Raw genomic sequence first — 55,621 nt, 5'->3', positions numbered from 1 at the left:
AGTACACCTACGAGCTCGAACAGATCGGCTCCGGACGCACGGGGCGCGAGCTCTCCGGGATGCCGATGAGCGAGATGCCCGATCTCGAGGGCGAGCTGACGATCTACTCCGGGCGCAACGAGTTCCTCGTCGGCCCGCTCATCGAGGCGATCAACGACTTCTACGACGACTTCGAGGCGACGCCGCGCTATCAGGGCTCGACCGATCTCGTCAACCAGATCCGAAACGAGGGGAGCGGCTCCCCCGCGGACGTGTTCTACTCCGTCAACTCGGGTGCGCTCGGCGCGCTCGCGGACGCCGGGCGGACCCGCTCGCTCGCGAGCGACGTCGCCGAGATGGTGCCCCCGGAGTTCCGGACCGACCAGTGGATCGGCACCTCCGGGCGCGCGCGATCGATCCCGTACAACACCAACGCGTACTCCGCGAGCGACCTGCCGACGAGCATCGACGCCTACACCGACTTCGAGGGCCAGCTCGGCTGGGCGCCCGGATACGGCTCCTGCCAGGCGTTCGTGACTGCGATGCGGCTGCTCGAAGGCGAGGAGGCGACCCGCGAGTGGCTCGAAGGGATCCAGGAGAACGGCATCCAGCGGTACCCCAACGAGCTCGCGGTCTGCGAGGCGATCGCCGACGGCGAGCTCGACGCCGGGTTCACCAATCACTACTACATCCAGCGCGTGCTCGACGGCTCCTCGAACGCCCCGATCGCCACGACGTTCACGCAGGGCGACGCAGGCTCGGTGTTCAACGTCGCCGGCGCGGCGGTCGTCGACACTACCGACTCGCCCGACCTGGCGCAGAACTTCGTCCGCCACCTGCTGTCGGCGCAGGCCCAGGACTACTTCGCGCGCCAGACGTTCGAGTATCCGATGGTCCCCGAGGTCGACCCGATCGGGAACCTCCCGCCGATCGACGAGCTCAACCCGCCGTCGGATCTCGACCTCTCGCAGCTGTCGAACCTGCAGCCGACCGTCGACCTGATGCGCGACGTCGGGATCGACCTCTGAGGACGGTATGACGGCGACGGACGAACTGGTCGATCGCGTTCGCCGACTGCGACGCTCGCCGGAACTCGCCGTCGCCGCCCTTATCGCGATCTGCGCCGCGGTCGCGACGTTCTGGATCGCGACGGACGCGTTCGCCTACCATTCCACGAACCACGACGAGGGCGTCTACCTGAGTCAGGCGGCGCTGCTGCTCGACGGCCAGCTACAGTACTTTGCTGGCGACCTGACCGACGCCGTCCATCCCTGGTTCTACATCGAAGACGGCGGCCGACTGTACCCGAAGTACACGCCGGTGCCCGCCGCGATGTTCGCCGTCTCGATGGCGCTGTTCGGCGAGCCGCGGGTGACGCTGGCGCTCGTCGCGGGCGCCAACGCCGCGCTCGCGTACGCGCTGGGTGCGATGGCGTTCGATCGCCGCGTCGGCGTCGTCGCGGCCGCCGTCTTCGCCGCCGCGCCGATGGCGCTGGTCACTGGATCGACGTTCCTGCCGTACGCTCCGACGACGACGTGGAACCTGCTGTTCGCGGTCTGCTACCTGAAGGGAGTCCGGTCGGGAAGCCGCCGGTGGGCCGCCGCGGCGGGGCTGGCGACCGGAATCGCCTTTTTCGCGCGACCGTACACCGCGGTGCTGTTCGCGGCGCCCTTTATCCTGCACGCGCTGTGGCAGATCGCGGGCGGCGTCCGCGAGCGGCTCTCGCTGTCCGAACTCCGCGAACGGAGCGCAGGAGCGGTAGCCGCCCTGTGGCCGCTGCCCGATCCGATCGCCCGCAACGCGCTGACGGCGGCCGGCGGGCTGGCGTTCGTCGGGATCACCCTGGCGTACAACGCCGTCCTCACCGGCGATCCGCTCGTCTTCCCCTACCAGGAGTTCGCTCCGCAGGACGGGCCCGGGTTCGGTCGCCGGCGCATCCTCGCGCACTCGGTCGTCTACACGCCCGAACTGGCGCTGGAAGCCAACGCCCGCGTGCTCAGGCAGCTCGCGACGCGCTGGTTCACCGGCGGGCTCGTCGGAACGGCGTGCGCGCTCGGCGGCCTCGCGCTCGCGGCGCGGCGGGTCTTCGGCGACGACGGCCGACTGGTGGGGCTACTCCCAGACGTCGATCCGCTCGCGGTCACGCTGCTGGCCGGCCTGTTCGTCTCGGTTCCGGTCGGTAACGTGCCGTTCTGGGGTAACTTCAACGTGCTCGGCTCGCTGGCGGACCCGACGGACGGATTTATCTCCACGTTCGGGCCGTTCTACCACTTCGACCTGCTGGCGCCGCTCGCGGTGTTCGCGGCCGCCGCGCTCGTCGCCGGGTGGCGCTTGCTCGCGAGCGGCGTCCGCCGGCGAGCCTCACCGACCGCCGCGCGCGTCGCGCTCGCGATCGTCCTCCTCGTCGCGCTCCCGGTCGGCGCTGTGGGCAACGCCGGGCTGGTGGATCGGCCGCTCCAACACCACACTGCCACCGCCGACAAGTACGAGCAAGCGTACGCGCCGATCGAGGAGACGGAGTTCGACGACGCCCTCGTGGTCCTGCCGACGCCGTACGGCGAGTGGGCGAACCACCCGTTCCAGTACCTGCGCAACGGTCCGGGTCTCGACGGACCGGTCGTCTACGGGCTCGACCGGGATCCGGGCGAGGACTTCGCCCTCTACGAGGCGTACCCGAACCGAACGTACTACCGGTACGCGTACAAGGGCGAGTGGACGCCCAACCCCGACCGACACGTCGTTCCCAAGTTAGAGCGGATCGACGTGCGCGAGGCCCGGGCGTTCGACGGCGAGACGACCGTCGGCGTCCCGCCGGGCGTCGAGACCGCCAGCGTGGAACTCGAGACGGGGTACGGCGCGGCCGAGTACACCATCCGAGATCCGAACGAGTCGGTGACCGCCGAGTGGACGCTGGACCGCAACGCGGCGCGGCTGGTCGGCCCCGACGGCAACGGCTCGTCGGTCCGGATCGATCCCGCCGACGAGCTGGAGGTTCTGGTGACGCTGGCCGCGACCGACGGGTCGACGCTGACCTACCGGCAGGAGATGACCGTTCGCACTGTCGACGACGGCGTGCAGGTCGTGTGGCCGCCCGAGCGACGGGTCTGCCCGCTCGTTCCGCGGTGCGGGTCCGAGGGGACGTACCTGCCCGAGCACCCCGACGAGCACGTCGGCGGCGTCGAGTTCGATACGACGATCGCGGCCGCGAACGCCCCCGAGAGAGCGTAGCTGCGGCGGTCGGAACGGCGCCGGCCCTCCGATAATTTCAACTTCTGGCCGAGAATACTAGACGGCAAACGATGGTCTCGCTCGCCGAGCTCCGCGACGACCTGACCGACGAACAGTCGCGAACCGCGGTGCTCGCTGGCCTCGCGACGATCCCGTTTACCGTCCTGCTGTCGTGGGATTCCGATCCACATACGGTCTCGGGGACGCCGATCCTCGTCGCCGGATTGCTCGTCGGGTATCTCTACTACGATCGGCAGACCGAGAGCCGCCAGGCCGGAAAACTGACCGGGATCGTCGGGGCCGCCCCGGTAGTGATCTGGTCGGTCGTCGATTGGCTCCCGTTCCTGAGAACCGAGCCACCGGGCTTCGTCGTCGGCAGTCTGCTCACGCTGATCGTGATCGCCGTCGGCGTCGGGCTGGCCGCCCTGATCGGTCTCGTCGGCGCGATCGTCGGAAACGGCGTCGCCGAGCGGCTGGACGCCGACGGACGAGCTACCGCGGAGCGGGACGCCAGATGGTGGCGATACGTCGCCGCCTACGCGCTGGTGGCGCCCCCCCTGGCGGTCGCCCTCGTGGCCACCTGGACCGGTATCGGCGTCGCGGCCGACGGCGCCGCCGCGGTGTTCGGCGGCGCGCTGGCGGCGCTATCGCTGTTTGTGCTCGCGATCGTCGCCTTCTACGCGCTGTTCGAGGACGTTACCGCGCTCCGGCGCGCCGGAGCGGTCCGACGGCCGGACCTCTGGCTGGTCCTCGGCATCCCACCGGGCGCGTACGCGGTCGTCTACCTGGCGTCGACGTTCCGGTCGTCGGCGAACCCGTCCGGCGACGCCGTGTACGGGTTCGTCGCCGCGCTCTGGCTGACGGTCGTCGCGTACCTCGCGCTGCGGCGGCGCCGCGTCGGCGCGTCCTGACGCCGGCGGGTTGCCGGTCGCCTGCCCGCTGCCCCGAACAACCGGCCACGTCGATGACGGAAGGCTAGCCTACTCGCGGCGCATCAACGGAACGAACGGATTAGGTACGACGGGTGATCTAAACGGACGGTCGCCTTTTGCGCAGCAACCGGCGTAGCCTCAAGTGGAGATACCAATGACTGACAACGACCCATCCCTGCTCGACAGGATCGCCGACGAGTCGCGCCGCTCGTTCCTCAAAAAGAGCGCCGTCGCGACCGCGGGCGTCGGCGCCGCCGCGACGGGGACCGCGAGCGCGCAGGACGGCGACGACGGCGATTACTTCGGCCAGGAGTGGAAGGGCCTCATCTTCCCGCAATCGTTCTACCCGGAGGCGCGGTTCACGTTCGTCTCCGGCGTCGTCGAGTGGACGCCGAACTACGGCGACGTCCAGGACAGCTGGTTCACCGACTACAACACCCGGATGATCCGGTGGCTCAACACCGGCGAGCAGGACCAGCTGTTCGTCGCCGAGGACGCGAACATCGGGGAGTTCGACGAGGACCTCGGGTTCGTTCCGGACCAGGGCGAGGGCGACGAGAACCAGCCGCAGGTGTTCGAGATCCGCCCGGAGTGGGCGCCGTTCGGCGACAACCAGGACCTGATCACGGTCAACTTCAGCCCGGCGGACCAGGAGACGTCGGACCAGATCCTCGACGCCGACGACTGGTGGCAGGACCAGCAGGACGCCTTCGAGACGAACGGAAACGGCGGCGGCAACGGCTCCGGCGGAAACAACGCCACCGGCGACAACACGACCGGAAACTAACGCCGACTGACGGCAAATAGACGCGTCGAACTTCCTGTTTTTCGTGACGCCGTCGCTCAGTCGAACCGCTCTTCGAGACAGACCTTGACGATCGACTTCGCGATGGCGGCGCCGCCCTCGATCGGATCGAGCTTCGTCTCGCCCGCCCGCTCGCGGTAGGCGATCGGGTGCTCGCGGACGTCGTAGCCGCGCATCAGCGGCCGGATCAGCAGTTCCGCCGAGAGGCCGGTGTTCTCGGTCCACTCGATCGACTCGACGACGTCGCGGCGGTACGCTCGCATCCCGGTCGTCGTGTCGTGGACGCGCTCGCCCATCAGGACGCTGGCGATGGCCGCGAACGCCGCGTTGCCGAACCGGTTGAAGTCGGGCATCGCCTCGGCGCCGTGGTAGAGCCGGTCGCCGCTGACGACGTCGTACCCCTCGTTGATCAGCTCGAGGAACTCGGGGAGCTGCTCCATCGGATAGGTGTCGTCGCAGTCCGTGGTGACGACGATCGGCCGGTCGGGCGCGAGGATCGCCTCGCGCACGGCGACGCCGTACCCCTGGGGTTCCTGTTCGATCACGCGAGCGCCGTTTTCGCGGGCGATCTCGGGCGTCCGGTCCGAGGAGCCGTCGACGCAGACGACCTCGGCCTTGCCGTCGGTGACCTCCTCGACGTCCGAGATGACTTTCTCGATCGCTTCCTCCTCGTTGTACGTGCCCATCACGACGCTGAGATCGTCGAACGTGAACTCGTCGTCCGATTCGTCGGCGTCGGCGTCCGCCGCTCCGGCGTCGTCGCCGTGCTGAAGATTGCTCATCGACGTGCCTTTTCGATCGGACGTACTTGAGTTTTTAGGTTTGCCTAAAGTGTGAGAGATCGTCGCGCTCGCCCGTCAGAGCGCGGCGTCGACGTTCTCGGCAGCCCGCAGCGCCAGCGCCGCGATCGTCAGCGTCGGGTTGAGCGCCCCGCCGGTCGGGAACGTCGAACTGGAGGCGATCCAGCAGTTTTCGAGGTCGTGAGTCTGCAGGTCAGTATTCACGACGCTCTCCGACGGATCGGTCCCCATCCGGGTCGTCCCCATGTGGTGGTACGCGGGGCCGGTGTTGTCGGGGCCCACCGTCCACTGGACCTCGGCGCCGAGCTCCTCCAGGATCCGCGTCTGGAGCTCGTTCGCGCGTTCGAGCGTCCGGAGCGCCCGATCGCCCACGTTCCAGTGGACGTCCGGGACCGGGTTGCCGAGATGGTCGGTTTCGTGGGGGTCGAGACCGACGTAGCTGTCCTCGCGGGGGAGCTGTTCGACCAGCCCGCCGACGGCGACGTGGTTGCCGTACGACTCCTGCAGCGAGTCGAGCAGGTCGTCGCCCCACTCGTCGCCGCCCAGCGCCTGCTCGACGGGCGAAGGGCCGGCGTAGTTGAAAAACTCCAGCTTGAACGGGCCGACCTCCTCGTCGGCGTCGTCGTAGAACTGGTGGCTCTCGCTGGTGAGGAAGCCGACGTGGTTCTGGCGAGTCGGCTCGTCGAGCACGCCGCCGGCGCCGGCGAACAGGTGGTCCATGAAGTACTTGCCGACCGCGCCGCTGGAGTTGGCCAGCCCGTCGGGGTAGTGTTCGGAGTCCGACAGCAAGAGGAGCCGCGGCGTCTCGACGCCGCCGGCCGCCAGTACGAACGCGTCCGCCGTCTGGCGGTACTCGCCCTCGGGCGTCGCGTAGTGGGCGGCCTCGATCCGGTCGGGGCCGTGCTCCAGCTTCTCGACGGTCGCCCGGTCGATCACCGTCGCGCCCTTCTCTTCCGCGGAGTCGACGTGGACGCCGGCGTCGTACTTGGCGCCGGAGGGACAGACCGGCTGGCAGGTGCCGTACCCCACGCAAGCGCTCCGCCCGTCGTAGGGCTCGGAGTTGCGCGCGTTGGGCACCGAGTGCATCGATATCTCCAGTTCCTCGCAGGCTTCTGCGAACAGGCCGTCGCTGTACGACGGCGGGAACGCCGGGTTCGGGAACGGCTCCTCGCGGGGCGGGCCGAAGGGGTTGTCGTCGGCGCCGGAGACGCCGAGCTCCGTCTCGGCGTCGGCGTAGTGCGGCCTGAGCTCCTCGTAGTCGATCGGCCAGTCGACGCCGACGCCGCGCTCGCTCGCGGACGCGAAGTCGTCCTCGTGGAGCCGCATCACCATCCCCTGCCAGTGGAGCGTCGACCCGCCGATCCCCTTCACCCGGGCGTGGTTCAGCGGGTAGAACCACTCGCCGGTCGCCGAGTAGGCGTCCCGCTCGCCGCCGACGTCCCAGACGTCGGGGCGGCCGTACGACGGGCGGATCGCACGCTCCATGCGATCGATTCGGTTCGGCGCTTCGTCCTCGAATCGCGGACCGGCGTCGAGGATCACGACGTCGTGCCCGGCGGCCGCGAGCCGGTCGGCGACGAGCGCGCCCGCGGGCCCGGCGCCGATCACGCAGACGTCGGCGTCCGGGACCGGACTGCGGTCGACGCTCACGCCTGGGGCCCCCGCTGGTAGCTCGCCTGCCCGCCGGGATGTCCCTGCGGGTTCTCGATGCCGACCAGCTCGCCGCCGGTCGGCGAGGAGTACAGTGCAAGCAGCACCTCGTTGACGACGTAGTAGCGGACGCGCTCTGCGGTAGTCCCATCGGGATTCTCTTCGGCCGAATCGGCCCCCAGCTCGCGGAGAAAATCGTCCCGATCGCCCGGGTCGAGCGCGGCGAACCGGCCGCCGTACCAGCTGTTCGCCAGTTGGTCGAGTTCGGCGACCGCGCGCGCCATCCCGGCGCCGTGGTCCTCGCGGTCCAGCCGGCCCGAGAGAAAGGTGCCGACGAACTCCTCGACGCCTGTGACCTCGGAGGGGTAGACGACCTCGGCGGCCGCGACGAGCGTCTCCTCGATCTCGGCGTCGCCGGGACCGGCCGAACCGTCCACCCCCGAGCCGCCGTCGTCCGCCGCGGACGGCGGCTCGACGAATCCGGAGAGACCGATCGCCGCGCCCCCGCCGACGGCGGCCAGCGCGGCAACGGCGTCGCGCCGCGTCAGTTCCATGCCGACGGATTAGGCAAACCTAAAACTTAAACGCGTCGCATTCCCGCCGTACGGCGCCGGATCGTCACACAGAAGGCGGGGCGCCGAGAATCGCCGGACAGAGAATGGCATCGCCGGATCGACGCGGTCGGACGTTCGGGGAGGTCGGACGCCGATGAGGGCGACGATCGATCGGCTCCGGGGCGGCGAGGACGAGGACCAGCCGCTCGGGCTGACGCTGCTGGTCGCCGCGATCGCCGCGGCCGTCGTGTTCCCGCTGAGCTGGGTCATCGTCACGGCGACGGAAGTCGAGCGCGCCCGGGCGATCGATCTGCTGACCCAGGAGACGACGCGGGACGTGATCCTCAACAGCCTCCTGCTGATGGGCGCCGTCACCGCGCTGTCGATCCTGATCGGGGTGCCGTTGGCGTATCTCACCGTCCGAACCGACCTGCCCTTCAGCCGGTTCTGGTCGGTCGCCGTTTCCTTGCCGCTGGTCGTACCGAGCTACATCGGCGCGTTCGCGTTCGTCTCGGCGTTCGGGCCGCAGGGAGAGTTCCACGACCTCCTTGCGCCGCTGGGCGTCGAGCGCCTGCCGAACATCTACGGGTTCCCCGGCGCGATCATGGTGATCACGCTGTACACCTACCCCTACGTCTACCTGACGACCCGCGCCGCCTTGCTTTCGTTCGACACGACGCTCGTCGAGGCCGCGCGCACGCTCAACCAGGACCGGCTGTCGGCGTTCCGCCGGGTGACGCTTCCCCACATCCGGCCGGCGGTCGCCGCGGGGAGCCTGCTGGTGGCGCTGTACGCCGTCTCGGACTTCGGGACGCCCGCGATCATGCGGCTGTCGGTGTTCACCCGCCAGATCTACGTCGAGTACCACGCGTTCGGCCAGGACTACGCGGCGCTGCTGTCGCTGCAGCTGCTCGCGGTCGTGCTGCTGGTGCTCGCCCTGGAGTGGTGGGTCCGACCGGACGACGACATCGCCAGCGACCAGCAGGGAGCCGGCGGCGGCGAGCCGGTGTCGCTGGGACGCTGGCGCTGGCCCGCGACGCTGCTGCCGGCCGCGGTGTCGACGCTCGCGCTCGTCGTCCCGGTCTGGATTCTCGGCCTCTGGCTGGTCAACGCCGAGAGCGGACGCCGCCCCTCCTTCGCCTTCGAGTGGTCCTACGCTCTCAACTCCGTGACCGTCGCCGCGCTCGCCGCGCTGGCCGCCGCGATCGCCGCGGTGCCCGTCGGCTACCTCGCCGGGCGCCACGACACGCCGCTGTCGAACCTGTTCGAGCGCACGACGTACGTCGGCTTCGCCGTACCCGGAATCGTGCTCGGGCTCGCGCTGGTGTACTTCGGCGCCCGGGCGAACACCGTGATCGGCCCGGAGATCTACCCGACGCTCGCGCTGCTGGTGTTCGCGTACGTCGTCCGGTTTATGCCCCAGGCGGTCGGCTCGATCCGGACCTCGACGCTGCAGGTCGACCCGCGCCTCGTCGAAGCCGCGCGCACGCTCGGCGACGCCCCGAACCGCGCCTTCCGACGCGTGACGCTGCCGCTGATCGCGCCCGGCGTCGTCGCGGGCGCCGCGCTCGTCTTCCTCACGACGATGAAGGAGCTGCCGGCGACGCTGATGCTACGGCCGACCGGGTTCGACACGCTCGTCACCCACATCTGGCGCGCTCAGGCGTCGGCGTACTTCCAGTACGCCGCGATACCGGCGCTGTTGCTGATCGTCATCTCGGGGCTCTCGATGGTCGTGATGCTCTCTCAGGAGCGGATGGGGCCGTAGGAATCGAACAGCGGCACAAAAACAGAGAGAAGTACCGTTCTACAGTCCGTCGGACTCGTTATCGGACTCGTTGCCGACGCCGGTCGACTCGTTGCCGGTTTCGTTGAGTCCGCCCTCGGTCTCGTTAGTCTCGTTACCCATACCTTCGGTCTCGTTACCGGTTTCGTTGAGTCCGCCCTCGGTCTCGTTAGTCTCGTTACCGAGTCCGTCGTCGGTCTCGTTGTCTTCGGTACCGATGCCGTCGTCCGTCTCGTTGTCCTCGGTACCGGCGCCGTCGTCTGTCTCGTTGTCCTCGGTGCCGTCACCGTCGTCTGTCTCGTTGTCACCGCCACCGGTGTCCGTACACCCGGCGAGAGCGAGCGCGCCGATTCCTCCAGCGATTTCCAGAAATCGTCGTCGATCAGGTCGTTTCATTGTGGACTCCACTGGGGGTTCGACACCACCGCTGTTTAGTATATACCAGTTATACGATAGATTGCTGGGAAATGAGGGATTAGTCCGATACTTTCGTCTCACGAATCAGACGCCGCTCGACGGCGGGTTCCAGCGCTAGCGCGTTACCACTCAGCCGCCCATTGAGTACCCACAGTGGCGATTTCCAGGAGAAGTATGTTTCGTGTGATAGCTCGCGGAGCGGAACGCCAGCGAGCGCTTACCACGCTCGTCAGGACCGATCGGCGCGTGCATTTATGTGCCAGTTCGATCCCACGTGTACACGGGCACACGCTGTCACACGCTCCATGGTTCGTTCCGCGTGTGCCCACTCCTCACGGGCGAACCGTGCCATTGAGGCGGCTCCAGCGCGTAGTCGGTGGCATGGAACGAGGGCCGCGTCGAGCGGAGGGATCGACCGATGAGTGACGCCGCGACCGACGACTCGAAGTCCCAGATGGTGCGCGCGTTGCTGGTCGTGATCGCCGGTATCGTCGTCCCGGGGCTGGTAAGCCGCGCGTTCCACCAGGCCGGGCTCTCGACGCTGGGCGCGTTCGCGTTCGCAACGGGCTTTTTCGGCATGCTGGTCGTCGTCTGGTACGTGTGGCTTCGACCGCTCGATATCACCGGCCCGATCGAATGACGGTCGCGCGACGGCGCGCGAACGGAAGTTTAAAGGCTGGCTCGCGGGCACTGTAGCATACGAATGACCGCGCTACCGCTGCAGGTGATAGATAACTTCCTGCTGGACTACCACATCGGGCACGCGCTCCTCGTGGTGTTCGCGCTGGTGATGCTGGCGTCGCTCCCGCTCCGGTCCCGGAAGGTGCTCGCGCTCAATCTGATCCTGTTCGGGATCGTCTTCATGGTGACGCCGTTCCAGATGGTCGAGACGCCGCTGTTCCGCCTCGCGGGGCTCGGGCTCGTCGTCCTGTCCCCGATACTGTACGTCACCGCCGACTAACGTTCGGACACCAGCTCTTCGTAGCGAGCGCCCGTCTGTTTCAGCGTCTCCGTCGAGTACAGCCGCTCGTGATCGCACGGCAGATACTCGGCCGCCAACTCGTCGATCTTCTCGTCGACCGCCTCCGGATCCCGTCCGTGGATCATCGTGAACAGGTTGTACTCCCAGTCGAGCTCCGGCCGCCGCGGCCGGTGGTAACACAGCGTCACGTACGGCAGGGAGCCGGTGGCGACGCCCCGCTCGTCGAGTTCGTCGTCCGGCACGTCCCAGACGACCATGCAGTTGCTGTCGAACCCGGTGAGAACGTGGTTGACGACGCAGCCGATCCGCTTGATACACCCCTCGACGAGCAGCCGGTCGACGGCGTCGAGGACGTCCGCCACCTCCGCGTCGAGCCGTTCGGCGACGTCGGCGTACGGCGTCGCCGTCAGCGGGAACCCCGACTGGATCTCCAACAGTAGATCGGCCTCGAACGCCGAGAGGTCGCCGGTCGCCTCCTCGCTGATCCGGGTCGCCGAGGCGTCCGCGCTTCCGAACTCGCCGTCCGACTCGCTCTCGCCCGGCACCGCGTCGGCGTCGGTCTCCCGCGCGAACCGGTCGGCGTTGACGACGGGGAACTCCAGATTGATGTAGAAGTCAGTCAGCATCGGCAGGTTCAGCACCGACAGTCCCGTCCGCGCCTCGATCTCGGCGAGGATCTCGTCGCGGCGCTCGCGCGAGCCGGCGGTCACGACGAACCACATGTTCCACTCGTGGTCCCGCCGGTAGTTGTGGTTGACCTGGCGGTAGTCGTTGATCACGGCCGCGACCTCCTCGAACCGTTCGTCGGGCACGCTGACCGCCGCCAGCGTCGAGCTGCCGATCACCGGCGGGTTCAACACCGGCCCGAACCGCCGGAAGATGCCGTCGTCGTACAGCCGCTCGACGCGAGCCAGCGCCTCGTCCTCGCCGACGCCGACCGCGTCACCCAGGGCCCGGAACGGGCGCTCCTCGATCGGGAAGCCGCTCTGGAACCCGTCGACGATCGCGGCGTCCACGTCGTCGAGGCGCTCGCGCCAGTCGGCCGACCGGAGACTCATTGCCACTACGTTGGACGGAACGAACGTACCTTTTTCGGGTGCGGCCAGTCGGACGCGCGGGCCGCATTCTGCCACACGTTCAAGTACGATGCCGCGGCGACACCGCGACGTGACCTGACGACGGCTCCGGATCGCTCCGAGCGCCCTCGCGGGCGCGTCGCGGACACCCCGCAGACGAGCGCGGCGCGTCGATCCGGACCCCTGTAGCACCCGCGGAACGCGTCGCCTGCTCGCCACTCGACGTTCGGTCAGTTCCACCGACGAGCGGCGCACACGAGGCCGGAAACGGGACGCTTTTGCGTCTTCTATCCTAACTTCTCGCCATGGCCCAGACGTCCCAGGAGTACGGCGAGTGGCCGCTCGATCGGCTGATGACCGAGGTCGTCGGCTCCGGCTCGAAGTCGGCCGACGATATGTCTCGCGCGCAAGCCCGTGAAGCGTTTCAGCGCATCCTCGACGACGAGCCCGACCCGACGACGCTCGGCGCGTTCTGGCTCGCGAACCGCTGGAAGCGCAACACGCCCGAGGAGCTGGGCTCCTACGTCGACGTGATGGCCGAGGAGTCGACGGTCGTCGCCGAGCCCGACGCCGACCCGGTCGACTGCGGCGCCAACTACGACGGCAAGGGGCGCTCCGCCCTCCTCGGCGTCGGCGCCGGCGTCGTCGCCGCCGCGGCGGGGACGCCGATCGTCGTCCACAGCGGCGACCGCGTGCCGACCCAGAAGCAAGACGCCTACAAGCACGTGCTGGACGAGCTCGGCGTCCGAACGGAGCTCGACCCCGAGGAGAGCGCCGACATGGTCGACGAGACCGGCTTCGGCTTCTACTACCAGCCCGCCTTCAACCCGCGGATCGATGAGCTCTCAGAGCGCCGCGAGAAGATGGGCGTGCGCACGTTCGTCAACACGATCGAGACGCTTGCCAATCCCGCGAACGCCGACGTCCACCTCGGCAGCTTCTACCACCTGGCGTTCGCCAAGAAGGTCGTCGAGACGTTCCAGAAGAGCGAGCACGTCTCGCCCGCGAAAGTGATCATGTTCCAGGGGATGGAGGGGTACGACGACATTCGCCCGGGCTACACCAAGGTCGCCGAGTGGTCCGAGAACGGCGGCGGGGAAGCCTTCGAGGACTACGAGATCGAGACGCCCGAGTACGGGATGGACTTCGAGGAGGAGGACCTCTACGTCGACGACGTGCAGGCCGACTCCGCGGAGATCACGGAGGCGGTCCTCGCGGGCGAGCGCGACGACCAGTTCGCCGACGCGATCGCGCTCAACGCCGCGTTCCGGATCTACGCGCGGGACGACGTCGACTCGCTCGACGACGGCCTCGACGCCGCGCGCGAGGCGATCGACGACGGCAGCGCGGCCGCGGTGCTCGACGACCTGCGGGCGTTCTGAGGGCGGTAGCGGGCCGCGATCCGCCCGAACCCTTATTTATTTCGCCGCCGATCGTTCGATCAGATGAGCACCACTACGCGATCGTCCGACCGCCTACAGATCGCCGTGACCGCACTCGTAGTCATCGTAGGACTCGCCGGGCTGAGCTACACGCTGATCACCGGTGCGAGTCTCCTGTTAGGGATCGGTCTCGCGAGCGCGTGTGGTCTCTACGTCGTACTGGACTGGCGGCAGCGAAACGGAACGGACACCCGGCGCGTCGAAGACACGGCGATCGTCGGCCTGGGCGGCTTCGTGTTGCTGTACGCGCTGTTCACGGCTGCGAGCCTGCTGACGGCCGTCGGCGTCGTCGCGCTGCTGTGGATCGGCGTCAACGTCGCCCGGATCGAGCGCAGCTTGCGGGCGGGCGAGGCCGATCGATAATCGGCGAAGGCCTACCGCACCACGGTCACCGGCACCGTCGACCGTCGCATCACCGTCTCCGCGACGCTTCCGAGCAGAATCCGGGACATCCCCGTCCGGCCGTGGCTACCCAGCACGATGTGGTCGACCCCCTGATCCTCGGCGTACTCGACGATGGCGTTGGCCGGCCGGCCGACGGCGCTGGCGGTCGTAATCGACTGGTCGGCCTCGACGGCCCGCTCTTCGGCGTCCTCTAGCAGGTGCTCGGCCTCCTGCTCGGCGGTTTCGTACCACTCCTGGGGGAAATCAGGCGCCGCGCCCTCGACGGAGTAGCCGGCCTCCGCGGGGTCGACGACCGTCAGCGCGACGATCTCGGCTTCGGGGTGTTCGTCGAGCGCGTGTTCCAGCGCTTCCTTCGACTGGGGCGATCCGTCGATCGCGACGAGAACGGTCTTTGCCATGCTGTGACGTGAGAGCCGAACTGACAAAAATCCACCTCCGGCGCCGGGTCTCTCGCCCGCGGTCCGCCGGCAGGGCGTCAGTTGTGCCGCGTCACGCAGTTCGACAGCCCGGTCAGCTCGACCGGCTCGGAGTTGTCCGGCGAGTACACGACCATCTGGCCCTTCTCCATGTAGGGGACCTTGCTCTCTAAGTTCGCGGGGATGTTGACGCTCTTGATGGCGTCCTCGTCGCCGAGGTTGAGAACGAGCGTCGTGTTGATCTGCTTGAACACGGAATCGGCGATGTCCTGCGGGTCCTGCGTGATCAGAAAGAGACCCAAGCGCTCCTTGCGGCCCTGCTTGGCGGCGTCGGTGAACTTGCCGATCACACGGCGCGCTTGCGCGCTCTCGGCGTCGGTGAGGAAGTTGTGGGCCTCGTCCATCCCGAGGACGACCGGCGTCTCCTTGATCCGGTCGTAGAGGGGGTCGTTCGATAGCTTCTGGTCGACCAGCAGGCTGGAGACGGCGAGCACGATCGTCTCGGTCGCCCGCGTGTCGTTGATGTGGTACGTCGGGACGACCGTCATCCCGCCGGGGCGGACGAACCGCTCGATCTGCTCGGTGATCGGGCGGGCGTCCTGGTCGAACACGTTGCCGAAGCCTCGCACCCGGCGATGGACGGCGTCGAACGTCGCCTCGTGGACTTGCCCGCCCTCGTCGAGTTCCTCCCGGAGCGCGGGGTCGTCGAGGAACGTCATGAACTGCTCGTAGGTACCGCCGGAGCCGTACTGGTCGAAAAAGCGGTCGATCAGCAGCCGCAACCCGTTGTACTGGTTGTCGTTGAGGCCGCCGCCGGCGACGAGCCACTCGTTGGCCCGCACCATCGAGAAGGGAATCGTGAACTCGACCTGCTCGGCGCGGTGGTCGTCGGTCGCGTACGTCGCGTCGCCGACCTTCGGGACGAAGGCGATCGTGTCGTCGTGGCCGCCGTGGGCGATTCCTTCACGCTCGTAGCGGCGGGCGTCTGCGTCCGAGAGGTCGTCGTTGTCGTCGTGCATCTGGGCGTACTCGTCCTGCGGGTCGAACTGGACGACTGCGGGGCGAGCCTGTCGGCCGTCGTCCATTCGGTAGGTCCGCTCCTCGTCGAGGAACTGCCGGAGGAGATTCTTCGCGGTGTGGGTCTTGCCCGACCCTGTGCCGCCGGCGACGAGCGTGTGCCGGAACGCGAGCGGGTCGCCGTCCTCGTAGTCGTCCTTGAGCCGGTAGTCGATCGTCGGCGGCTCGGCGCTCGTCCGGACTTTCTCGCCGCCGACCGAGAGGTGTCCGAGGAAGACGCCGTCGTCGGGGATCTTCAGACCGGTCTTGATCTCGCCGGTGTCGGTCGCCTCCCGCACGACGGTCTGGGGCTTCGGGACCCGATCGGTCATCCGGCGCTTGAGCTCGCCGTCGTCCTCGTACAGCACGGCGAGCGCTTCGAGATCCGCGAGGAACTTGTAGTCGGCTTCGTCGATGCCGTCCTGGCGCATCGCGCGCCGGGCGTGGATCTCGGTCGCGTCGTCGGCGTGGAACTCCTGAGCGTACTCCAGGCCGGCGATGCGCGCGAACAGCCGCTCCCCGTCGGGGTAGGGCACGAGCAGGTACTTGCCGATCCGGATCGACGACCGGTTTCCGGCGGTGATGTAGGCGCGAACGCAGGAGTCCTCCGCGTCCTCGGCGATACGAAGCCCCTGGGAGACCGCGACCGTCCCGATGCCCCGATCCGATCCCGCTGGATCGGCGTCGACCGTTTCGAACTCGTCGACGCCGTCCTCCGCGCCCGTCCCATCGGACGCCGACGACGCTTCGTCGAGATCGCCGGGGTCCCCGTCGGCCTCAGTGGCCGGGCTCCCGGCGTCGTCCGCGTCCGCGCCGTCGTCGAACTCCTCGAAGTCGCCCAGATCTGCCATGTCCCGGTCATTAGGGCCGTCCCTAAAACGCGTTTCCCTCGCCGGATCGCGGGACCGACGAGCGAACCGGGCTCGGGCGGGCGAGGTGGCCCCTCGGGAACGGGCCGTCAACACCGGTCTCGGCGCTCAGTACCGCTCGTCGTCGCGGTCGTCGTGTCGGTCGTCGCCCTGCTGGCTCCAGACCTGGCCCTGGGTCTGTCGGTACGTGTTGTTCGGCTCCTCGGACTGCCGTCCCCGTCGGTCCCGCTGATTTCGGCTCTGCTGACCGCGGTGTTGTCGGTCGTCCGTCTGCTGCAGGGATCGCTCCTGCCCCTGAGCGCGCTGACCGCGATCCCGTCCTCGCGGCTCCTCGTCCTGCGTCCACTGCCCGGGGTTTTGCTGCCCTGGCGTCTGGTGAGTGCGTCCCTGATCTCGTCCGCCGCGGTTGCGTCGGCGTCCCTCGCCGCCGTACTGGGCGTCCTCGCCCCGGTGGCGGGACTCGTCGACCGAGAACTGGTCGCCGCCCCGCTCTCCGCCGGATCGCTGGCCGCCGCTCCGACCGGAGTCCGATCGCCGATCGCCGGACTGTCCGCCGCGCGACTGGCCGGCCGAACCGTACCGGCGATCGCTTCCGGACCGCTCGCGCTGTCCGCCGCCCTCGCTTCCGCGGTCCGAATCGCCGCTCGGGAAGTTCTCGCTGTTCCGCGCCCGCCGCTGTCGTTCCTGCCGGTTGTCCTGCGTTCCGCCGTACTGCTCGCCGCCCTGCCTCCCGCGGCGCTCGCCCCCGCCCGACTGAGCGTTCCGGTCGCCGTCGGGCGCCGTTCGCTCCTCCCGACCGCTCACGTGGCGCTGCTGCTGGCTAGCTTCGGTTCGGCGTTCGCTACCGGCTCGGCGGCCCTGTTCGCGGCGCTCGTCCGTGTTTTCGCGCTGGCCGCGCCCCTGACCTCGCTGACGCCGCTGTCGCGACACCTGCGTCTCGTCCGACCGGCCCTCGTTGCGCCCGCGATCGTCGATCTGCGTCGGCTCGTCGCCGCCCGATCGCTCGCGGCCGCGATCGACGCCGCGGTTGCGATCGACGTCTCGCTCGCGGTCGTCTTCCTGCCCGCCGTGCTGGCGCTCGCGCTGGGCGCGCCTACGGCCCCAGTTGTCCTCGTCGTTCTCCGCGTCGCCGCCGTGCGGGCGATCTTCCGAACCGGGATCGTAGTGTGGCATAGCAGTAGTACCGAGTCCGCGCGGAGGGATAACGGGCCGAACCGTTCAGAACGGTTCAGCGACGAACGGAAGCGTTCGGCCAGTCGAGAGGTTCGGGAAGGCTGCAGTTACGCGCCCGGAGGGGTCGACGACGGCGATCCGCGGGATGCGGTCTCACCGGCCCGCGAGTAACCGAACGTTACGGGATCTCGACCGCCGGAAATCGCCCGCCGTCGCCAACGACCTTTTGGTCGCAGCCCACGTTAGTTGTCACATGTTACTAGTCCGCGGCAGTGCCGGTGGAACCGAGTTGACCGGTACGATCTACGAGCGGGGGGAGCGCGCGCCGCAGTTCAAGGGCGCGCCCGACGAGGACGCCGCCTACGTCTGGGTCTGCGACGAGTTCTACGAGGTCGAGAGCGGCGGGACAACCCAGCAGATCGACGGCGAGGAGGTCAACGTCGCCTTCGAGTCGCCGATGCCCCGCGGGTTCGACACCAGGGAGCAGGCCACCGCGGCGGCCCGCGACCACGTCCGGACGCAGTTCGCCCGGATCGGCGTCGACGCCGACGCCGTCGAGATCGAGGTGACCAAGACCGAGCCCGACGCAAAAGCCCGAACCGGACCGGACGCCGGCGCCTGATCGGGGCAGATATCGCGGCGGAGCGGACGCCAATTCCTCGAACTGTTTCCAGAACTCCTCGCGAACTGTTCTCAGAATCCCTCGCCCTGTCCGCCGTCCCACCCGCCGTCGCCGGTCCACCGGCGGTCGTCGTAGCTCCGCATCCGATCAGTCGTGAACGTCGCCTCCAGTTCTTTGCGCAGCGACTCGGTGCCGTCGGCGCTGATCCGGGCGAGCTCGTCGGCCTTCTGGACGGCCAGCGGCGGGCCGCGCTCGGCCGCGACGTCCCGGAGCAGTTGCATCGTCAGCCGCCGGCGACACTCCTCGTTCTTGGTGAACGCGTAGGGCGCCTCGACGCGGTACAGCAGGTCGTCACGGGGATCGTAGATCGGAAAGAAGGTGACCTCGTAGTCCTCCGCGGGGAGCGAGCGCTCGACGCCGAACGCGTCGCCGTCCGCCGACAGCAGCCGATCGGCGCCGCCGCGCGAGCGGAACCAGTTGGTGAAGGTGAGCGAATCGGTCCGGCGCTCGCGCTCGCGGTACTGCTCGCCGTCGGCGTCGACCCGGTCGGAGAACTCGACCTGTTCGAGCAGCTTGGTGAAGAATGCGGTGTCGTTGACCCAGGGCGCCTCCCGGCCCGACGCTCGGAGCGCCCGGGTGACGGCCTTCGTCGAGGGGTTTTTCACGAAGCCGACCAGCGGGATCTCCCGCTCGGCGAACGTCTCGACCAGTTCGACGTAGTTTTCGATCACGTCGCGGGGCTCCTGCTCGTCGTACAGCAGATTCGCGAGTTCGGGCGCGCGGTCGGCCCAGTTGAGCATCCCCTTGGGGTAGATCGGGCCGTCGAGGACGAACAGGTCAGAGACGGCGTCGGCGTGCTCGATGGCGTGGTGGCTCTCGGCGAGGTACAGCGCGAGTTCGTGGACGACGCTCTCCTCGAAGCTCGACACGCGCGGGGCCTGCAGCATCCGGCGGTCGGTGTGTCCCTCGTCCCACTTCGTCCAGTCGTCGTCGAGATCGACCGCAGCGTCGTTGGTGTGGGCCGTGATCACGACCGTCCGGTCGCGGTGGAGTTCCAGATCGGAGGGCGCCGACGCCATCGCGGCCTGCGCGACGTCCAACACGAGCCCGTTCTTGAACGACGTCGGGTTGATCGTCCCCGAGTCCAGCCCGTGACAGGTGGGGTACTCCGCCTCGCGCAGCGCGACGTCCTCTGCGTCGACCTCGCAGCGGCGCTGCTCGCCGAGCGGGGAGAGCACGGTCCGTCCGTCGTCGTCGACCAGCGGGTCGAGAAACTCCTCCCAGACGGTTTCGACGAACTCGACCTGGTCCGTCTCGTCGACAGACCGGGTGATGCGGCGGGCGAGTTGGGTGATTCCCTCGAAGTGGACCGGGTCGAGCGTCACGTCCCGTCCCATCCGACCCGAGCGCGATAAATCCGATGGTTGCGGGTTACTCGGAAGTCCCTTGCACTTGCTCGTCGAGCAGTTCGTCGAACAGCTCGCGGACGCGCCGCCCGATCTCGTCGCGGATCTCGCGAACGGCGTCGAGTCCCTGCCCGTCGGGGTCCTCCAGCCCCCAGTCGCGGTTCTCGCCGGTCCACGTCGCCGGGCAGACGTCCTGGGCGGAACAGCCCATCGTGATCACGTAGTCGGCGGCCTGCAGCTCCTCGGGCGTCACCTCGCGCGGCGTCCGGTCGGCGAGGTCGAACTCTTCATCCTCCATCACCGTCACGACCTCTTCGTGGACGTGATCGGCGGGCTGGGTGCCGCCGGTGATGATTTCGAGCCGATCGTGTGCGTCCCGCCTGTCCCGCTCGCGCTCGGCGAAGGCGGTCGCCATCTGGGAGCGACCGGCGTTCTGGACGCAGACGAACGCGACGCGTACCGGGGAGCTGTTCGGCATCGAGAGGGGGTACCCTGCAACGGCAGTTAAACCTTGGTTCCGCGACCTACGTGCGACAATGGAACGCGTACGTATCGGTACATAACTCTCCGGACGACCGGTGCCGTCGACCGAATGCCACCGCGTCGACCGGACCCGATGCCACGGCTGGACGCCGTCACTCGCCGTCGTCGACGAGCGCGTACAGCGTCCCGTCGCCGGTCCCGACGTAGACCGCGCCGTCACCCGCCGGCGTCTGGACGACCGCTGGCGTGGTGGTCACGCGTTCGCCGACGCCGCGGCGCCACCGTGCGTCCCCCGTTTCGGCGTCGAGTGCGACGACGGTTTCGCCCGTGCCGACGAACACCGTCCCGTCGGCGACGACGGGGGAACTGCTGCCGGCGACTCCGACCTGAAGGTTCCCCGCCGAGCTAAGCGCCATCGATCGGCCGTCTGCGACGAACTGAGCGGAGCCGGCGGCGCCCGGCTCAATTCGGATCCCGGCGCCGTCGACCGGCGTTCGCCACAGCCGATCGCCCGTCGCCGCGTCGAACGCGCAGACCGCCGCTCCGCCGACGGCGTAGACCACGCCGTCAGCGACGGCCGCCGAGAGCGGGATGGACACCGATCGCTGGAGCCCCCCGAACGAGAGCGATCGGAACCGAGGTTGGGCATCGCCGAGCTGGGCGTGCCACTCGCGACCACCGGAAACAGCGTTGATGGCGTATATTTCGTCGGCGCTGGCGAGGTAAACGCGCCCGTCGGCGACCGTCGCCGACCAGTCGGAGCCGCTTTCCTGCCGGGCCTGACCGCTCGCCGCGAACTCGCTCGCGGTGCCGACCGCCGCGTCGGCGTCGAAGGGAACTCCGACCGACGCACCCGATCGCAGTCGCTGCCGGTCCTCGGGGATGAACGTCCGGTTGGGATCGCCCGTCTCGGCGTCAAGCGCGTACGCCGACCGGTCCCCGTCGACGATGTACACCGTTCCGTCGATCACCGCGGGCGCCGCGTCGACTGACGCCTCGACCTCGAACGACCAGTCGACCTCGCTCGCCGCGGCGTCGATCGCGTGGACGGCGCCGGACCGGTCGCCGACGTAGACGCGCCCGTCGGCGACGGTCGGTGAACTGAGTACACCGCCGCCGGGATGAGTTTCCCAAGCCCGCTCGCCGGTCGACGCATCAATCGCACAGAGGACTCGACCCCCCGCAACGTAAACCGTTCCGTCCGCGACTGCCGGCGTGGCCGTCGAGGTTCTGCCGGTGGGATACTGCCAGCGTTCGTCACCCGTCTCGGCGTCCACGGCGTACGCGGTGCCGTCGAGGCTGACGGCGTAGACGGTCCCGTCGACGACGACAGGGGAGCCCGCGAGCGCGGCCTCGGCGTCGAACTGCCACCGCTCGGTGACGCTTCCCGTCGGCCCGGTCGCCGCGGGCTGGTAGCCGCTGTTGGCCGCGTCGCCGTGGAACGATCGCCAGACGGTGGCGGTCCCTTCGTCGCCCCCGCCGCTGGCCTCGCTTTCTCCCGGTGGGTCATCGCCCGTACCGTTTTCTTCGCTCCCGTTTGCGGGATCCTCGTTCGTCGTTCCGCTACAACCGGCCAGACCGGCCACGACGCCGGAGCCGAGCAGCCCGAGCACCTCGCGTCGACGGCGAGACGGCGGTGTCATGCGACGTAGTTGGCCGACGAATTGATAAAATAGTTATGAGTTCTCCCCGGTCGATCGGGCCGCGATCCGCCGGGACGCCGTCGCGACGCCGAGGCGAAGAGTAGTTACAACGTCGGTACGACCCGTCACGTATGGACGCCGCGATCATCGTACTCGACGGCTGGGGCATCGCAGAGCACGACCGACTCGACGCGGTCGAGGCCGCCGCGACGCCGAACTTCGATCGGCTGGCCGCGGCGGGCGCGTACGGACAATTGAACGTCACCGGCCGCCGCGTCGGGCTGCCGGACGGCCAGATGGGCAACAGCGAGGTCGGCCACCTCAACATCGGCGCCGGGCGCGTCGTCTACCAGGAGTACACCCGGATCAACGACGCCATCGAGGATGGCTCGTTCCAGACCAACGAGGCGATCCAGAACGCCTTCGACTACGCGGACGAGAACGACGGCAAAGTCCACTTCATGGGACTGGTCAGCGACGGTGGGGTCCACTCCTCCCAGGAGCACCTCCACGCGCTGATCGGGATGGCCGCCGAGCGCGGCGTCGACGCCGTCACCCACGCCTTTACCGACGGACGCGACACCGCGCCCCACGGCGGCGAAGGGTACCTGGAGGATCTCGAAGCGGTCGTCGAGGAGCGGGGCACCGGCGACGTCGCGACGGTGACCGGCCGCTACTACGCGATGGATAGGGATCAAAACTGGGAGCGCACGAAGCGGGCGTACGACGCCATCGTGAACCGCGAGTGCGACCACACCGCCGAGACGGCCGTCGACGCGGTACAGGAATCCTACGAGCGCGACACGACCGACGAGTTCGTCGAGCCGACCTGCGTGGAGGGGGGCGCCGCGCTGGAGGACGGCGACGGGATCGTGTTCTTCAACTTCCGATCGGATCGAGCACGCCAGCTCACCCGGATGCTCGCGGACATCCGACCCGAGTGGGACGTCGAGACGACGCCACCGGAGACCGAACTGGTGACGCTGACTCAGTACGACAAGACGTTCGACGTGCCGGTCGCGTTCCCGCCCGAGCAGCCCGCCGACGTGCTCGGCGAGGTGCTGGCCGACGCCGGCAAGACCCAGCTCCGGCTCGCCGAGTCCGAGAAGTACGCCCACGTCACCTACTTCCTCAACGGCGGCCGCGAGGTGGAGTTCGACGGCGAGATCCGGAAAATCGTCGAGAGCCCCGACGTGCCGACCTACGAGGAGACGCCGGCGATGAGCGCCCCCGAGGTGACCGACACCGCGATCGACGTGATCGAGTCGGACGACCCCGACGCGATGGTGCTCAACTACGCGAACCCCGACATGGTGGGCCACACCGGCGACTACGACGCCGCCGTCGCCGCGGTCGAAGCTGTCGACGAACAGCTCGGCTTCCTCGTCGAAGCGCTTCAGGCCGCCGGCGCACACGTGCTGATCACCGCCGATCACGGCAACGCCGACGACATGGGGACGCCCGACGACCCTCACACCGCCCACACGTACAACGAGGTTCCGTTCATCTACGTCTCGCCCGACGGGACCGGCGCCGGCAAGAGCGTCCGCTCGGGCGGTTCGCTCTGCGACCTCGCGCCGACGATGCTCGATCTGATGGGCGTCGACCGGCCCGACGTGATGACCGGCGAGAACCTGCTGGAGTAGTCGGTTACTGCACCGACAGCTCGGCGTTGGAGTCCGGGATGCCGTCGGCGTCCGGCAGTACGAACCGAAGCACGAGGAACGCGAGCGCGGCGTAGCCGAGCGCGATCGCGAGCGGGACGGACGACGACTCAACGACGAATCGAGCTGCGAGTCCGATGATCGCTGCGCTGCTCAGGGCGGCGCCCAGGGCGCCGCTATGAACGGTTCCGGCGGCAGGTAGCGCGCCGGGATCGATGTCGCCCTCCTGGATCGCGCCGAACGACAGAATGTAGGGGACGAACAGCGCTCCGCCGGCGGCGGAGACGAGTCCGATCCCGGCTGCGAACGCCGCGCTCCCGAACAGCACGTACGCCACGGCGCCGATCGCGAGTCCCTCGCCAGCGCCGATCGCGGTGCCGATCATCGGTAGCGGCGGCGAGTCGCCTGCGTTGGCCATACACCACTTTTCGTCACGGATAGAATAAATATTTTCGCTGTACGATCGACTCCGTCGATCGGACGGCAGCCGACCCGCGGCGACCCCCTACGGTCAACACCCGCGCCGTCGAATCGCCGCCCGGGGAACACGATGGGAACTCTGGACGACTTACCGGCGGTGCTCGACATTCGCGACGACCTGCGCGCCGCACTCGACGAGTCCGAGGCCGAGATCGACGACGAGGTTTCGGGGATCTACGACCGCCTCGAGGACTTCACCGAGCGCGACCGGGCGAGCCAGGAGAGCCTGCTCGACGACGTCGACGACGAGTTGCTCGAACTGCAGGAGCGCTGTTCCGGCGACGCGGCGCGCCGCATCGAGGCCGCACGGAACCGGATCCGCGCGTACCGGGACTCGCTCGACGGCGCCTCGGAGAACCTCGCGGTGCTGGAGACGACGTTCCGGGCTGTCGAGAGCGAGACGGAGGCGACCCTGTCGGATCTCGCCGACGAGCGCGGCGTCGTCTCGGCGACGGTGATCAACGAGAGCGACCCCCGCGAGATCATGCTCGCGGCGACGTTCTACGACGCCGACGACGAGACGGTCGACGAAGTCGTCGGCGACGACATCCGCCTCGACGCCGACGAGCAGCGGCAGGTCGACGTCGAGGCGCGCGTGCCCGACAGCGCCGACTACTACACAGTGACCGTACTGGACGCCGGCGAGCGGTCCGAAGCGATCGGCGAGTGACGCCGCGGGCCGAGGCCGGCGAGCGGGGGCGGCAACGCCCGGCTTTCTTCACGTCGGTCGTGGAAGTCCGACGCGTGACGCCGGACGACCAGGCCCTCAGCGACGACGAGCTGCTCGCGGTGATCGCGCGGAGCGACGCCGACGCCGTGCTGGATCGCGACGTTGCCGAGCGGGTCCCCGCGCCGGTCGAAACCGTGCAGGATCGCCTGGAGGACCTCTACGAGCGCGGCGAGCTCGAACTCGCCGAGGAGGACACCCGCGGGCGGACCTGGCGCCTCGACGAGAGCGTCGATCCCGAGGCGCTGCCGACCGAGGGCGAGACCGAGACCGACGTCGAAAGTCAGGCGCGGGGCGACGACCTGACCGAGGCGCCGCCCGACCACGTCGAAACCCCGCCCGACCCCGAGAGTCGACCCGAGGAGCCGGCGCCGATCGACGCCGACGTGGCCGACGCAATCGACGCGCTCGACCTGCCCGGCGACGCGACCGAGAAAGAACGCCGCCGCGAGGCCGTCCGCACCGCGTACCTCTACCTGCGCAAGCGCGGCCGGGCCGACCAAGACGATTTCGTCGCGGACGTCCACCCGGAAGCGCCCGGCGAGTACGCCGACCCGGACGAAGGGTGGTGGGACGAGGTGATCCGGCCCGGGCTCGACCGGATTCCGGACGTCGAGTACGACGCCGAGGCGTGGACGTACGCCGGCGATCCGGACGACCGGCCATAATCGAAGAGCCCCGTCGGTGACGGAGTCAGGGGTAGGACAAATAGAGCCAGCTATCCGGTCGAAGCCGGTCCGGCGTTAGCCGTCGATCTGGTAGCCCTCGTCTTCGAGCAGATCCTGCACGCGGTCTACGTGATCGCCCTGGAGCTCGATCGCGCGCTCCTTCGTCGTCCCACCGGTCCCCATCGCCGATTTCAGCTTCGAGGCGAGCTCGCCGACGTCGGTGCCGCCCTCGAACCCCTCGATGATGGTCACCGGCTTGTCGTAGCGACGGCTTTCGGTCCGGACCGTCAACCGCTGGGACGCGCGGTCGAGGTCGGCGGTCGGGTCCTCCGGAACGTCGAGATTTTCGAATGGATCGTCCTCTGGCACTACCCGTATCTCCGCGCCGAGAGGCCAAGAAGGCTGGTATCAGGGACCGAGAAGGCTCGACGCGCTGGTAGCTTGTTGAGCGGCTACACCGCGTCGCTCGGTGACGAGACGCTTCGCTGGAGAAGGTGAGTTCGGAAGAACGACCGAGGCGGAATTTGAACCAGAGCCAGACGTGCTCGCTCACCGTTCGTTCGCTGCGCGCGACTGGCAGGGTTCAAATCCCTTCTGAGGAGTATTTGCGGCTCACGGGTGACGAGCACACGCTACGCGGTGCTCGTCGGAGTTGTTCGCCGCAAAAGTACGCCCGAGGCGGGATTTGAACCCGCGTCACGACCGTGACAGGGTCGTATGATGGGCCACTACACCACCCGGGCTGACTACACCTACGCTTCCGGGGGCTTACTCTTAAACCTCTCGCATTGGGACGGCCCTGCCAAGGCATCCCGCGAATTCGGACCAAGGCCCAAGTTCGACGCGTTCGTCGGCGAACGTATGGCTTCGATCCCCGAGGACGACCGCGACCTGTTCGAGAAGAAGACGTTCGCGCACGTCGCGACGATGCTGCCGAACGGCATGCCACACGTCACGCCGGTCTGGATCGGCTACGACGCCGACGAGAATCGACTGCTGGTCAACACCGAACGCCACCGGCGGAAGGCCAAGAACGTCGAGAACGATCCGCGGGTCGGCGTCAGCATGACCGACCCCGACGATCCGTACCGAGCGCTCTCCGTCGTCGGCGAGGTCGACGAGATCACCACCGAGGGCGCCCGCGAGCACATCGACGAGCTCGCCCGCCGGTACACCGGCGACGACTACGCCCCCGAAATCCAGAGCGAGCGCGTGCTGCTGAAGATCCGTCCGGATCGCGTGTTCTAACCCTCCCCTGCCGGGACGCACAGGGCTTTCCTGCCGGAGTCCGTACGAGGGGGCATGTCGGACGACACTCCCGAAGTTACGGCCGAGCGACCGGACAGCGCGTTCCGCGTCACCGGCACCGACCACATCACGCTCATCGGCAGCAACGAGGAGGACACGATCGAGTTCTACCGCGATATGCTCGGGATGCCGCTAGTGCTCCGCCAGCCCAACCTCGACGATCCGAACTCGACGCACCTCTTTTTCGACACCGGCGACGGTCGCATCCTGACGTTCTTCGTCCAAGAGGATCGCCAGTCGAACCCCCAGCCCCACCGCCACCGCGTCGGATCGGTGCATCACCTTTCCTTTTCGATCGACGCCGAGGACTTCGTCGACATCAAGGAGTCCCTCGAGGAGGCGGGCCACGGGTTCAACGAGTTCGACCGCGGCATCTTCCACTCGCTGTACACCCGCGACCACAACGGGCTGACCATCGAGCTCTCGGCCGACAAGTTCGACGTGCCCGACGACCGGCGCGGCGAGGTGCTGGCGACGGCCCAGAAGCTCCGCGTGGAGGACGGCTCCGAGTTCGCCGAGGAGCGGCATCTGGAAGCCGCGCTCGAAGAGCTCGGGATCGACGCCGAGAAGTACGAACTGCCCGATGCCGACAGCGGCGTCGGCGGCGTCTGATCGGCGGGACACCGTAGTTCAGTTTCTCGCGGTCTGCAGAATTTTGATCGGTGCCGAGACGCTTCGCTGGAGAATGTGAGTTCGGAAGAACGCCCGAGACGGGACCGAGGGAATCCAAAGGATTCGCGAGGGTCGGCGCGGCGAAGCCGCTCCGGGAGTGAGTCGAGCGAAGCGAGACGAACATCGCCGAACACCGTGTCCGGCGGGATTTGAACCCGGTGCAAGACTCGCTTCGCTCGTCTTGCGTGGTTCAAATCCCTTCTGAGGGGTATTTGCGGCTCACGGGTGACGAGCACACGCTACGCGGTGCTCGTCGGAGTTGTTCGCCGCAAAAGTACGCCCGAGGCGGGATTTGAACCCGCGTCACGACCGTGACAGGGTCGTATGATGGGCCACTACACCACCCGGGCCGTCGAACGCATCCTATCGTTTCCCGGTCCGCATATTAAGACTTTCCAAACGGAAGACGTGTGACAGAGGGCACCGCGGCGTCGGGGTCCGTGGCAGTTCGCCCCAAACCCTTTAACCGACCGTCGCGTACGTCCGCTCACTGACACACGCTACGCGCCGTCACTCCGTCCCCGTTCGCCCCGGGCCCTATGGGCCTCATTAGTTATAAGTCCCGTCCTACTTGGCAAGCCTTAAATGCCCGCCCGCGCTAGCAGCCTGTAGTATCTCGTGATAGCCGCTTCTCCCTTCGGTCAGACCCCCAACACATGGTAGACGTAAGCCAACACGAACTGGTTCCGGAGCACACCGTCGTCGACGACGACGTACTCGACGACGTGCTCGAGGAGTACAACATCGGCCGAACAGACCTGCCGAAGATCAAGCGCGCGGACCCGGCCCTGCCCGACGACGCCGAGGTCGGGGACGTCGTCAAGATCGTTCGGGACTCGCGAACGACGGACCGAGCCGTCACGTACCGACTGGTGGTTGAATAATGAACACGGAAGACAGACGAGAGATCTCGCGGGAGTACTTCGGGAAGGACCGACTCGCAGAACATCACTACCGTTCGTTCAACGCGTTCCTCGACCGAGGGATGCAGGAGGTCGTCGACGAGAAGGAGACGATCGACACCGACATCGGCGACAAGGAGGGCGAGGAGCCCGTCCACGTCGAGCTCGGCGACGTTCGGATCGTGACCCCCCGCGTCCGAGAGGCCGACGGGAGCGAAGAACTGCTCTACCCCCAGGAGGCGCGGCTGCGCAACATCACCTACTCGGCGCCCGTCTTCATGGAGATGGAGATCGTGAAGGGCGATCCCGAGGAGGGCGAGGACCGGGTCGTCGACAGCACCGAGACGAAGGTCGGCCGGATGCCGATCATGGTCGGCTCGGACAAGTGTAACATCGCCGGCTTCGACGACGAGGAGCTCATCGAGATCGGCGAGGACCCCGCCGACCCCGGCGGCTACTTCATCGTCAACGGCTCCGAGCGCGTGCTGATGACCAGCGAGGACCTCGCGCCGAACAAGATCCTCGCCGAATACGACAGCAAGTACGGCGACGAGATCCAGGTCGCCAAGACGTTCAGCCAGCGCCGAGGGTATCGTGCGTTGGTGCTCGTCGAGCGCACCCGCGACGGCCTGCTCGAAGTGTCGTTCCCCTCGGTGTCGGGGAGCGTCAACTTCGTCACGCTCGTCCGGGCGCTCGGCCTGGAATCCGACGAGGAGATCGTCCACCGCGTCTCGGACGACCCCGAGATCGTGAAGTTCATGCTGGAGAACCTGGAGGCCGCCGACGTCCAGACGACCGAGGAGGCCATCGAGTCGCTGGGCGAGCGCGTCGCCTCCGGCCAGGGGAAAAACTACCAGCTCAAGCGCGCCAACTACGTCATCGACCGGTACCTTCTCCCGCACCTCCACGAGGACGGCGTCGACGAGGAGGACGTCCGGATCAACAAGGCGTACTACCTCTGCCGGATGGCCGAGGCCTGCTTCGAGCTCGCGCTCGGCCGGCGCGAGTCCGACGACAAGGACCACTACGCGAACAAGCGTCTGAAGGTCAGCGGCGACCTCATGAAGGACCTGTTCCGGACGGCGCTGAACAAGCTGGCCCGCGACGTGAAGTACCAGCTCGAACGCGCCAACATGCGGAACCGACAGCTCTCGGTCAACACGGTCGTCCGCTCGGACGTCCTGACCGAGCGGCTCGAACACCCCATCGCGACGGGGAACTGGGTCGGCGGCCGCTCGGGCGTCTCCCAGCTTGTCGACCGCACCGACTTCATGGGCGTTCTGTCGCACCTGCGACGCCTGCGCAGCCCGCTCTCGCGCAGCCAGCCCCACTTCGAGGCGCGGGACCTGCACGCCACGCAGTGGGGACGGATCTGTCCGTCCGAGACGCCGGAGGGACCGAACTGCGGCCTCGTGAAGAACTTCGCGCAGGCCATGGAGCTGTCCCAGAACGTCGAGGACGAACGCGAGCTCAAGCGCGAGCTGGCGTCGATGGGCGTCGAGGGCATCCCCGGCATCGAGGGCGTCGAGCGAACGGCGGAGGGAGACTAACATGAGCCAGCAAAAAGAGCGAGAAGCCAAAGTATACGTCAACGGTAGCCTGGTCGGCACGCACCCCGACCCCGAACAGCTCGCAGAGCAGATCCGCGAGGCGCGACGCCGCGGCGAGATCAGCGACATGGTCAACGTCTCGGTCGACGAGCGCACCCGCGAGGTCATCGTCAACGCCGACGCCGGCCGCGCGCGCCGACCCCTCCTCGTGGTCGAGGACGGCGACACCCTCATCAGCGACGAGGAGGTCGACGCCGTCGAATCCGGCGAACTGGAGTTCGACGACCTCGTCGAGATGGGGTACGTCGAGTTCATCGACGCCGAGGAGGAGGGCGACATCTACGTCGCCGTCGACGAGGACGACCTCGAAGAGGACCACACCCACATGGAGATCGACCCGCAGCTGATCTTCGGGATCGGCGCGGGGATGATCCCCTACCCCGAGCACAACGCCTCGCCGCGCATCACGATGGGCGCGGGGATGATCAAGCAGTCGCTGGGCCTGCCCGCCGCGAACTACCGCATCCGCCCGGACACGCGCCAGCACCTGCTGCACTACCCCCAGCTCTCGATGGTCAAGACCCAGACCACCGAGCAGATCGGCTACGACGACCGCCCGGCGGCACAGAACTTCGTCGTCGCGGTCATGTCCTACGAGGGGTTCAACATCGAGGACGCGCTGGTCATGAACGGCGGCTCGGTCGACCGCGCACTCGCCCGCTCCCATTTCTTCCGGACCTACGAGGGCGAGGAGCGCCGCTACCCCGGCGGCCAGGAAGACCGCTTCGAGATCCCCGACCAGGACGTTCGCGGCGCCCGCGGCGAGGACGCCTACACGCACCTCGACGACGACGGCCTCGTCAACCCCGAGACGCGGGTCGACGAGAACTCCGTCCTGCTGGGCAAGACGAGCCCGCCCCGGTTCCTCGAAGAACCGGACGACATGGGCGGCCTCTCGCCCCAGAAGCGCCGCGAGACCAGCGTCACGATGCGTAGCGGCGAATCCGGCATCGTCGACACCGTCACCCTGATGGAGGGCGAGGACGGCTCGAAGCTCTCGAAGGTGTCGGTGCGCGACGAGCGGATTCCCGAGCTCGGCGACAAGTTCGCCAGCCGACACGGCCAGAAGGGCGTCGTCGGCCACATCGCGCCCCAGGAGGACATGCCGTTCACCCAGGAGGGCGTCGTGCCCGACCTGATCGTCAACCCGCACGCGCTGCCCTCGCGGATGACCGTCGGCCACATCCTCGAGATGATCGGCGGAAAGGTCGGCTCGCTCGAGGGACGCCGCGTCGACGGGACGCCGTTCACCGGCGAGGACGAGCACGAACTCCGCGGTTCGCTCGAGGAACACGGGTTCAAGTCCTCGGGCAAGGAGATCATGTACTCGGGCGTCACCGGCGAGAAGATCGAGGCCGAGATCTTCGTCGGCACGATTTTCTACCAGAAGCTCTACCACATGGTCTCGAACAAGCTGCACGCCCGCTCGCGCGGTCCCGTGCAGGTGCTGACCCGCCAGCCGACCGAGGGGCGCGCCCGCGAGGGCGGACTCCGCGTCGGCGAGATGGAACGCGACGTGCTGATCGGCCACGGCGCCGCGATGGCGCTGAAGGAACGCCTGCTCGACGAGTCCGACCGCGAGTTCATCCACGTCTGCGGCCAGTGCGGGATGAGCGCCGTCGAGAACGTCGAGCAACAGCGCGTCTACTGCCCGAACTGCGACGAGGAGACTGACATCCACGAGATCGAGATGAGCTACGCGTTCAAGCTCCTGCTCGACGAGATGAAGGCCCTGGGTATCGCCCCCCGACTCGAACTCAAGGACGCCGTCTAAATCATGCCAGCAAACACCACACCCAAGGAGATCGGAACGATCAGCTTCGGGCTGATGGACCCGGAGGAGTACCGGGAGATGAGCGCGACGAAGATCATCACCGCGGACACGTACGACGACGACGGGTTCCCCATCGACATGGGGCTGATGGACCCCCGGCTGGGCGTCATCGACCCCGGCCTGGAGTGCAAGACCTGCGGCCAGCACTCCGGTTCGTGTAACGGCCACTTCGGCCACATCGAACTCGCCGCGCCCGTCATCCACGTCGGCTTCACGAAGCTCATCCGCCGCCTGCTGCGGGGCACCTGTCGGGACTGCTCCCGGCTCTGCCTCGACGAGCAGGAGCGCGAGGAGTTCGCCGAGCAGCTCGAGACGACCGTCGATCTCGGCGAGGACGTCAACGACGTCACCAAGGCCGCGATCCGGCAGGCCCGCAAGAAGGACGTCTGTCCGTTCTGCGGCGGCCAGCAGTACGACATCAACCACGAGAAGCCCACGACCTACTACGAGGTCCAGCAGGTCCTCTCGAGCGAGTACGCCGAGCTGATCAGCGAGGCGATGCAGGGCGACGAGGAAGAAGAGAGGGAGCCGACCGCGCCCCCGGAGCTGGCCGAGGAGACCGGGATCGACCTCTCGCGGATCAACGAGATCCTCAGCGGCGAGTTCCGCCCGCGCGAGGACGACCGCAAGGCCATCGAGAAGGCCCTCGACGTCGACCTGACCGAGGAGGACATGAACAAGCTGATGCCCAGCGACATCCGGGACTGGTTCGAGGACATCCCGGACGAGGACATCGAGGTGCTGGGGATCAACGCCGACCGCTCGCGCCCCGAGTGGATGATCCTCACCGTGCTGCCGGTCCCGCCGGTCACCGCGCGACCGTCGATCACGCTGGACAACGGCCAGCGCTCGGAGGACGACCTCACGCACAAGCTGGTCGACATCATCCGCATCAACCAGCGGTTCATGGAGAACCGGGAGGCGGGCGCGCCCCAGCTGATCATCGAGGACCTCTGGGAGCTACTGCAGTACCACGTCACCACGTTCATGGACAACGAGATCAGCGGGACGCCGCCGGCGCGCCACCGCTCCGGCCGGCCGCTGAAGACGCTGTCCCAGCGCCTCAAAGGCAAGGAGGGCCGCTTCCGCGGTAGCCTCTCAGGGAAGCGCGTCAACTTCTCGGCGCGTACCGTCATCTCGCCGGACCCGACGCTCTCGCTCAACGAGGTCGGCGTCCCCGACCGGGTCGCCAAGGAGATGACCCAGACGATGAACGTCACCGACCGGAACCTCCGGGACGCCCGACGCTACGTCTCGAACGGCCCCGAGGCTCACCCGGGCGCCAACTACGTCAAGCGCCCCGACGGGCGCCGGCTGAAGGTGACCGAGAAGAACTGCGAGGAGCTGGCCGAGAAGGTCCAGCCCGGCTGGGAGGTCAACCGCCACATGATCGACGGCGACATCATCATCTTCAACCGGCAGCCGTCGCTCCACCGGATGTCGATCATGGCCCACGAGGTCGTCGTGATGCCGTACAAGACGTTCCGGCTGAACACGACGGTCTGCCCGCCGTACAACGCCGACTTCGACGGCGACGAGATGAACATGCACGCCCTGCAGAACGAGGAGGCCCGCGCGGAGGCCCGCGTGCTGATGCGCGTCCAGGAGCAGATTCTCTCGCCGCGGTTCGGCGAGAACATCATCGGCGCCATCCAGGACCACATCTCGGGCACCTACCTGCTGACCAACGACAACCCGCAGTTCAACGAGACGCAGGCGCTCGACCTGCTGCGCGCGACCCACGTCGACGAACTGCCCGCCCCGACCGGCGACGACGACGACGGGACGCCGTACTGGACGGGTCGCCAGATCTTCTCCGAACTCCTGCCCGACGACCTCGATCTCGAGTTCACGTCATCCGCGGGCGACACGGTCGTCATCGAGGACGGCCAGCTGACATCCGGCACCATCGACGAGGACGGCGTCGGCGCGTTCGGCGGCGAGATCGTCGACACGATCACGAAGGTGTACGGCGAGACGCGCGCGCGCCAGTTCATCAACGAGGTGGCCGCGCTGGCGATGCGCTCGATCATGCACTTCGGGTTCTCGATCGCCATCGACGACGAGACGGTCTCCCAGGAGGCCCGCGACCGGATCAGCGAGACGATCGACGACGCCTACGATCGGGTCGAGGAGCTCATCGACACCTACGAGGCCGGCGAGCTCGAGTCGCTGCCCGGTCGGACGGTCCACGAGACCCTCGAGATGAAGATCATGCAGACGCTCGGCAAGGCCCGCGACAACGCGGGCGACATCGCCGAGGAGCACTTCGACGACGACAACCCCGCCGTCGTCATGGCCGAGTCCGGCGCCCGCGGGTCGATGCTGAACCTGACCCAGATGGCGGGCTGCGTCGGCCAGCAGGCGGTTCGAGGCGAGCGGATCAACCGCGGCTACGAGGATCGCACGCTCAGCCACTACAAGCCCGACGACCTCAGCGCCGACGCCCACGGGTTCGTCGAGCACTCCTACACGGAGGGGCTCGAACCGCGGGAGTTCTTCTTCCACGCGATGGGCGGCCGCGAGGGGCTGGTCGACACGGCGGTCCGGACGTCGAAGTCCGGCTACCTCCAGCGCCGGCTGATCAACGCGCTGTCGGAGCTGGAGACCCAGTACGACGGCACGGTGCGGGACACCTCCGACACGATCGTCCAGTTCGAGTTCGGCGAGGACGGCACCAGCCCGGTGCAGGTATCCTCCAGCGAGGACAACCCGGTCGACGTCGAGGAGATCGCCGGCCAGGTCCTCGACGCCGAGTTCGAGAGCGAGGCCGAGCGCGACGAGTTCCTGGAGCGAACCGAGCCCGCGACGAACCTCTCGGAGCACGCCGACTCCCGGCGCATGGACGAGGAGCCGCCGGCGGTCCAGGAGGCCGTCCCCGCCCCGGAGGTGGACGATGACTAACCCGAACGGCTACGACGTCGGCGAGGACGTCGAGGCCGTGGTCGAGGACACCGAACTCACTCGACGGCTCAAGGACGAGGTGTACGAGACGATCGAGGCCCGCGGCGGCGTCACCGTCGAGGAGGCCGACGATCTCGCCAGGGCCGTCGAGAACCAGTATCTCGACACGCGCATCGATCCGCTCGACCCCGTCGGCACCGTCAGCGCCCAGTCGATCGGCGAGCCCGGAACGCAGATGACGATGAACACGTTCCACTACGCGGGCGTCGCGGAGATCGACGTGACCCAGGGGCTCCCCCGGCTGATCGAGCTCGTCGACGCGCGAAAGGAGCCCGACACGCCGATGATGACGGTCCACCTCGACGACGAGTACGCCGACGACCGCGAGAAGGCCCACGAGGTCGTCTGGAAGATTGAGGCGACGAAGATCCTCGCGCTCGGCGACGTGTCGACCAACGTCGCGGACATGCAGGTCCGGATCGACCTCAACGAGGCCACTCTCGAAGAGCGGATGATCGAACCCGAGGCGGTCGCCGAGACGATCCAGTCCTCGCTGGGCGTCGAGGTGCTCCAGCAGGACGCCGTCATCCAGTTCGGTCCCGAGGAACCCAGCTACCGCGACCTGCTCCAGCTCGTCGAGGAGCTGCGCGAGATCACGTTCAAGGGGATCGAGGACGTCTCCCGGGTCGTCATCCGCAAGGAGGAAACCGACGAGGGCGAGGAATTCGTCCTCTACACCGAGGGATCCGCCTTCGGCGACGTGATCGGGATCGAAGGCGTCGACGCCTCCCGGACGACGACCAACAACATCCACGAGGTGTACCGCCAGCTCGGCGTCGAGGCCGCCCGCGAGGCGATCATCAACGAGACGATGGACACCCTCGAAGAGCAGGGGCTCGACGACGTGAACATTCGCCACCTGATGCTGGTCGCCGACATCATGACCAACAAGGGGACGATCGAGTCGATCGGCCGCCACGGGATCTCGGGCAACAAGGACTCCGTGCTGGCCCGCGCGGCGTTCGAGGTCACGGTCAACCACCTGCTCGACGCCGCGATCCACGGGGAGGTCGACGATCTGGACGGCGTCACCGAGAACGTCATCGTCGGGAAGCCGATCAAGCTCGGCACCGGCGACGTCGACCTCCGGATGGGGTCGTTCACGCCCGACCTCGAGTCGAGCTCCGACTGACATGAGCCCCTCCCCGAGCGCCGAACCATGACGGTCACCCTCTCGGACGAGGCCAGACAGTATCTCGTCGCCTTCGAGGACGTGACCGGCGCCGCGGCGCGGGACTGCGTCGTCGACGAGGAGTACGAACGCGTGATCGTGCTGGTCGCGACCGGCGACATGGGCCAGGCGATCGGGCCGGGCGGACAGAACGTCGAGCGCGCCGAGGAGCGGATCGGCAAGCCCATCAAACTCGTCGAGGACGCCGACACCGCCGAGGACTTCGTCGCCAACGCGCTTGCGCCCGCGGCGGTGTACAACGTTACCATCAGCGAGAACGACGACACCGTCGCCTACGCGGAGGTCGCCGACGAGGACGCCGGCGTCGCCATCGGCTCGGACGGCAAGAACATCGACGCCGCGCGCGCGCTGGCCGAGCGCCACTTCGACGTCGCCGACGTGCAGTTGACCTGACGGGCCTGCGTGACGGCGTTGACACCTGTCTATATTCCGTAGTATTTTATCCGAACAGTTCCAACCGGGAGCCATGACAGAGTTCTCCCAGGGGCGTCGCGCGTTCCTCGGGGCGGCGTGTGCTGCCGCGCTCGGGGCGTCGACAATGGGGTCGACCGCCGTCGCAGCCCAGAGCGGCCACGCCTGGCCGTCGTATCGGAACGGGTCGAACCGCAGCGGATACGCCCCCGACGGCGTGACGATCGAGGAGAGCTTCGAGCCCGAGTGGAACCGTGGCGAGAGCAACGTGCCGCTGGTAGCGTTGGCCCACGACACCGTGTACGTTCGCGGCGATCGGCTCGTCGCGCTCTCCCGATCCGGCGAGACGAAGTGGGAGGTGAGCAGCGGCCAACCGGGCGGCATGGTGGCAGCCGGTAACCGGCTGTACGCGACGTTCGGAAGCACGGTGCGGGCGTTCGACACGCGAGGGAACGAACAGTGGTCGACGTCGCTGGACCGCAACCGCGTCTACCTCGCCGCCCTGAACGGGACGCTGTACGTCGCGGCGACCGACAACGAGACGCCGACGGGGCGACACGACGGGACGGTGTACGCGCTCGATCGGGAGACGGGGTCGATCGAGCGTTCGAGGTCGATCCCGAACCTCGGGTGGTACGTCTGCGCGGCGTCGGCGCCCGCGGAGACGGTGTACGTCACGCAGTTCGTCGACGACGAGGATCGGACGGCGATCCGCGCGCTCGACGCGGCGACGCTGGAGACGGACTGGACCTGGTACAACCGCGGCGGGCCGGCGTTGCTGACGCCGCCCGCGATCGGTCACGGGCTCTGTTACGTCTCGACGTCGGACTCGCTCGTGGCACTGGACGCGGAGTCCGGCGACGAGGCCTGGAGCCTACCCCTGGGACAGCGACCCGTCCAGCCGGTCCTCGGACCGGAGACGCTGTACGTCTCCGTCGACCGGCAGCTCGTGGCGATCGATCCGGCCAGCGGCAATCCGGAGTGGCAGACCGAAACGCCCGGGGCGGGGGTCGTCGGCGCCGGCGACACCCTGTACACGATGGGCGAGGAGGGGCTGTTCGCCGTGGATCGATCGACTGGCGAGATACTCGCGGAGTACCGGGAGCGGCCGGCCCGGCGCGTCGTTCCCGGATCCGAGCAGCTGTACGTCAGCAACAGGAGCGGCGTGTACGCGCTGTCGTCGAGCGGGGGCACGATCGGTGGCGGTGGCGGCGAAATCGACCACGAGGTCACCGTCGGTCCGCAGGGCGAGTTCGTCTTCGAGCCCACGGAGCTCCGGGTCGAGCCTGGCGAGACGGTCAGGTGGACCTGGGAGTCCGACAACCACACCCTCACACCCCAAACTCAGCCCGCCGGGGGCGACTGGCAGGGCAACCCCCAGGTCGAGGGAGACGGATACGTGTACGAGCACACGTTCGACGCCGAAGGCGTCTACGAGTACGTCTGCGAACCCCACGCCGCGCTCGGCATGGAGGGAACAGTCGTAGTCGGTGACGGCGCGAGCAGGGACGCGGGAGACGGGACGTCCAACGACGGGTCGGGAACCGACGAGACGACCGGCGGTGGGAGCGGCGACACGACCGACGGCGGCGCCGAAGACGGGACGGCAGACGACGAAACGGGCGGCGACGCCGACACCGAGTCGACCGACGAACCGAGCGCGGGCGACGCGAACGGGACCGCCGACAACGAGTCGTTCGCCGACGCGTTCGGGGACCTAAACGAGAGCGACGCCGAATCCGCCGACGGCACGCCGGGACCGGGGATCCTCGGTGCGCTCGGCGGCCTCGGGGCGACGGCGGGCTGGCTGGCGCGGAAAGCCGAGCGCGAGAACGACCCCGAGGAGTAGACGAGGCTCTCGGTCGTGACGCCGCGGCGACTGCGGCGTCGACCGGCCGGAGCCGCGGTGGCGACGGCATCGACCGGCCGGAGCCGCGGTGGCGACGGCGTCGAACGGCCGCCGCTGCGCGACGAACAGCACCGTATCGGCGCGCTACGACGGTCGCGAGGAAACGGCGAAACGCGCTCAGATCGCTTTATCGCACCCCCTCACGGTCGCTATGGCCGTAACTCCGCATCTCAAAAGGGGACGCTTAAGTGGCTCCGTCGGATAGACGCTGGTACTATGGCGAACGGCAAATACGCCGCGCGGAAGCTCAAGAAGGACCGCCAGAGTCACCGGTGGTCCGACTCGGAGTACGCGCGACGCGAGCGCGGTCTCGGCGAGCAGTCCGACCCCCTGGAGGGCGCTCCGCAGGGTCGAGGTATCGTCCTGGAGAAGGTGGGCATCGAGGCGAAGCAGCCCAACTCCGCGATCCGGAAGTGCGTCCGGGTCCAGCTGATCAAGAACGGCAAGCAGGTCACCGCGTTCTGTCCCGGTGACGGCGCCATCTCCTTCATCGACGAGCACGACGAGGTCACCATCGCCGGTATCGGCGGCGCGAAGGGCCGCGCGATGGGCGACCTCTCGGGCGTCAACTACAAAGTCGAGAAGGTCAACGGCGTCAGCCTGATCGAGCTCGTCCGCGGGAACGCGGAGAAACCCGTCAGATAACGATGGCGGCAGAAGACCAGCCCGAGCCGGAGAAGCCGGCGGGCACCGACGACGACGACGCGGTCGCCAAGCTGTTCGGCGAGTGGGAAGTCACCGGCATCCAGTTCAGCGACCCGAGCACGGAGCGCTACATCACGATCACGCCGGTCGCCCACACGATGGGCCGACACGCGTCCAAGCAGTTCCAGAAGTCCGAGATCTCCATCGTCGAGCGACTCATCAACCGCTTGATGCAGACCGATGAGAACACGGGCAAGAAGCAGAAGACGCTGAACATCACGCGTGACGCGTTCGATATCATCCACGAGCGCACCGACGAGAACCCGATCCAGGTGCTCGTCCAGGCCGTCGAGAACGCCGCGCCCCGCGAGGAGACCGTCCGCCTGAAGTACGGCGGCATCTCGGTCCCCAAGGCCGTCGACGTCGCGCCCCAGCGCCGCGTCGACCAGGCCCTGAAGTTCATCGCCGAGGGCGTCCAGGGGTCCTCGTTCAAGACGTCGACCGACGTCGAGGAGGCGCTCGCGAGCCAGCTGATCGGCGCCGCCAACGACGACGTCAACACGTACGCCGTCAGCCAGAAGGAAGAGAAAGAGCGCGTCGCGGCCGCCGCGCGGTAATCTCTTCGTTCTTCTCTCGGTTTCGCCAGTCCAACCAGCCGCGGCCGTAGCGATTGTTTCGGCGTCGCCGCAACGGCGTCCCCGCCGGTCAGCTGGACCGACGTCCCCGATCAGTCGGCCGCCCGACCGCTCCCCGCGGCGAACGCTCGCGTGGCGTCGACCAGTTCCTTCCGGTAGTCGCTGGGGTCGGGATTGCGCTGTAGGTTCCTGAACCGCCGCTTGAACGCCTCGGAATCGATCGCGGGCGCGTCCCGGGCGGCCGCGTGCGCGAGGTCGTAGAGCCGATGGTCGGCGTCGACCAGCTCGTGGCGCTCGACCATCGCGAGCGCGAAGGCGGCGTTGACCGCCGTGATCTCCGGATCCGTCGCGGCCGTGAGCCGTCGGGAATCAGAATCCGGAGCGGCGTCCGGAGCCTGACCGCCGAACAACCCCCACGCCGCCCCGTCGCCCGAGTCGTCCGGCCGGTCCGACAGCGCGGACGCGAGCGTCGACTCGAAGAAGGCGACCAGCTTGTCGGTCGGACCCAGCGCGAGCGTGATGTCGTCGGCGTAAATGTCTTTCATGTGGTTGGCGATCTGGTAGCACTGGGTGAGCGTGCTGCGCTCGACGCTCTCGCCGGCGAGCGCGAGGAACAGCGCCTCCTCGGTCGACTGGACGTGCGAGGGGTGTTCCTCCTCGTTGCGCAGCATGTGGGCGAACTCGTGGACCGCGAGCTCGCGGGCCATCGCGCTGGTCGCGGCCTGTCGCGAGATGTTCAGCACGTGGCCGTCGTCGTCGTGCCCGGTCCAGGTGCGCTCGTCGGGGTTTTCCCTGATCCGGACGGTCACCGGCAGTTCCAGGTCGTGCTCGGTCTCGAACAGGTCCCGGGCGCTGAGAAACGGTGCGGCCGGGCCGGGGCCCTGAACGTGCAGTTCCATGACTACTTCTAGCAAGGTTTCGGGGAGTATTACTCTTGCGTCCGTGGCGCGGCGTCACGAGGTCAGCTCGCCGAACGGCGGCGTCGACGCGATCGCGAAACGCGGGGGTTTCGCTCCGTTCGCCGCGGTCCTCGGAAGTGCGGATCGCGGCTCCCCGTTCGTTCCTTTCAGTACGATTAGCTTCGTCAGCCCTTCACACGCGCGGCAATCGCGAAACAGCACCCTTTTGACCCCGCTTGCGATAGGACACGGTAATGGGTAGACGAAAGAAGATCGTCGAACAGTGCGAGCGACTGATGGACGAGCCGGAGCAGATCCGGAACATCGCCATCGCCGCACACGTCGACCACGGCAAGACGACACTGACCGACAACCTGCTCGCCGGTGCAGGGATGATCTCCGACGACACCGCGGGCGAGCAGCTCGCGATGGACACGGAAGAGGACGAGCAGGAGCGTGGCATCACGATCGACGCGGCCAACGTCTCGATGACCCACGAGTACGAGGACACCGACTACCTCATCAACCTCATCGACACGCCGGGCCACGTCGACTTCGGCGGGGACGTCACCCGAGCGATGCGCGCCGTCGACGGCGCGCTCGTCGTGGTGGACGCCGTCGAGGGCGCCATGCCCCAGACGGAGACGGTGCTGCGCCAGGCGCTCCGCGAGGGCGTCAAGCCGACCCTGTTCATCAACAAGGTCGACCGCCTCATCTCGGAGCTCCAGGAGGGCCCCGAGGAGATGCAGGAGCGCCTGCTCTCGGTGATCCGCGAGGTCAACGAGCTGATCCGCGGCATGACCGAGGAGATGGAAGACATCGACGACGACTGGACCGTCTCCGTCGAGGGCGGCACCGTCGGCTTCGGGTCGGCCCTGTACAAGTGGGGCGTCTCGTTCCCGTCGATGCAGCGCACCGGGATGGACTTCGGCGAGATCATGGAGCTCGAGCGCGCCGACAAGCGCCAGGAGCTCCACGAGCGCACGCCGCTGTCGGACGTCGTGCTCGACATGGTCTGCGAGCACTTCCCGAACCCCGTCGACGCCCAGCCCCGTCGTATCCCGCGCATCTGGCGCGGCGACGAGGACTCCGAGCTGGCCGACACGATGCGGCTGGTCGACGAGGACGGCGAGGTCGTCCTGATGGTCACCGACATCGGCGTCGACCCCCACGCCGGCGAGATCGCAGCGGGTCGCGTCTTCTCCGGTACGCTGGAGAAGGGCCAGGAGCTGTACGTCTCGGGGACCGCGGGCAAAAACCGCGTCCAGAGCGTCGGTATCTACATGGGCGGGGAGCGCGAGGAAGTGGATCGCGTCCCGGCCGGTAACATCGCCGCCGTCACCGGGCTGAAGGACGCCATCGCCGGCTCCACCGTATCGAGCGTCGAGATGACGCCGTTCGAGTCGATCGAGCACATCTCGGAGCCCGTCATCACGAAAGCCGTCGAGGCCAAGAACATGGACGACCTGCCGAAGCTCATCGAGACGCTCCGACAGGTCTCCAAGGAGGACCCGACGATCCAGATCGAGATCAACGAGGACACCGGCGAGCACCTGATCTCCGGGCAGGGCGAGCTCCACCTCGAAGTGATCGGCCAGCGCATCGAGCGCAACCAGGGCATCCCGATCAACACCGGCGAGCCGATCGTCGTGTTCCGCGAGGCGCCCCAGACCGAATCGCGCGAGGTCGAGGGCATCTCGCCGAACCGCCACAACCGCTTCTACATCACGGTCCACCCGCTCAGCGAGGAGCTGGTCGAGACGATCAAGATGGGCGAGGCGTCGATGGACATGCCCGAGCAGGAGCGCCGCGAAGTGCTCCAGGACGCCGGCATGGACAAGGACACCTCCCAGAACGTCGAGCACATCCACGGCACGAACGTGCTGATCGACGACACGAAGGGTATCCAGCACCTCAACGAGACGATGGAGCTGGTCATCGAGGGCCTCGAGGACGCGCTCGACGACGGCCCGCTGGCCGCCGAGCCGGTCCAGGGGACGCTGCTGCGCCTCCACGACGCCAAGCTCCACGAGGACACCATCCACCGCGGTCCCGCGCAGGTGATCCCCGCGGTCCGCAACGCGGTCCACAACGCGCTGATCGACGCCGACATCAAGCTGCTCGAGCCGATCCAGGACGTCCGGATCGACGTGCCCAACGACTACATGGGCTCGGCGTCCGGCGAGATTCAGGGGCGGCGCGGCCGCGTCGACGACATGTACCAGGAAGGCGACCTGATGGTCGTCGAGGGCGTCGCGCCCGTCGAGGAGATGATCGGGTTCGCGAGCGACATCCGCTCGGCCACCGAGGGGCGAGCCTCCTGGAACACGGAGAACGCCGGCTTCCAGGTCATGGCCGACAACCTCCAGCGCGACCAGATCATGGAGATCCGGGAGCGCAAGGGGATGAAGCTCGAACTCCCCGAAGCGATCGACTACATCTAACGACGGGGCGTTCCCCGTTTTTGCGGTTCTTTCTCTCCGCTTTCTCGCCGCCGCGGAGCGGCGCGGTCGTCGCTCGATGCCGCGCGGCGTCGCCGCGCGCCGGACGATAGCGACCGTGAGTCTTTTCCCCGCGCGTCCCTGACCCGAGAGGGGTTATGAACGACGTACGCACCGGTCTGAGCTACGGGGACGTCCTCCTCGTGCCGAAGCGGTCCGCGGTCGACAGTCGCGACGACGTCGATCTCTCGACGACGCTGACGCCGAACGTCCGGTTGGAGAATCCGCTCGTCTCGGCGGCCATGGACACCGTCACGGAGGCCGAACTGGCGATCGAACTGTCCCGCGCCGGCGGCATCGGCGTCCTGCACCGCTTTCTCGACCCCGACGAGCAGGCCGCGCAGGTCGAGCGCGTGGTGGAAGAAGGCGAGCAGGTCGGCGCCGCGGTCGGCATCGACGAGGACTACGTCGACCGCGGTGCCGGGCTCGTCGAGGCCGGCGTCGACGCGCTGGTCGTCGACGTCGCGCACGGGCACATGGAACGGGCGATCGACGCCGTCGCGGCGCTCGCCGAGGAGTTTCCGGACACCGATCTGGTCGCGGGCAACGTCGCGACGCCCGCGGGCGTCGAGGATCTCGCGGCCGCCGGCGCAGACTGCGTGAAGGTCGGCATCGGGCCGGGGTCCCATTGCACCACCCGAAAGGTCGCGGGCGCGGGCGTCCCGCAGCTGACGGCAGTCGACGACTGCGCCGACGCCGCCGAGGAGGCGGGCGTGACGATCTGCGCGGACGGCGGGATTCGGACATCGGGCGACGCGGTGAAGGCGCTGATGGCCGGCGCCGACACCGTGATGCTGGGCAGCCTGTTCGCCGGGACCGCGGAGGCGCCCGGCGCGACGGTCGAGGTCGACGGGGATCGGTACAAGCGCGCCCGCGGGATGGCGACGACCGCCGCCGCCGAGGAGCGCGACGACAAGGAGGAGAACGTCGACGCCGACGAGGGCGTCGAGTCGCTGACGCCGTACAAGGGGCCGGTCGCCGGCGTCGTCGAGGAGTTCTGCGCGGGCATCCGGTCGGGGCTTTCCTACTGCGGCGGGCACACGATCCCCGCGGCTCGCGAGAACGCCGAGTTCGTCCGGGTCGCCGCCAGCGCCAAGGAGCGCGAGGGGTTCCACGCCGATCAGGACTGGGAGGGCGTCAGCGTCGACAGCGTGGCGAGCGACGGCGGCGCGGTCGAGGAGGAGGACGCCGTGGAATCTGCTGTCGAGAGCGACGACTGAGGATTCAGCCGGCACGGTGGCGCGACTCCCTTCGACCAGATAACCGAATTCATATACCTCCTGCCCGTCAGGGATGGGTATGACCACGGACGCCGTACGGCCGTCGGAGGTGTTCGGGCGCGCATGAGCGACGAAGAAGACCAGGACGCGCCCACGACCGACGGCGGCGAGGACCTGCAAGCGTACACGATCCGGCTCGAACTCGTCGACGAGCCGGGCGAACTGCTCAACGCGTTGCAGCCGATCGCGGATCGGGGCGGCAACCTGCTGTCGATCTTCCACGAGCGCGGGAACCTCACGCCGCGAGGCCACATCCCCGTCGAGGTCGACATCGAGTCGCCGCCGGATCGGTTCGACGACATCGTCGAGGCGCTGCGGGACGCCGGGATCAACGTGATCCAGGCCGGCGCGGAGCGCTACAGCGAGGAGCTGACGGTGATTCTGGTGGGCCACCTGATCGACACGGACCTCTCGGATAGCCTCCAGCGGTTCCAGCGCTGCTCGCAGGCGTCGGTCGTCGACGTCTCGCTGTCGGCGCCCGAAGGGACCGAGGAAGTCTCCAGCGCCCGCGTGCGGCTGGCCACCGAGGCCGACCGGGCCGACCAGGTGCTCGGGACGATCCGCGAGATCGCCGGGGACAAGGACATTCGCGTGATCGAACCCCAGCTCCCCGCGGAGGGATCCCGATGAAGCTCGCGATCCTCGGCTCCGGCGCGGTCGGGAGTTCCGTCGCCGAGCTGGCCGGCGAGTACGGCCACGAGGTCGTCGCGCTGGCCGATTCGAGCAGTGCGGTCGTCGACGACGGCGGCGTCGACGTCGCCGCGGCGCTCGACCGGAAGTCCGCGGAGGGCGCGGTCGGGGCGGCCGATCCGGACGACGCGCTCGACGCGGACTACGACGCGCTCGTCGAGGCGACGCCGACGACGCTCGGCGACGCCCAGCCCGGCTTCGGCCACGTCGAGACCGCGCTGGAGCGGGACCGCCACGTCGTGCTGGCGAACAAGGGCCCCGTCGCCGAGCGCTACGGCGACGTGATGGACCTCGCCGACGATAGCGCGGGCGAGGTGCTGTTCGAGGCGACCGTCGGCGGCGCCATCCCGGTGCTCTCGACGATCTCGGACTTCGGCGCCGGCCAGATCACCGCCGCGCGCGGCGTTCTCAACGGGACGGCGAACTTCATCCTCTCGCGGATGGCCGCCGAGGGGCTGGACTACGAGCACGTCCTCGCGGAGGCTCAGGACCTGGGCGTCGCGGAGGCCGACCCGACGTTCGACGTCGACGGCACCGACGCCGCGCTGAAGTGCGTGATCCTCTCGAACGTGCTCTCGCAGGGCGAGCGGGTGTACTCCCTGGAGGACGCCGACGTCGAAGGGATCGAGGAGATCCCCGGCACCGCGCTGGATCTGGCCAGCGAGGACAACCGGACGGTGCGCCTGATCGGCGAGGCGACGCCCGACGGCGTCACCGTGGGGCCGCGGCTGGTGCCCCAGAACGGCGCGCTGTCGGTCACCGGGACGCGCAACATCGTTCAACTGGAGACCGAACACGCTGGCCAGCTCAACGTCAGCGGGCGGGGCGCCGGTGGGCCGGAAACGGCGTCGGCGGTGCTGGCTGACGTGGGGCGGCTTCCGCCGCTAGAGTAAAGTTCTCGTTCGGTCGTCATTTCTTTCGGTGGTAAGGGAGTAATCGCGTTCTCCGGAGCGACAGCCTCAACTGCTCACGGCTTCCTGAAAGCCCCCGTCGCGCTCGACCGGTTGCGGCTCGCTGCGCGCTTCCCTCGCTTCGCTCGGTCCAGTGCTTGATTCGCCTCACCGGGTCGAGCGCGACGGCCCCTTTCATTCCGCCCGAACAGCAGCCTCGTCCTCCCCAGCCGATTGCGTTGCTCGGCGCGGTGCGCCTGCGCTACTCATCCCTCGCGCGGCGCTGTCTCGTCACGAGGACTCGACAGCGCGCCACCGCAACCGCGACGGCGAAATCAGTTGGCCGTTTACCGATCTCAACATCGTTGCGGTACCACCGAACTCCCCTCGGTCGTGTGAAAGACACACAAACCGCAAGAAGGCGCGGAGATCGGGTGAGTGCCGTATCGAAATGGTTTTAACCGCCTCGCGGCAAAGAGACGGATATAGCGCCTCTGCGCGTGAGATACCAATGAGCGACGAACAACACCAGAATCTGGCCATTATCGGCCACGTGGACCACGGTAAGAGCACGCTGGTCGGGCGACTCCTGTACGAGACAGGATCGGTCCCCGAGCACGTCATCGAACAGCACAAGGAAGAAGCCGAGGAGAAGGGCAAGGGCGGCTTCGAGTTCGCCTACGTCATGGACAACCTGGCCGAGGAGCGAGAGCGCGGTGTCACCATCGACATCGCCCACCAGGAGTTCAGCACGGACACGTACGACTTCACCATCGTCGACTGTCCCGGCCACCGCGACTTCGTGAAGAACATGATCACGGGCGCGTCCCAGGCCGACAACGCCGTCCTCGTCGTCGCGGCAGACGACGGTGTCGCGCCCCAGACCCAGGAGCACGTGTTCCTGGCCCGCACCCTCGGCATCGACGAGCTGATCGTCGGCGTCAACAAGATGGACCTCGTCGACTACAACGAGTCCGACTACAAGCAGGTCGTCTCCGAGGTCGAGGACCTGTTCAAGCAGGTTCAGTTCAACACCGACGACGCGTCCTTCATCCCGATCTCGGCCTTCGAGGGCGACAACATCGCCGAGGAGTCCGACAACACGCCCTGGTACGACGGCGAGATCCTGCTCGAGGCCCTCAACGGCCTCAAGCCCCCGGAGCCGCCGACGGATGCGCCGCTCCGACTCCCGATCCAGGACGTCTACACGATCTCCGGCATCGGTACGGTCCCGGTCGGCCGCGTCGAGACCGGCATCCTGAACACCGGCGACAACGTCTCGTTCCAGCCCAGCGACGTGGGCGGCGAGGTCAAGACGGTCGAGATGCACCACGAAGAGGTGCCCAAGGCCGAGCCCGGTGACAACGTCGGATTCAACGTCCGCGGCATCGGCAAGGACGACATCCGCCGCGGCGACGTCTGTGGCCCCGCCGACGACCCGCCGTCGGTCGCCGAGACGTTCCAGGCCCAGATCGTCGTCATGCAGCACCCCAGCGTGATCACGTCCGGTTACACGCCGGTCTTCCACGCCCACACCGCACAGGTCGCCTGTACGATCGAGTCCATCGACAAGAAGATGGACCCCTCCTCCGGCGAGGTCGCCGAGGAGAACCCCGACTTCATCCAGTCGGGCGACGCCGCGGTCGTCACCGTGCGTCCGCAAAAACCCCTCAGCATCGAGCCGTCCTCCGAGATTCCGGAGCTCGGCTCCTTCGCCATCCGCGACATGGGCCAGACCATCGCGGCCGGCAAGGTGCTGAGCGTCAACGAGAGCTAAGATGCAGCAGGCACGCGTCCGCCTCGCGGGCACCAACCCCGAGGATCTCGACGACATCACCGACGACGTCCGCGAGATCGCGGACAAGACCGGCGTCGCGCTGTCGGGCCCGATCCCGCTCCCAACCAAGACCCTGGAAGTTCCCGCGCGCAAGTCCCCTGACGGCGAGGGGACGGCCACCTGGGAGCACTGGGAGATGCGCGTCCACAAGCGCCTGATCGATCTGGACGCCGACGAGCGCGCGCTGCGCCAGCTCATGCGGATCCAGGTCCCCAACGACGTCAGCATCGAGATCGTCCTCGAGGACTAACTCAGGTCGATTTCGGTCGTCGTTTTCGCTACCTCGCGTAGCGACTGCAGCGCGCGGAACCGAACTCGCTCGACTCACGTTTCACCTATTCTTTTTGTGACTTGACGGCGTAGCCCCGGCCATGCGGTCCCCGACGATCGAAACGCTGCTCGCGTTCGCCGCGGTGTTCGCCCTCCAGCAGGCGCTCAGCGTCGTCGACGCGACGCTCGCGGCGGCGCTGTTCGCCCTCCAGCTACCGCTGGAAGTCCGTCCGTGGACGCTCGTGACGAGCGTCTACGCCCACGACCCCACGGGGCTCGGCCACCTCCTCTCGAACGCGGTCGCGCTGTCGATCGTCGGCTTCGCGCTCGAGCGCCACACGACGCGCTGGCGGTTCCACGCCTTCTTCGTCCTGACGGGCGCGGCCGCCGGCGCCTTTCAGGTGCTGTTCAACCGGCTGCTGTTGCAGGTAGGGCTCGTCGGACAGGCGCTGCCGGTGCTCGGCGCCAGCGGCGCCGTGTTCGCGCTCTTCGGCTACGTGCTCGCGGGCAACCGCCTCACCGGCGGCCTCCTCGATCGGATCGGCCTCGACCCGCGCTGGCAGCTCCTGCTGTTTCTCGTCGCCGCGACGCTCGTGACGCTCGCGACGGCCGCGCCCGGCGTCGCGCTGGCCGCGCACTTCTTCGGCTTCCTGCTCGGCCTGCTGGCCGGCCAGGCAAACCTGCTGCGGCCCGCCGAGCCTGAGCCGGACGCCCCGCCGATGCCCGAGTACTGAGCCGTGGGAACGAGTCGCGCTCGTTCGCCGAAACGCAAGCCTGAAATAGCCATCCCGAGTTACATTCTGTTGCTGCGGGCTCGTAGATCAGTGGCAGATCGACACCTTCGCAAGGTGTAGGCCCCGGGTTCAAATCCCGGCGAGTCCATTTCCTTCACTCCGCTTCGCTCCGTTCAGTCAATGGACTCGCCGACCCTTGCGAACCCTTCGGGTTCGCTCAGTCCCGGCGAGTCCAACACCGGCGGGAACCATGTTCTCCGGTAGGCACAACTCCGTGCGGCAATCCGCTCTAATGTCAAACTCTGGATTTTGGCCATCGCGTAGCCACGCCGTGGCCACAGGGGCAACGACTAAATGCGATCGGATAGCCGCCCGTTCTGGCGATGTTCAGAAAACTCTGCGACCGCGACGGAACGCCGGTGGTTTCGCTCGATAAAGATGAGTTGCGTCTCGACGGCATCGTAACCGGTGACGGCGAGATCCCCGAGGACCAAGAGAGGTATATCCAGCGCGTCGACGACGGCGCCTACCTCGTGCGCGCAGTCGACGGCGACACCGTGCCCGAGGTCGAGGAACTTTCAGCATGAGACGCCTGGAAGGCGGTCCTCAGATCCGACCCCGTGGTTCGGATGCAAAAGTAACGCCGATCCGCGAGGTATGCACCTCCCGCGCCGTGGACGTAGGCTGGGGTGCATAGACTCGGCCCCGATCGGGTCGGCCGGCGCCATGATCACGCCGGTTCCTCGGCCCCCCCTTCTTAAAAGACCAGCCGGTCGCTCGGTCGCGAGCGATGCAAATCAACCCCCAGTGCATACACTCCTACTTAGTATAACCAAGCGCACCAGCCTGAAGCTCACCGACGCACGACAGCGCAAGCTCAACCGCGCCAGCGGGTTCGCCTCAAACGTGCTGTAAGGGTATTAACCAATAGGCTTTATTGCGTTTTCACACTAAAAAATCAAATAAAAATAGTATGTGAAATCAATACAAAGGTAATCGTTTGAGAGGAGACTTACTTACGGGATCTCTCCTTCGGTGAGGACCTGACTAGAGTCGCCCGAGGAAGACTCCCAGACGACTGATACAGATCCACCCGAGGAGGAAATCACGTCGTTAGTGCCGTCCTCTTCGACTGTCGCAGACCATCCCGAAGATATCGTACCAGAGGGTGCGCTACCAGAAGACCATTCTAGATCTGTATCAGCGATAGCGCTGCCATCATACTGGAAGGTTAGCGAACTGGCATCGATATCGTCGCCACCCTCATGGGAGACGGTGAATGAGTCGTCAGGAGTTCCAGAGCTGTCGTCCCAACCATTACCACCGTCGTCGTAGCTATACGACCAGCTAGCTTGGGGTGTTGCTTCCTGACTGCCGCCGATGTCGAGGACGAATGCTCCGATCACGGCGGCCAGAATGACCGTAATCGCGACCATGAGGATGACGCCGATAACCGGTGACACGGCGTCATCGTCCGCGAATAGCTGCTTGAGATCCATGTTTATGATCTCTCGTAATCACTGAGGATTTGGCTGGAATCTCCGCTGGAAGCTTCCCAAACCAAACTAGCCGTTTCACCGCTCGTAATGCCAGTGGCAGCATCCACCTTGTTACCAGCACTGAAGGTGCCACTACCAGAGAAGGGCGTTTCAGAGGTACCGGAGGTCTCTATTTCGATGGAACTGTAACTGATGTCATCTCCACCGTCGTGTCCGAGGTCAAGACTATCGTCGCTGGTGTCAATATCCCAATTGTAGCTTGCTTGCGGTGCTGCTTCCTGACTGCCGCCGATGTCGAGGACGAACGCCCCGATCACTGCGGCCAGAATGACCGTAATCGCGACCATGAGGATGACGCCGATAACCGGGGAGACGGCGTCATCGTCCGTGAATAGCTGTTTTAATTGCATTGTTTTCGTTTGATTCCGCCGGCTGACGACAGTAAAGGATTTAATGCAGGCGTCCGTCGCCTGACACGAGGCAATGGGGGAGCGATGTGCATAGCCCCAACCTCTCGCCCTTCTGTCGTGGGTCCGGCGTTACCAGTCCTATGCAATCTCTCCGTAATAAATCCATCCCTAACTTTGACAGTCCCGCAAGAGAACAAATTAATCAGTAACTAAAGCTGAGGCAACCTGTTACTAAGCGTAGTTGCTCGCGAGCGAGGATCGTTTTAGAACCGACGAGTGATGGCGGCCGAGGCCCGCGTCGACAAGATCTGTTACGTATCTAAGAAGACTAGGGGCGCAGGGAAGCCGACAGTGACGTCCCGCACCGACCAGTCCGCTTCGTTCGGCACCGCGCGGGCATCCAGCTCCGAGAACCTCGTGCTGCCCCAGCGACAGCCCGAGAGCCGCCGCTCGACGCGATCGACCCGTCCGACGTCTCGGCGCGGCGGCGGGTTTACTTTCACCGCTACCTCGAACGTGTCAGATACTGCTAGACGCCGTCGGACGCCGAGTCGCGGCGGATGAAGCGCCGCCCTGATTAGTTTCACTTTCGCCGCGCGCGCCAGGCTATCGCCTTTTGTCGTGTGGCCGTCAGGTCCACGCGATGACCGGACGCAAGACGACCATCCACACCGACGACGAGACGGATCGCTGGCGGTGGGTGTGTCCCCGGGGCCACCGTTCGTGGGAACCGACGAACAACCACTTCTGGTGCGCCAAGTGCGCGCGCCGGTGGGCCCAGGACGCCGAGATGGATCCCGAGTTCCGCGAGCTGCGGAACAAGCGCACCGGCGAGACGAAACGCCGCGACGAGATCCGGCTGGTCACGCCCGCCGGTCCCTACGAGCACCGGGAGGAGTCGGTATGAATCGCGCGACGACGATTCGTCTGGAGCGCGTCGAGGACGGCGCCTGGCGCGCGACCCAGCCCGACGTCGAGCTGGTGGGCCGGGGCGCGACCGCGGCGCGGGCCGCCGCGAACTACTGCGAACTCGTCGCCGAGACGGGCGGCTCGCCCGGAACCTAAAAGTGCGGCCCGGAACGTCGTCGAACCATGCTCGACAGGTTGCTCGGTCGCGCGTCGCTCAAGGAGCGCGTCGCCGAGCTGGAAGACGAGCGCGACAGCCTCCGCGCACAACTGGAGGCCGAGCGGGAGCGCCGCGCCGACGCGGTCAGCGACCGGCAGGACGCCCAGGAGCGGGTCAACCGGCTCGAAGACAAGATCGAACAGCTCGAGGACGCGCTGGACCGCCAGGACGACGCCGACGACGGGATCGAGTTCCGCGGCGTCGAGGAGCTACGTGGATCGCGCGTCGACGCCGTGCTCGATCGGCTCGAAAGCGTCGAGACCGGGCCCGAGGAGATCATGACCGCGATGGTCGAGGACGCCTCCGCAGAGGCCGTCCGCGAGGCGTTCGGCGAGCGGGCGCCGCTGGTCGCCCGCGCGGCGCCGTGTCTCGCGATCACCGACGACGCCGGCGTCGTCTCGGCCGCGCTGGACGTGCCGGTCGCGCCCGAGCCCTTCGCGACGTGGAGCGACGGCGTCGAACTCGACCGAGAGTGGTTCCGGCCGACCGGGCGGTACGCCGTCGCGCTGGTGCGCGCGGACCTGTTCGCCCTCGGCGAGTACGAGGGGCGCGGGCGTCGCTCGGTCGCGGGCTTTCGCAGCGGCGTCAAGGGCGACCACTCGAAGGGCGGGTTCTCGCAGGGCCGGTTCGAGCGCCTGCGCGACGAGCAGATCGACGAGCACCTCGGGAAGTGCCGCGAGCGGATCGCCGAACGCGAGGCCGACCGGCTGTACCTGCTGGGCGACGCCGCGGCGATCGACCGGCTCGACGTCGACGCCGCCGCGACCGACGCCGTCGGCGCGACGGGCGATCCCGAGGACGCGCTCGCCGACGCCGTCCGCGAGTTCTTCTCGGTCCGTCTCTACCGGCTCTGAGCTGTTGTGAGGGTCGCCGTGAGAGTCCACCGCAGCCCGGTTTTTATCCGCCGCGACGTCGTAGCTTTTCCCGGAACCAGCGGTTACCTATCCATGACGAGTCACGACATCCAGACCGGCGAGGAGCCGGCGGACGCGACGACAGCGAACGAGGGGGAAGCATCGTTCGTTCGAAAGCACGTGGCCAGCGGCACCGCGGCCTTCGCCGTCGGCGGCCTGTCGCTGCTGCGAGCGCTCCGGGCGCTGGGGACGAACTCGCGGCGCGCGGCGTTCCACGGCGCGCTCGGCGCGGCCGGGATCGCGCTCGGGGCCGCGCAGCGCCGACGCTCGGGCGGCGACGGGTCGACGGCGACGGGACTCGACGAAGGGGAAACGATCACGTTCGAGACCGAGGACGACGAGATGGACGACCAGGAGGACGGCGGGATGAACGAGGGCGAGGCGACGGGCACCTCGACCGACGAACTGAGCAGCTCGACGCCCGACGAGGCCCGCGAGGACGACGACATCTCGGAGGCGAAGGTCGCCAACGAACCGTCGGAGGCCACCGGCCCCGCGTCGACCGACTCCGTCCCCGAGCAGACCGACTCGACCGAACCCGAGGCGACGCCCGAGGACGATCCCGAGGTCGCGGAGGAAGCGCCGAGCCTCGAGGACAAAGACGAGCGCACGACGCCGGGCGAGAAGGCCGACACGCCCGAGGAGGAGATCGCCGAGGAAACCGGCGACGGGGATCCCGACGAGGGCGACGAGACGACCGGCGACGAGACGACCGACGATGACGGCGAAGAGCACCGCGACGACGAGTCGTAGTTCGGCGCACCCGACTCGCTTCTGAGGAACGTTACGCGATCAGATAGCCGCCGACGCCGACGAGGATAGCGCCCAGCACGACCTTCAGCCGGGCGGGGTCGACGCGGTGGGCGATCGCCCATCCCACGACGACGCCGGCGACCTGCGGGACGCCGACGAGCACGGCGTACGGCACCGACACGGCCCCCTGCGCGAAGTAGCCCGCGGTCGCGAACCCGGAGATGAAGATCGACTGCACCTGCGCGACGCCGAGCGCCAGCAGGATCGGCACGCCGAGCACGACCAGCGCGGGGACCGCCAGCACCGGCCCGCCGACGCCGACCAGCCCGCTGGCGACGCCGAGGCCGAACCCGAGCGTGCCGAGCGCGGCTTGCCCGTCGCGATTCGACGCGTCGACCGAGACGATCGGTTCGAGTTCGCGCCACTCCCGGTACAGCAGAGTGGCCCCCGTCAGCCCCGCGACGGCGCCGAGCAGGACGCCGAACAGGCGCCGCGAGACGTAGCTGTTGAGCGCCGCGCCGGCCAGCGCGCCGACCACGCTCGCCGCGCTGAGGATCGCGGCCATCCCGCGTCCGTCACCGTCGAGCAGTTCGCCGGAACGCGCGTACGCGACCGTTCCGACGAGGCCCGTCACGATGAACGTGGCGTGGGCCGTCCCGGCGACCTCGGTCGAGGACAGCGGCGTGAGGGCGTACAGCGCGACGGTCACGAAGATGCCGCCGGGGCCGATCGTCGTGATGCCGACGCCGGCGACGAGCGCGATCGCGGCCAGAACCGCGATCAGGAGAAGCGAAATCGCCACGCGACTCTAGAACCCTCCGCCGGTGATGAGGCCGACGAAGTCGCGCACCGAGAGCACCGCGAGCACGATCGCGAGCACCACCAGCGCGGCGTTGACCAGGTTCAGCCGGCGGCCGTTGCGGTGTTCGCCCATCGTCTCGCGGTCGTTGACCGCCCAGAACAGCAGGACAGCGGCGACCGGCAGCGCGAAGATCCCGTTGTACGTCGGGAACAGGATCACCATGTCGACGACCGTCAGGTCGAGCGCGGCGCTGACGACCGGCGAGAGGACGCCGATCCCGGTCAGGCCCGCGAAGACGAGCGAGAAGAGCCGATCGCCCTTCTCGACGTCGACGCCGGCGGCCTGCGGGATGATGTACGCCGGCGTCCACATGATCGGGACGATGCTGTTGAACGCGGCGGCGATCACGCCGCCGACGAACAGCACCATCGCCCAGGTGCCGAGCACCTCGACGAGGGCCCTGCCGGGCGTGAGGAACGTCTCCAGGGACGTGTAGCCCATCGGGCGCAGCAGCGCCGCCGAGGCGATCAGGATCGCGACGGTCGTGATCCCGCCGACGGCGTACGCGACCGAGAGGTCGCGGCGTGCGGCCGGCAGGTCGCTCCGTTCGGTCCACCCCTTCTGGCCGACGAGGATCGACTCGAGGAAGAAGTTGGGCCACAGCGCCGTCGTCCCGAGCAGTCCGGCGGCCACCGCCAGCGCGCCGAACGAATCCATCGTCGGGACGAACCCCATCGCGAGCTCCCCGGCGGCGGGGCTGCTCGGGAGCGCGACGATGACGTACACGACCAGCAGCGAGAGCATCATCCCGATCATGATGTTCTCGACGGTGTCGTAGGCCAACAGTCCGACCGCGATCGCGGCGATCGTCGTCGCGACGGCGATCGGCTGCCAGGCGACGGCGCCGCCCAGCAGGAACGAGACGCCGGCGCCGACGGCCGCGACCAGCCCGACGGTCCAGGCGACGCAGCCGATCGAGAGGAACAGCGCGATCGTCACGGCCAGGGGACGCCCGAGCTTCTCGCGGACGAACACCATCAGCGACTCGCCGTGGATGCCCAGCCGGGCGCTCATGTCCTGGGCCATAAAGCCCAGCAGCGCGGCGCCGACGACGGCCCACAGCAGGGTGTACCCGTGCATCACGCCCGCCTGGCTCGCGATGTACACCGACCCCGAGCCGAAGTAGCTGGCGACCATCACGAACGCCAGGCCGTACTGGTCGGCAAAGTCGGTGAGACTGTCGAGAACCGTCGCGTTTTGCGTGCTCATCTGTCGGCGCCCCCTCGTCGCCGATCGATCTGCAGCATGGCCCGAACCGCGTCGGCCGCCGAGGCGGCGGGAACGTACTGCGCTTGGAAGATGTGATACGACTGCGTTCGGCCGTTTGTCGCGGTGGAACAGTGTTGTTCGTTCATCAAGTGGAACTCCGCCGACGCCGGATCGACCGACGGCGACGCCGCTCGCGGTGGTGGCGCGATCGAGACGCGCCGGACGCCGTCCGACGCTCGCACCGCTCCGACGTCGAGCACGACGTCGACGTAATGATCAGCGTCCCCGGCGCGGTTGCCGAGGGAATGACACTCGTCGATACGCCGCGAAGGGCGGTGTTCAGATAAGCTCTGAAGAAGGAGGCGGTGTGATTTCTAGGTGTCCATGCCAGAAATCGCCCGC

At 67.8% G+C, this 55,621-nt stretch carries 55 protein-coding genes and 3 tRNA genes (1 of these 58 cut by a window edge); 38 read left to right on the top strand and 20 right to left on the bottom strand.

What is annotated here, in order from left to right; all coding sequences use genetic code 11:
• The 4 genes from ABDZ81_RS07980 to ABDZ81_RS07965 form a co-directional block, all read left to right on the top strand.
• Positions 1-1,007, top strand: the 3' portion of a protein-coding gene (locus ABDZ81_RS07980) for an iron ABC transporter substrate-binding protein (protein WP_343773433.1). Its footprint begins 130 nt before the window's first position; the window shows 1,007 of its 1,137 coding nt (coding positions 131-1,137); the start codon falls outside the window, past its left edge; its stop codon occupies positions 1,005-1,007.
• 7 nt (positions 1,008-1,014) lie between these two features.
• Positions 1,015-3,207, top strand: coding sequence for an ArnT family glycosyltransferase (locus ABDZ81_RS07975; RefSeq protein ID WP_343773432.1), 2,193 nt, complete (start codon positions 1,015-1,017; stop codon positions 3,205-3,207).
• Between the two features lie 71 nt (positions 3,208-3,278).
• Positions 3,279-4,118 (top strand): DUF5518 domain-containing protein, encoded by an 840-nt coding sequence (locus ABDZ81_RS07970; protein ID WP_343773431.1) that lies wholly within the window; start codon positions 3,279-3,281, stop codon positions 4,116-4,118.
• Positions 4,119-4,293: 175 nt separating this feature from the next.
• The gene (locus ABDZ81_RS07965; protein WP_343773430.1) at positions 4,294-4,926 is read left to right on the top strand and encodes a twin-arginine translocation signal domain-containing protein; all 633 of its coding nucleotides are present in this window, start codon (positions 4,294-4,296) and stop codon (positions 4,924-4,926) included.
• A gap of 56 nt (positions 4,927-4,982) precedes the next feature.
• Here ABDZ81_RS07965 and ABDZ81_RS07960 read toward each other — a convergent pair whose 3' ends face one another.
• The 3 genes from ABDZ81_RS07960 to ABDZ81_RS07950 form a co-directional block, all read right to left on the bottom strand.
• Positions 4,983-5,630 carry a dolichyl-phosphate hexose transferase gene (locus tag ABDZ81_RS07960; RefSeq protein ID WP_377074906.1) on the bottom strand — a complete coding sequence of 216 codons (648 nt, stop codon included), beginning with the start codon at positions 5,628-5,630 and terminating at the stop codon, positions 4,983-4,985.
• Positions 5,631-5,801: 171 nt separating this feature from the next.
• Positions 5,802-7,394, bottom strand: coding sequence for a GMC family oxidoreductase (locus ABDZ81_RS07955; RefSeq protein ID WP_343773428.1), 1,593 nt, complete (start codon positions 7,392-7,394; stop codon positions 5,802-5,804).
• Entirely contained in the window at positions 7,391-7,948 is a 558-nt protein-coding gene (locus ABDZ81_RS07950) for a gluconate 2-dehydrogenase subunit 3 family protein (protein WP_343773427.1), read from the bottom strand. The genes ABDZ81_RS07955 and ABDZ81_RS07950 overlap by 4 nt, the downstream gene beginning before the upstream one ends.
• Positions 7,949-8,102: 154 nt before the next feature.
• Here ABDZ81_RS07950 and ABDZ81_RS07945 point away from each other — a divergent pair, with 154 nt between their 5' ends.
• Positions 8,103-9,716 carry an ABC transporter permease gene (locus ABDZ81_RS07945; protein WP_343773426.1) on the top strand — a complete coding sequence of 538 codons (1,614 nt, stop codon included), beginning with the start codon at positions 8,103-8,105 and terminating at the stop codon, positions 9,714-9,716.
• 39 nt (positions 9,717-9,755) lie between these two features.
• Here the strand turns inward: ABDZ81_RS07945 and ABDZ81_RS07940 are convergent, their stop codons facing one another.
• The gene (locus ABDZ81_RS07940) at positions 9,756-10,130 is read right to left on the bottom strand and encodes a hypothetical protein (protein WP_343773425.1); all 375 of its coding nucleotides are present in this window, start codon (positions 10,128-10,130) and stop codon (positions 9,756-9,758) included.
• Positions 10,131-10,569: 439 nt separating this feature from the next.
• On the opposite strand from ABDZ81_RS07940, the gene ABDZ81_RS07935 reads away from it, so the two are divergent.
• Together ABDZ81_RS07935 and ABDZ81_RS07930 are read left to right on the top strand one after the other, a co-directional pair.
• Complete coding sequence (locus tag ABDZ81_RS07935) at positions 10,570-10,791, top strand: DUF7996 family protein (protein ID WP_343773424.1); 222 nt, start codon at positions 10,570-10,572, stop codon at positions 10,789-10,791.
• Positions 10,792-10,854: 63 nt separating this feature from the next.
• Complete coding sequence (locus ABDZ81_RS07930) at positions 10,855-11,112, top strand: DUF8006 family protein (protein ID WP_343773423.1); 258 nt, start codon at positions 10,855-10,857, stop codon at positions 11,110-11,112.
• On the opposite strand, the gene ahbB is transcribed toward ABDZ81_RS07930, so the two are convergent.
• Positions 11,109-12,191 carry a siroheme decarboxylase subunit beta gene (gene ahbB / locus ABDZ81_RS07925; RefSeq protein WP_343773422.1) on the bottom strand — a complete coding sequence of 361 codons (1,083 nt, stop codon included), beginning with the start codon at positions 12,189-12,191 and terminating at the stop codon, positions 11,109-11,111. The genes ABDZ81_RS07930 and ahbB overlap by 4 nt on opposite strands.
• Positions 12,192-12,514: 323 nt before the next feature.
• Between ahbB and ABDZ81_RS07920 the strand changes: the two genes are divergently transcribed.
• Together ABDZ81_RS07920 and ABDZ81_RS07915 are read left to right on the top strand one after the other, a co-directional pair.
• A complete protein-coding gene (locus ABDZ81_RS07920) occupies positions 12,515-13,591 on the top strand; it encodes an anthranilate phosphoribosyltransferase (protein ID WP_343773421.1) in 1,077 nt (358 codons plus the stop codon).
• 63 nt (positions 13,592-13,654) lie between these two features.
• Complete coding sequence (locus ABDZ81_RS07915; protein WP_343773420.1) at positions 13,655-14,014, top strand: hypothetical protein; 360 nt, start codon at positions 13,655-13,657, stop codon at positions 14,012-14,014.
• An 11-nt stretch (positions 14,015-14,025) separates the two neighbouring features.
• Here ABDZ81_RS07915 and ABDZ81_RS07910 read toward each other — a convergent pair whose 3' ends face one another.
• The 3 genes from ABDZ81_RS07910 to ABDZ81_RS07900 form a co-directional block, all read right to left on the bottom strand.
• Positions 14,026-14,454, bottom strand: coding sequence for a universal stress protein (locus ABDZ81_RS07910; RefSeq protein WP_343773419.1), 429 nt, complete (start codon positions 14,452-14,454; stop codon positions 14,026-14,028).
• A 77-nt stretch (positions 14,455-14,531) separates the two neighbouring features.
• Positions 14,532-16,379 (bottom strand): ATP-binding protein, encoded by a 1,848-nt coding sequence (locus tag ABDZ81_RS07905; RefSeq protein WP_343773418.1) that lies wholly within the window; start codon positions 16,377-16,379, stop codon positions 14,532-14,534.
• Between the two features lie 126 nt (positions 16,380-16,505).
• Entirely contained in the window at positions 16,506-17,570 is a 1,065-nt protein-coding gene (locus tag ABDZ81_RS07900) for a hypothetical protein (RefSeq protein ID WP_343773417.1), read from the bottom strand.
• Positions 17,571-17,823: 253 nt separating this feature from the next.
• Between ABDZ81_RS07900 and ABDZ81_RS07895 the strand changes: the two genes are divergently transcribed.
• Positions 17,824-18,192 (top strand): DUF7113 family protein, encoded by a 369-nt coding sequence (locus ABDZ81_RS07895; protein ID WP_343773416.1) that lies wholly within the window; start codon positions 17,824-17,826, stop codon positions 18,190-18,192.
• A gap of 71 nt (positions 18,193-18,263) precedes the next feature.
• Here the strand turns inward: ABDZ81_RS07895 and ABDZ81_RS07890 are convergent, their stop codons facing one another.
• The 3 genes from ABDZ81_RS07890 to ABDZ81_RS07880 form a co-directional block, all read right to left on the bottom strand.
• Positions 18,264-19,577, bottom strand: coding sequence for a DNA double-strand break repair nuclease NurA (locus ABDZ81_RS07890; protein ID WP_343773415.1), 1,314 nt, complete (start codon positions 19,575-19,577; stop codon positions 18,264-18,266).
• Positions 19,578-19,623: 46 nt separating this feature from the next.
• The gene (locus ABDZ81_RS07885; RefSeq protein WP_343773414.1) at positions 19,624-20,076 is read right to left on the bottom strand and encodes an arsenate-mycothiol transferase ArsC; all 453 of its coding nucleotides are present in this window, start codon (positions 20,074-20,076) and stop codon (positions 19,624-19,626) included.
• 157 nt (positions 20,077-20,233) lie between these two features.
• Positions 20,234-21,724: an outer membrane protein assembly factor BamB family protein gene (locus ABDZ81_RS07880; RefSeq protein WP_343773413.1), complete on the bottom strand. Its 1,491-nt coding sequence runs from the start codon at positions 21,722-21,724 to the stop codon at positions 20,234-20,236.
• 131 nt (positions 21,725-21,855) lie between these two features.
• Between ABDZ81_RS07880 and gpmI the strand changes: the two genes are divergently transcribed.
• On the top strand, positions 21,856-23,370 hold the full coding sequence (gene gpmI / locus ABDZ81_RS07875) for a 2,3-bisphosphoglycerate-independent phosphoglycerate mutase (protein WP_343773412.1): 1,515 nt from the start codon (positions 21,856-21,858) through the stop codon (positions 23,368-23,370).
• A 4-nt stretch (positions 23,371-23,374) separates the two neighbouring features.
• Here gpmI and ABDZ81_RS07870 read toward each other — a convergent pair whose 3' ends face one another.
• Positions 23,375-23,806: a hypothetical protein gene (locus tag ABDZ81_RS07870; RefSeq protein WP_343773411.1), complete on the bottom strand. Its 432-nt coding sequence runs from the start codon at positions 23,804-23,806 to the stop codon at positions 23,375-23,377.
• 132 nt (positions 23,807-23,938) lie between these two features.
• Here ABDZ81_RS07870 and ABDZ81_RS07865 point away from each other — a divergent pair, with 132 nt between their 5' ends.
• Entirely contained in the window at positions 23,939-24,538 is a 600-nt protein-coding gene (locus ABDZ81_RS07865) for a DUF7553 family protein (protein WP_343773410.1), read from the top strand.
• Between the two features lie 74 nt (positions 24,539-24,612).
• The gene (locus tag ABDZ81_RS07860) at positions 24,613-25,263 is read left to right on the top strand and encodes a hypothetical protein (protein WP_343773409.1); all 651 of its coding nucleotides are present in this window, start codon (positions 24,613-24,615) and stop codon (positions 25,261-25,263) included.
• Positions 25,264-25,338: 75 nt separating this feature from the next.
• Here the strand turns inward: ABDZ81_RS07860 and ABDZ81_RS07855 are convergent, their stop codons facing one another.
• Positions 25,339-25,632 carry a translation initiation factor gene (locus tag ABDZ81_RS07855; RefSeq protein ID WP_343773408.1) on the bottom strand — a complete coding sequence of 98 codons (294 nt, stop codon included), beginning with the start codon at positions 25,630-25,632 and terminating at the stop codon, positions 25,339-25,341.
• 301 nt (positions 25,633-25,933) lie between these two features.
• A tRNA-Asp gene (locus ABDZ81_RS07850) sits at positions 25,934-26,006 on the bottom strand.
• Between the two features lie 118 nt (positions 26,007-26,124).
• Between ABDZ81_RS07850 and ABDZ81_RS07845 the strand changes: the two genes are divergently transcribed.
• Both ABDZ81_RS07845 and ABDZ81_RS07840 read left to right on the top strand, forming a co-directional pair.
• Positions 26,125-26,511: a pyridoxamine 5'-phosphate oxidase family protein gene (locus tag ABDZ81_RS07845; protein WP_343773407.1), complete on the top strand. Its 387-nt coding sequence runs from the start codon at positions 26,125-26,127 to the stop codon at positions 26,509-26,511.
• A 54-nt stretch (positions 26,512-26,565) separates the two neighbouring features.
• Positions 26,566-27,183, top strand: coding sequence for a VOC family protein (locus ABDZ81_RS07840; RefSeq protein WP_343773406.1), 618 nt, complete (start codon positions 26,566-26,568; stop codon positions 27,181-27,183).
• Positions 27,184-27,520: 337 nt separating this feature from the next.
• Here the strand turns inward: ABDZ81_RS07840 and ABDZ81_RS07835 are convergent.
• A tRNA-Asp gene (locus tag ABDZ81_RS07835) sits at positions 27,521-27,593 on the bottom strand.
• 306 nt (positions 27,594-27,899) lie between these two features.
• Between ABDZ81_RS07835 and ABDZ81_RS07830 the strand changes: the two genes are divergently transcribed.
• From ABDZ81_RS07830 to ABDZ81_RS07790, 9 genes are all read left to right on the top strand, one after another.
• On the top strand, positions 27,900-28,127 hold the full coding sequence (locus tag ABDZ81_RS07830; protein ID WP_343773405.1) for a DNA-directed RNA polymerase subunit H: 228 nt from the start codon (positions 27,900-27,902) through the stop codon (positions 28,125-28,127).
• Positions 28,127-29,695 (top strand): DNA-directed RNA polymerase subunit B'', encoded by a 1,569-nt coding sequence (locus ABDZ81_RS07825; RefSeq protein WP_343773404.1) that lies wholly within the window; start codon positions 28,127-28,129, stop codon positions 29,693-29,695. Before ABDZ81_RS07830 ends, ABDZ81_RS07825 begins: the two co-directional genes overlap by 1 nt.
• 1 nt (position 29,696) lies before the next feature.
• Positions 29,697-31,529, top strand: a complete 1,833-nt coding sequence (gene rpoB, locus ABDZ81_RS07820) for a DNA-directed RNA polymerase subunit B (RefSeq protein WP_343773403.1) — start codon at positions 29,697-29,699, stop codon at positions 31,527-31,529.
• A gap of 3 nt (positions 31,530-31,532) precedes the next feature.
• Complete coding sequence (locus ABDZ81_RS07815) at positions 31,533-34,493, top strand: DNA-directed RNA polymerase subunit A' (protein ID WP_343773402.1); 2,961 nt, start codon at positions 31,533-31,535, stop codon at positions 34,491-34,493.
• On the top strand, positions 34,486-35,685 hold the full coding sequence (gene rpoA2 / locus ABDZ81_RS07810) for a DNA-directed RNA polymerase subunit A'' (protein ID WP_343773401.1): 1,200 nt from the start codon (positions 34,486-34,488) through the stop codon (positions 35,683-35,685). Before ABDZ81_RS07815 ends, rpoA2 begins: the two co-directional genes overlap by 8 nt.
• A gap of 27 nt (positions 35,686-35,712) precedes the next feature.
• Positions 35,713-36,138, top strand: a complete 426-nt coding sequence (locus ABDZ81_RS07805) for a NusA-like transcription termination signal-binding factor (RefSeq protein WP_343773400.1) — start codon at positions 35,713-35,715, stop codon at positions 36,136-36,138.
• A 73-nt stretch (positions 36,139-36,211) separates the two neighbouring features.
• Positions 36,212-38,005, top strand: a complete 1,794-nt coding sequence (locus ABDZ81_RS07800; protein ID WP_343773399.1) for an outer membrane protein assembly factor BamB family protein — start codon at positions 36,212-36,214, stop codon at positions 38,003-38,005.
• A 276-nt stretch (positions 38,006-38,281) separates the two neighbouring features.
• A complete protein-coding gene (locus ABDZ81_RS07795; RefSeq protein WP_097008095.1) occupies positions 38,282-38,710 on the top strand; it encodes a 30S ribosomal protein S12 in 429 nt (142 codons plus the stop codon).
• A 2-nt stretch (positions 38,711-38,712) separates the two neighbouring features.
• Entirely contained in the window at positions 38,713-39,327 is a 615-nt protein-coding gene (locus ABDZ81_RS07790) for a 30S ribosomal protein S7 (RefSeq protein ID WP_343773398.1), read from the top strand.
• Between the two features lie 110 nt (positions 39,328-39,437).
• Here ABDZ81_RS07790 and ABDZ81_RS07785 read toward each other — a convergent pair whose 3' ends face one another.
• A complete protein-coding gene (locus tag ABDZ81_RS07785; protein ID WP_343773397.1) occupies positions 39,438-40,244 on the bottom strand; it encodes a DUF5781 family protein in 807 nt (268 codons plus the stop codon).
• A 254-nt stretch (positions 40,245-40,498) separates the two neighbouring features.
• On the opposite strand from ABDZ81_RS07785, the gene ABDZ81_RS07780 reads away from it, so the two are divergent.
• The 9 genes from ABDZ81_RS07780 to ABDZ81_RS07740 all read left to right on the top strand — a co-directional run bounded on the left by ABDZ81_RS07780 (position 40,499) and on the right by ABDZ81_RS07740 (position 49,033).
• Positions 40,499-42,688 (top strand): elongation factor EF-2, encoded by a 2,190-nt coding sequence (locus ABDZ81_RS07780; RefSeq protein ID WP_343773396.1) that lies wholly within the window; start codon positions 40,499-40,501, stop codon positions 42,686-42,688.
• A 155-nt stretch (positions 42,689-42,843) separates the two neighbouring features.
• Positions 42,844-43,965 (top strand): guanosine monophosphate reductase, encoded by a 1,122-nt coding sequence (locus tag ABDZ81_RS07775; protein WP_343773395.1) that lies wholly within the window; start codon positions 42,844-42,846, stop codon positions 43,963-43,965.
• 123 nt (positions 43,966-44,088) lie between these two features.
• Complete coding sequence (locus ABDZ81_RS07770) at positions 44,089-44,655, top strand: amino acid-binding protein (RefSeq protein ID WP_343773394.1); 567 nt, start codon at positions 44,089-44,091, stop codon at positions 44,653-44,655.
• On the top strand, positions 44,652-45,608 hold the full coding sequence (locus ABDZ81_RS07765; RefSeq protein WP_343773393.1) for a homoserine dehydrogenase: 957 nt from the start codon (positions 44,652-44,654) through the stop codon (positions 45,606-45,608). The genes ABDZ81_RS07770 and ABDZ81_RS07765 overlap by 4 nt, the downstream gene beginning before the upstream one ends.
• 508 nt (positions 45,609-46,116) lie before the next feature.
• A complete protein-coding gene (gene tuf / locus ABDZ81_RS07760; RefSeq protein ID WP_343773392.1) occupies positions 46,117-47,382 on the top strand; it encodes a translation elongation factor EF-1 subunit alpha in 1,266 nt (421 codons plus the stop codon).
• Position 47,383: 1 nt separating this feature from the next.
• The gene (gene rpsJ / locus ABDZ81_RS07755; RefSeq protein ID WP_343773391.1) at positions 47,384-47,692 is read left to right on the top strand and encodes a 30S ribosomal protein S10; all 309 of its coding nucleotides are present in this window, start codon (positions 47,384-47,386) and stop codon (positions 47,690-47,692) included.
• A 121-nt stretch (positions 47,693-47,813) separates the two neighbouring features.
• The gene (locus ABDZ81_RS07750; protein WP_343773390.1) at positions 47,814-48,446 is read left to right on the top strand and encodes a rhomboid family intramembrane serine protease; all 633 of its coding nucleotides are present in this window, start codon (positions 47,814-47,816) and stop codon (positions 48,444-48,446) included.
• A gap of 76 nt (positions 48,447-48,522) precedes the next feature.
• A tRNA-Ala gene (locus ABDZ81_RS07745) sits at positions 48,523-48,594 on the top strand.
• A gap of 235 nt (positions 48,595-48,829) precedes the next feature.
• Positions 48,830-49,033, top strand: coding sequence for a DUF8053 family protein (locus ABDZ81_RS07740; protein ID WP_343773389.1), 204 nt, complete (start codon positions 48,830-48,832; stop codon positions 49,031-49,033).
• A 429-nt stretch (positions 49,034-49,462) separates the two neighbouring features.
• Here ABDZ81_RS07740 and ABDZ81_RS07735 read toward each other — a convergent pair whose 3' ends face one another.
• Both ABDZ81_RS07735 and ABDZ81_RS07730 read right to left on the bottom strand, forming a co-directional pair.
• A complete protein-coding gene (locus ABDZ81_RS07735; RefSeq protein WP_343773388.1) occupies positions 49,463-49,945 on the bottom strand; it encodes a type IV pilin domain-containing protein in 483 nt (160 codons plus the stop codon).
• 2 nt (positions 49,946-49,947) lie between these two features.
• Positions 49,948-50,355: a type IV pilin domain-containing protein gene (locus ABDZ81_RS07730; protein ID WP_343773387.1), complete on the bottom strand. Its 408-nt coding sequence runs from the start codon at positions 50,353-50,355 to the stop codon at positions 49,948-49,950.
• Positions 50,356-50,998: 643 nt separating this feature from the next.
• Between ABDZ81_RS07730 and ABDZ81_RS07725 the strand changes: the two genes are divergently transcribed.
• The 4 genes from ABDZ81_RS07725 (at position 50,999) to ABDZ81_RS07710 (ending at position 53,148) form a co-directional block, all read left to right on the top strand.
• Positions 50,999-51,262 (top strand): hypothetical protein, encoded by a 264-nt coding sequence (locus ABDZ81_RS07725; RefSeq protein ID WP_343773386.1) that lies wholly within the window; start codon positions 50,999-51,001, stop codon positions 51,260-51,262.
• Complete coding sequence (locus ABDZ81_RS07720) at positions 51,259-51,420, top strand: hypothetical protein (RefSeq protein WP_343773385.1); 162 nt, start codon at positions 51,259-51,261, stop codon at positions 51,418-51,420. The genes ABDZ81_RS07725 and ABDZ81_RS07720 overlap by 4 nt, the downstream gene beginning before the upstream one ends.
• Before the next feature lie 27 nt (positions 51,421-51,447).
• Positions 51,448-52,335 (top strand): Vms1/Ankzf1 family peptidyl-tRNA hydrolase, encoded by an 888-nt coding sequence (locus tag ABDZ81_RS07715; RefSeq protein ID WP_343773384.1) that lies wholly within the window; start codon positions 51,448-51,450, stop codon positions 52,333-52,335.
• 93 nt (positions 52,336-52,428) lie between these two features.
• Positions 52,429-53,148 carry a prolipoprotein diacylglyceryl transferase gene (locus ABDZ81_RS07710; RefSeq protein WP_343773383.1) on the top strand — a complete coding sequence of 240 codons (720 nt, stop codon included), beginning with the start codon at positions 52,429-52,431 and terminating at the stop codon, positions 53,146-53,148.
• 31 nt (positions 53,149-53,179) lie between these two features.
• Here the strand turns inward: ABDZ81_RS07710 and ABDZ81_RS07705 are convergent, their stop codons facing one another.
• Positions 53,180-53,950, bottom strand: coding sequence for a sulfite exporter TauE/SafE family protein (locus ABDZ81_RS07705; RefSeq protein ID WP_343773382.1), 771 nt, complete (start codon positions 53,948-53,950; stop codon positions 53,180-53,182).
• A gap of 6 nt (positions 53,951-53,956) precedes the next feature.
• Positions 53,957-55,219: an NRAMP family divalent metal transporter gene (locus ABDZ81_RS07700; protein WP_343773381.1), complete on the bottom strand. Its 1,263-nt coding sequence runs from the start codon at positions 55,217-55,219 to the stop codon at positions 53,957-53,959.
• Positions 55,220-55,342: 123 nt separating this feature from the next.
• Here ABDZ81_RS07700 and ABDZ81_RS07695 point away from each other — a divergent pair, with 123 nt between their 5' ends.
• Entirely contained in the window at positions 55,343-55,492 is a 150-nt protein-coding gene (locus tag ABDZ81_RS07695) for a hypothetical protein (RefSeq protein WP_343773380.1), read from the top strand.
• Positions 55,493-55,621: the final 129 nt, after the last annotated feature.

Source organism: Natronoarchaeum mannanilyticum (genome assembly GCF_039522665.1).
Lineage (GTDB): Archaea > Halobacteriota > Halobacteria > Halobacteriales > Natronoarchaeaceae > Natronoarchaeum > Natronoarchaeum mannanilyticum.
This window is presented reverse-complemented; position numbering and strand designations above follow the sequence as displayed.

Coding starts and splice junctions, on each gene's coding strand:
- ABDZ81_RS07975 (WP_343773432.1), top strand. CDS start 1,015: ATGACGGCGACGGACGAACTGGTCGATCGCGTTCGCCGACTGCGACGC.
- ABDZ81_RS07970 (WP_343773431.1), top strand. CDS start 3,279: ATGGTCTCGCTCGCCGAGCTCCGCGACGACCTGACCGACGAACAGTCG.
- ABDZ81_RS07965 (WP_343773430.1), top strand. CDS start 4,294: ATGACTGACAACGACCCATCCCTGCTCGACAGGATCGCCGACGAGTCG.
- ABDZ81_RS07960 (WP_377074906.1), bottom strand. CDS start 5,630: ATGGGCACGTACAACGAGGAGGAAGCGATCGAGAAAGTCATCTCGGAC.
- ABDZ81_RS07950 (WP_343773427.1), bottom strand. CDS start 7,948: ATGGAACTGACGCGGCGCGACGCCGTTGCCGCGCTGGCCGCCGTCGGC.
- ABDZ81_RS07945 (WP_343773426.1), top strand. CDS start 8,103: ATGAGGGCGACGATCGATCGGCTCCGGGGCGGCGAGGACGAGGACCAG.
- ABDZ81_RS07940 (WP_343773425.1), bottom strand. CDS start 10,130: ATGAAACGACCTGATCGACGACGATTTCTGGAAATCGCTGGAGGAATC.
- ABDZ81_RS07935 (WP_343773424.1), top strand. CDS start 10,570: ATGAGTGACGCCGCGACCGACGACTCGAAGTCCCAGATGGTGCGCGCG.
- ABDZ81_RS07930 (WP_343773423.1), top strand. CDS start 10,855: ATGACCGCGCTACCGCTGCAGGTGATAGATAACTTCCTGCTGGACTAC.
- ahbB (WP_343773422.1), bottom strand. CDS start 12,191: ATGAGTCTCCGGTCGGCCGACTGGCGCGAGCGCCTCGACGACGTGGAC.
- ABDZ81_RS07920 (WP_343773421.1), top strand. CDS start 12,515: ATGGCCCAGACGTCCCAGGAGTACGGCGAGTGGCCGCTCGATCGGCTG.
- ABDZ81_RS07915 (WP_343773420.1), top strand. CDS start 13,655: ATGAGCACCACTACGCGATCGTCCGACCGCCTACAGATCGCCGTGACC.
- ABDZ81_RS07910 (WP_343773419.1), bottom strand. CDS start 14,454: ATGGCAAAGACCGTTCTCGTCGCGATCGACGGATCGCCCCAGTCGAAG.
- ABDZ81_RS07905 (WP_343773418.1), bottom strand. CDS start 16,379: ATGGCAGATCTGGGCGACTTCGAGGAGTTCGACGACGGCGCGGACGCG.
- ABDZ81_RS07900 (WP_343773417.1), bottom strand. CDS start 17,570: ATGCCACACTACGATCCCGGTTCGGAAGATCGCCCGCACGGCGGCGAC.
- ABDZ81_RS07895 (WP_343773416.1), top strand. CDS start 17,824: ATGTTACTAGTCCGCGGCAGTGCCGGTGGAACCGAGTTGACCGGTACG.
- ABDZ81_RS07885 (WP_343773414.1), bottom strand. CDS start 20,076: ATGCCGAACAGCTCCCCGGTACGCGTCGCGTTCGTCTGCGTCCAGAAC.
- ABDZ81_RS07880 (WP_343773413.1), bottom strand. CDS start 21,724: ATGACACCGCCGTCTCGCCGTCGACGCGAGGTGCTCGGGCTGCTCGGC.
- gpmI (WP_343773412.1), top strand. CDS start 21,856: ATGGACGCCGCGATCATCGTACTCGACGGCTGGGGCATCGCAGAGCAC.
- ABDZ81_RS07870 (WP_343773411.1), bottom strand. CDS start 23,806: ATGGCCAACGCAGGCGACTCGCCGCCGCTACCGATGATCGGCACCGCG.
- ABDZ81_RS07865 (WP_343773410.1), top strand. CDS start 23,939: ATGGGAACTCTGGACGACTTACCGGCGGTGCTCGACATTCGCGACGAC.
- ABDZ81_RS07845 (WP_343773407.1), top strand. CDS start 26,125: ATGGCTTCGATCCCCGAGGACGACCGCGACCTGTTCGAGAAGAAGACG.
- ABDZ81_RS07840 (WP_343773406.1), top strand. CDS start 26,566: ATGTCGGACGACACTCCCGAAGTTACGGCCGAGCGACCGGACAGCGCG.
- ABDZ81_RS07830 (WP_343773405.1), top strand. CDS start 27,900: ATGGTAGACGTAAGCCAACACGAACTGGTTCCGGAGCACACCGTCGTC.
- ABDZ81_RS07825 (WP_343773404.1), top strand. CDS start 28,127: ATGAACACGGAAGACAGACGAGAGATCTCGCGGGAGTACTTCGGGAAG.
- rpoB (WP_343773403.1), top strand. CDS start 29,697: ATGAGCCAGCAAAAAGAGCGAGAAGCCAAAGTATACGTCAACGGTAGC.
- ABDZ81_RS07815 (WP_343773402.1), top strand. CDS start 31,533: ATGCCAGCAAACACCACACCCAAGGAGATCGGAACGATCAGCTTCGGG.
- rpoA2 (WP_343773401.1), top strand. CDS start 34,486: ATGACTAACCCGAACGGCTACGACGTCGGCGAGGACGTCGAGGCCGTG.
- ABDZ81_RS07805 (WP_343773400.1), top strand. CDS start 35,713: ATGACGGTCACCCTCTCGGACGAGGCCAGACAGTATCTCGTCGCCTTC.
- ABDZ81_RS07800 (WP_343773399.1), top strand. CDS start 36,212: ATGACAGAGTTCTCCCAGGGGCGTCGCGCGTTCCTCGGGGCGGCGTGT.
- ABDZ81_RS07795 (WP_097008095.1), top strand. CDS start 38,282: ATGGCGAACGGCAAATACGCCGCGCGGAAGCTCAAGAAGGACCGCCAG.
- ABDZ81_RS07790 (WP_343773398.1), top strand. CDS start 38,713: ATGGCGGCAGAAGACCAGCCCGAGCCGGAGAAGCCGGCGGGCACCGAC.
- ABDZ81_RS07785 (WP_343773397.1), bottom strand. CDS start 40,244: ATGGAACTGCACGTTCAGGGCCCCGGCCCGGCCGCACCGTTTCTCAGC.
- ABDZ81_RS07780 (WP_343773396.1), top strand. CDS start 40,499: ATGGGTAGACGAAAGAAGATCGTCGAACAGTGCGAGCGACTGATGGAC.
- ABDZ81_RS07775 (WP_343773395.1), top strand. CDS start 42,844: ATGAACGACGTACGCACCGGTCTGAGCTACGGGGACGTCCTCCTCGTG.
- ABDZ81_RS07770 (WP_343773394.1), top strand. CDS start 44,089: ATGAGCGACGAAGAAGACCAGGACGCGCCCACGACCGACGGCGGCGAG.
- ABDZ81_RS07765 (WP_343773393.1), top strand. CDS start 44,652: ATGAAGCTCGCGATCCTCGGCTCCGGCGCGGTCGGGAGTTCCGTCGCC.
- tuf (WP_343773392.1), top strand. CDS start 46,117: ATGAGCGACGAACAACACCAGAATCTGGCCATTATCGGCCACGTGGAC.
- rpsJ (WP_343773391.1), top strand. CDS start 47,384: ATGCAGCAGGCACGCGTCCGCCTCGCGGGCACCAACCCCGAGGATCTC.
- ABDZ81_RS07750 (WP_343773390.1), top strand. CDS start 47,814: ATGCGGTCCCCGACGATCGAAACGCTGCTCGCGTTCGCCGCGGTGTTC.
- ABDZ81_RS07740 (WP_343773389.1), top strand. CDS start 48,830: ATGTTCAGAAAACTCTGCGACCGCGACGGAACGCCGGTGGTTTCGCTC.
- ABDZ81_RS07735 (WP_343773388.1), bottom strand. CDS start 49,945: ATGGATCTCAAGCAGCTATTCGCGGACGATGACGCCGTGTCACCGGTT.
- ABDZ81_RS07730 (WP_343773387.1), bottom strand. CDS start 50,355: ATGCAATTAAAACAGCTATTCACGGACGATGACGCCGTCTCCCCGGTT.
- ABDZ81_RS07725 (WP_343773386.1), top strand. CDS start 50,999: ATGACCGGACGCAAGACGACCATCCACACCGACGACGAGACGGATCGC.
- ABDZ81_RS07720 (WP_343773385.1), top strand. CDS start 51,259: ATGAATCGCGCGACGACGATTCGTCTGGAGCGCGTCGAGGACGGCGCC.
- ABDZ81_RS07715 (WP_343773384.1), top strand. CDS start 51,448: ATGCTCGACAGGTTGCTCGGTCGCGCGTCGCTCAAGGAGCGCGTCGCC.
- ABDZ81_RS07710 (WP_343773383.1), top strand. CDS start 52,429: ATGACGAGTCACGACATCCAGACCGGCGAGGAGCCGGCGGACGCGACG.
- ABDZ81_RS07700 (WP_343773381.1), bottom strand. CDS start 55,219: ATGAGCACGCAAAACGCGACGGTTCTCGACAGTCTCACCGACTTTGCC.